Below are 56439 nucleotides of genomic sequence, written 5' to 3'. Positions count from 1 at the left end.
CCAAGCGCGCCGACCTGTCGGCATCGGTCGCGGACGATGTCACGCTCGTGCTGCTCGGCCTGCCCGAGCACCTGGTCCAGGCCTTCACCGACCTGCTCGCCGCGGGCCGCGCTGCTGGGACCCCGGTCGCCCTGACGCGGGGCGGCACGACGACTCACCAGACGACGCGGCAGACGACCCTCGAGGAGGCGGCCGAGGCGATCGTCGGCCTCGAGGTGCCGACCCTGGCCGTCATCGGCTCGACCGTCGGCCTGCGCGAGAGCCTCTCGTGGTTCGAGACCAAGCCGCTCTACGGGTGGAGCGTGCTCATCCCCCGGACCAAGGACCAGGCCGGGCCCATGACCAAGCAGCTGCTCGGTCACGGCGCGACCAGTCAGGTCGTCCCGACGATCAGCGTCGAGCCGCCCCGCACGCCGCAGGCCGTCGAGCGCGCTGTGCGCGGTCTGGTCACCGGGCGTTACCAGTGGATCGGGTTCACCTCGGTCAACGCGGTCAAGGCCATCCGGGAAAAGTTCCAGGAGTTCGGCCTCGACGCCCGCGCCTTCTCGGGGCTGAAGATCGCTGCCGTCGGCGGAGTCACCGCGGACGCGCTGCGCGACTGGGGCCTGGAGCCCGATCTCGTGCCCACGGGTGAGATGTCGGCCAAGGGGCTGCTCGAGGAGTGGCCTCCCTACGACGAGGTCCTCGACCCGATGGACCGCGTCTTCCTGCCGCGAGCCGACATCGCCACCGACACCCTCGTCGCCGGCCTGCAGGACATGGGCTGGCAGGTCGACGACGTGACGGCCTACCGCACCGTGCGGGCCACGCCGCCCCCGGCACCCGTGCGCGATGCCATCAAGCAGGGCGCCTTCGACGCGGTCGTCTTCACCTCCTCCTCCACGGTGCGCAACCTCGTCGGCATCGCCGGCAAGCCGCACCCGTCCACCGTCATCGCCTGCATCGGGCCGGCGACCGTCAAGACGGCCGAGGAGGCCGGACTGCGGGTCGACGTCATGGCCCCCGAGGCGACCGGTGAGAGCCTCGTCGAGGCGCTGGCCGCCCACGGCCGGGAGCTGGCTGCGGCAGCCCTCGAGGCTGGTGAAGAGGTCACCCGGCCGAGCGATCGGCGCAAGAAGTCGTCGAGCCGACGCAAGGCGAAGGGGTGAGCCCCGCCGGTCCTCGTCCGGCCGGGCCCGTGATCCGGCCGCGGCGACTGCGGGGGAGCGTCCCCCTGCGTCGTCTCGTCGCGCAGACTCGGCTGCACCCGGCCGATCTCGTCCTGCCGGTCTTCGTCCGTGAGGGCATCGAGGCGCCGGTCGACATCACCTCGATGCCGGGCGTCGTGCAGCACACCGTCGAGTCGCTCGTCGACGAGGCCAGGGCCTGTGTCGATGCCGGCCTCGGCGGGATCATGCTCTTCGGTGTCCCGCAGGCCAAGGATGCCCGCGGGTCCGGTGCCGACGACCCCCAGGGGATCCTCAACATCGCGACCCGGGCCGTCGTCGACGCCGTCGGCGACCGTCTCGTCGTCATGACCGACCTCTGCCTCGACGAGTTCACCGACCACGGTCACTGCGGGGTCCTGACGACGACCCTCGACGGCCACAGCGTCGTCGACAACGACGCCACCCTCGAGCGCTACGCCGACATGGCCCTGGCCCAGGCCGCGGCCGGCTCCCACGTGCTCGGGCTGTCCGGGATGATGGACGGCCAGGTCGCCCACGTGCGGGCCGTTCTCGATGACGCGGGGTACACCGACACCCTCGTGCTGGCCTACGCCGCGAAGTACACCTCCGCGCTCTACGGGCCCTTCCGCGAGGCCGTCCAGTCCTCCCTGAGCGGGGACCGCGCCACCTACCAGCAGGACCCCGCCAACGCGACCGAGTCGCTGCGCGAGATCGAGCTCGACCTCGCCGAGGGCGCCGACATCATCATGGTCAAGCCGGCTCAGCCGCACCTGGACATCATCGCCGCGGCGGCGGAGATGTCCCCGGTGCCCGTGGCGGCCTACCAGATCTCGGGTGAGTACGCCCAGATCGTCGCGGCCGCCGAGCGCGGTTGGATCGACCGCGACGCCGCGGTCACCGAGTCGCTGGTACACATCAAGCGGGCGGGCGCCCAGATCGTGCTCACCTACTTCGCGCTCGAGATCGCGGGACGGCTGTGAGCGAGACCGCGTGGCTCACCCCCCGCGAGCAGGAGCACTGGCGCGCCTACCTGCGTGGGTCGCGCCTGCTCGAGCGTGCGCTCGCTGATGACCTCGCGCCTCTGAACATCCAGCTGACCGAGTACGAGCTGCTCTCCATGCTGTCGGAGTCGCCGGACCAGCGGACCCGGATGTCGCGGCTGGCCGACGACATCATCCAGTCCCGCTCCCGCGTGACGCACACGGCCACCCGGCTGGAGAAGCGTGGCTGGGTGGAGCGCTGCCGCTCCACCGACGACGGCCGCGGCGTCGAGATCTCACTGACCGACGCCGGGCGCGATGCGCTCGACGAGCTGTCGCGCGTGCACGTGGAGTCCGTGCGACGGCACCTCGTGGACACCCTGACGCCCGAGGAGTTCGAGGGGCTCGGGGTCGCGATGGCGGCGCTGCGTGACCGGATGGCTCCCGCACACCACGAGATCGGCCTCGACGACTGAGGGCTCCTCGCCGTTTGGGAGACTGGGGGCATGACGCTCTCGACGACTGGTTCGCAGGCCCTCTTCGATCGTGCCCGCACGGTGATCCCGGGTGGGGTCAACTCGCCGGTGCGCGCCTTCGGTGGGGTCGGGGGAGTCCCGCGCTTCATCGACAGCGCGAAGGGAGCCTGGCTCACCGATGTCGACGGCAACCGGTACGTCGACCTCGTGTGCTCCTGGGGTCCGATGATCCTCGGCCACGCGCACCCCGACGTGCTCGACGCCGTGACCGCTGCCGCGGCCAAGGGCTTCTCCTTCGGCACGCCCAGCGAGAACGAGGTGGCGCTGGCCGCCGAGATCGTTGACCGGGTGGAGCCGCTGGAGCAGGTGCGTCTGGTCTCCTCCGGGACCGAGGCGACGATGTCCGCCCTTCGCCTGGCCCGCGGTGCGACCGGCCGCTCGGTCGTCGTGAAGTTTGCCGGCTGCTACCACGGGCACGTCGACGCCCTGCTTGCACAGGCCGGCTCGGGTGTCGCGACCTTCGCCCTGCCCGACTCTGCCGGTGTGCCGGCGTCGGCCGCGGGGGAGACGATCGTCCTGCCGTACAACGACCTCGCGGCCGTCGAGGAGCTCTTCGCCGTCCGCGGCCAGGAGATCGCCGCGGTCATCACCGAGGCGGCCCCGGGCAACATGGGTGTCGTCCCGCCGGAGCCCGGCTTCACCGAGGGCCTGCGTCGCGTCACCGCTGCGCACGGCGCGCTGCTCATCAGCGACGAGGTCATGACCGGCTTCCGCGCCAGCCGCTCCGGCTGGTACGGACTCGAGACCGGCTCCACGGGGGCCAACCCGGGTGGCTACGCAGACGGCGCGCCCGACCTGTTCACCTTCGGCAAGGTCATGGGAGGAGGCTTTCCGGCCGCGGCCTTCGGTGGCCGCGCTGACCTCATGGCCCACCTCGCCCCGGACGGGCCCGTCTATCAGGCAGGCACCCTCTCGGGTAACCCCGTCGCCACGGCCGCCGGCCTGGCCACCCTGCGCGGGTGCACCGAGGAGCTCTACCCGCGGCTCGAGTCGACGGCCCGGACGATCGCCGACGCCGCCTCGGCCGCTCTCTCCGCAGAGGGCGTCGCCCACCGCGTCCAGTGGGCCGGGTCGATGTTCTCCATCTTCTTCCGCGACGGGCAGGTCCGCTCCTTCGCCGACGCGCAGGCCCAGGACACGCAGGCGTACGGGCGCTTCTTCCACGCGATGCTCGAAGCCGGCGTCCACCTGCCGCCCAGCGCCTTCGAGGTCTGGTTCGTCTCCGACGCCCTCGACGAGACGGCGCTCGACGCCATCCGCGCCGCCCTTCCGCTCGCTGCCAAGGCTGCTGCTGCCGGCTGAGTCCGCGCCTGCCGGGTGACGGACTTCCCCCTTCGTCATCCCAGCGACCCGGCCCGGCGTCGATGTCGATGGGTGGCGTCGAACTGCATGGTTGGCTGACGCGAGAGCGTCGGCCAACCGTGCACAACGACGCCGGGCAAGCACGGAGGTGGCATGCCAACGCAACCCATGCGCTCGCTCGGTGACGAGAGGTCAGGCGCGGGTGAGGTACAGGGCGTACTCGAGGCGACGCCCTTCGCGCTCGACCTCGAGGAGCACCTCTTCGGTGGGGGAGAGGGACTCGAGGGTGGCCAGCAGCGCGGGCTCGCGCTGGGCCGCCCAGATCGCGAGGACGCCGCGGGGGGCCACGCGGGAGAGCGTGTCCTGGAGGGCATCGGCGCGGTAGAGACGCTCATTGCCCTCGTGGACGAGGAAGCTCGGTCCGTTGTCGACGTCGAGGAGCACGAGGTCCCACGGTCCCGCCGGGTCGGCCTCGCCGCTCAGCACGAGGTCGACGTCACCGGCGTGGATCGTCACGCGCGGGTGCCGGGCCACGAGACCGAGGGTCGGGGCCAGGGCCAGTCGGGCCCACCCGACGAGGTCCTCCTCGATCTCCACCACGTCGACGTGCCGTACCCGCTTGTCCTTGAGCACCTGCCAAGCAGTGAAACCCAGCCCGAGCCCACCGACGAGCACGCGGTCCGGGGCGTCGACACGGGCCAGGGCCTCCTGCGCGAGGGCCACCTCGGTCGAGGTGTCCAGGCTGTCCATGGCGAAGACGCCGGCGACGACGAGCTCGTGCACCACTCCCGATCCCTGGGGGTCAGGACGCTCGCGCAGGGCGATCTCGCCCCGAGGCGTGGTCGCCGAGACGATCGTCTCGGAGGGGGTGTCCATGCGGTCCTCCACTCAGCGTCCCGGAATTCCGGGACAGATGTGTTGTCTATTACGTCACGGTAACCGGAGCAATGTCACATGCACGAAGGGTGACCCGCGTAGGGTGTGCCCCCTCACAACGGGGTACCTTGAGCCCGTGGCTACTACGACCCTCCCCGCGAAGAAAAAGGGGGTGGCGTCGTCCTCCATCGGGCTCAAAATGCTCATGGCTGGCACCGGCGTCATCTTCATCCTGTATGTGCTGCTGCACATGTACGGCAACCTCAAGGCCCTGGCCGGTCAGGAAGCCTTTGACACGTATGCGCACCACCTGCGCACCTTCGGTGAGCCGATGCTCCCGTACGGCGGCCTGCTGTGGATCGTGAGGATCGTGCTGATCCTCGCGCTCGTCGGGCACGTCTACGCGGCCCTGCGGCTCATCGCCCGCAACAACGCGGCGCGGCCGGTCAAGTACCAGGTGAAGAAGAACCTCGGCTCGACGCTCGCCTCGCGCACCATGCGCTGGGGTGGGCTCGCCCTCTTCGCCTTCGTGGTCTTCCACCTGATCCAGTTCACGATCGTCAAGCCCAACCTCTACGGTGCGGCTGACGCGGCGGCGATCAAGGACTCGCCCTACGTGATGATCAGTGCGGCCTTCGCCATGTGGTGGGTCCTGCTCATCTACGTCCTGGCCATGGTGGCCCTGGGCATGCACCTCTACCACGGCGTCTACAGCGCCTCGCAGACGATGGGTCTGAACAACACAGCCACGGCCCGCGCTCGCGCTCGTGCGATCGGCGCCGTCGTTGCTGCGGTGATCGTGGTCGGGTTCTTGATCCCGCCGGTCTACATCTTCATCGACAGTCTCTGAGCAGGAGCACCGACACATGACTGACACTCTCAGCGAGTACTTCTCCGAGGGCACGCCCATCGCAGACACCAAGGCGCCCGACGTCGCCGACATCAACACGATGTGGACGCAGCACCAGTTCGACTCCGCTCTGGTCAACCCGTCCAACCGTCGCAAGCTCGACGTGATCATCGTCGGGACCGGCCTCGCCGGCGCCTCCGCCGCCGCCACGATGGGAGAGGCCGGCTACAACGTCAAGAGCTTCTTCTACCAGGACAGCGCCCGCCGCGCTCACTCGATCGCCGCGCAGGGCGGGATCAACGCCGCGAAGAACTACAACGACGACGGCGACTCCGTCTACCGGCTCTTCTACGACACGGTCAAGGGCGGCGACTACCGCAGCCGCGAGTCCAATGTCTTCCGGCTGGCCCAGGTCAGCTCCAACATCATCGACCAGTGCGTCGCGCAGGGTGTCCCCTTCGCTCGTGAGTACGGCGGTCTGCTGGACAACCGGTCCTTCGGTGGCGTCCAGGTCGCACGGACCTTCTACGCGGCGGGCCAGACGGGCCAGCAGCTGCTCATCGGTGCCTACCAGGCCATGGAGCGCCAGGTCGCAAAGGGCACGGTCACCGAGTACAGCCGCCACGAGATGCTCGAGGTCATCCTCGTCGAGGGTGTCGCCCGCGGCATCATCGCCCGCGACATGGTGACCGGCGAGATCGAGACCCACCTGGCCGACGTCGTCGTGCTCGCAAGCGGTGGCTACGGCAACGTCTTCTTCCTCTCGACCAACGCGATGGGCTGCAATGTCACCGCGGCCTGGCGTGCGCACCGCAAGGGCGCGTACTTCGCCAACCCGTGCTACACGCAGATCCACCCGACCTGCATCCCGGTCTCCGGCGACCACCAGTCGAAGCTGACCCTGATGTCGGAGTCGTTGCGCAATGACGGTCGCATCTGGGTGCCCAAGCGTGCCGAGGACTGCGACAAGGACCCGCGGCAGATCCCCGAGGAGGACCGCGACTACTACCTGGAGCGGATCTACCCCGCCTTCGGCAACCTCGTGCCCCGCGACATCGCCTCCCGTCAGGCCAAGAACCGGTGCGACGAGGGCCGCGGCGTCGGCCCGCTCGTCGACGAGGTCGACGCGGACGGCAACCCGCGCCAGATGCGCCGCGGTGTCTACCTCGACTTCGCCGCCGCCATCGAGCGTCTGGGCAAGGCTGCGGTGGAGGAGAAGTACGGAAACCTCTTTGACATGTACGCCCGGATCACGGGTGAAAACCCGTACGAGGTGCCGATGCGCATCTACCCGGCCGTGCACTACACGATGGGCGGACTGTGGGTCGACTACGACCTGCAGACCTCCGTCGAGGGTCTCTTCTCGATCGGCGAGGCCAACTTCTCCGACCACGGGGCCAACCGTCTGGGCGCTTCGTCGCTCATGCAGTGCCTGGCGGATGGCTACTTCGTCCTGCCGAACACGATCCGCGACTACCTGGCCAAGGCCCCCTTCGACAAGATCGCCGAGGACCACCCGGCCGTCGTCGAGGCCAAGAGCGCCGTCACCGACCGGATTGAGAAGTTCCTGTCGATCAACGGTGAGCGCAGCGTCGACTCCTTCCACCGCGAGCTCGGCCACATCATGTGGGAGTACTGCGGCATGGAGCGCACGGACGAGGGTCTGCGCAAGGGCATCGGCCTCATCCGTGAGCTCAAGGACGAGTTCTGGAGCAATGTCCGGGTGCTCGGCACCGCGGACTCGCTCAACCAGAGCCTCGAGAAGGCCGGCCGCGTGGCTGACTTCCTCGAGCTCGGTGAGCTCATGTGCATCGACGCGCTGAACCGCCGCGAGTCCTGTGGTGGCCACTTCCGCGCCGAGTCCGTGACCGAGGACGGCGAGGCACTGCGCCACGACGACGAGTTCGCGTATGTCGCGGCCTGGGAGTTCGGTGGCGACGGGGCCCCTGTCCTGCACAAGGAAGACCTGAACTACAAGTTCATCGAGCTGAAGCAGCGGAGCTACAAGTGAGCATGAATCTGACCCTCAAGATCTGGCGCCAGGCCGGACCCACGGCGAAGGGCGAACTCGTCACCTACCCGGTCAAGGACATCTCTCCGGACATGTCCTTCCTGGAGATGCTCGACGTCCTCAACGAGCAGCTCATCGCCGAGGGCACCGAGCCGATCGCCTTCGACAGTGACTGCCGCGAGGGCATCTGCGGCATGTGTGGCCTGATGATCTCCGGCCAGGCACACGGCCCGGAGCGCACCACCAGCTGCCAGCTGCACATGCGCTCCTTCCGTGACGGCGAGACCATCACGGTCGAGCCGTGGCGGGCCAATGCCTTCCCGATCATCCGGGACCTCATCGTCGACCGCAGCGCCTTCGACCGGATCATCCAGTCCGGTGGCTATGTCTCCGTCAACACCGGCGCTGCCCCCGAGGCACACGCGGTGCCGGTGCCCAAGGAAAAGGCCGACCGTGCCTTCGACTCCGCCAAGTGCATCGGGTGCGGTGCCTGCGTCGCAGCCTGCCCCAATGCCTCCGGCATGCTCTTCCTCGGCGCCAAGGTCACCCACCTGGGTGAGCTGCCGCAGGGGCAGCCGGAGCGCAATGGCCGCGTGGTCAAGATGCTCGAGACGCACGACCTCGAGGGTTTCGGCGGCTGCACCAACATCGGTGAGTGCTCCGCGGCGTGCCCCAAGGAGATCCCGCTCGACGTCATCAGCACGCTCAACGCGGATCTGCGCAGGGCCGCCCGCAGCGGGGCCTGAGGACTCAGAGTGACGAGGGGGAGCGTCATCTCCGCACGTGTCACGCACGCCCGGCGCCGCGCCAGCATCATGCTGGCCGGCGCCGTGGCCGTGTCCGTCAGCGGCTGTGGTCTCATCGCGGGCGGCACGGACTCGACGTCGTCGACGACCACTCAAGCACCGCTGACGACGACCTCGACGAGCGAGCCCACGACCTCCACGTCGACGGGCGGAGGCTCGACGAAGAACCCCCCGAGTGGCAACAGCATCCTCACTGCCTCGCGTGAGTACATGGCCGCGACCAACAATGTGACGATCACGGGCACCCTCTATGACGCCGATCGGGACCTGACGGTCAGCATCCGGGCCGAGGGCTCCACCGGTGGCCTGCTCTCGACGTCGAAGAAGGCTGGCATCTCCCGCACGACGCTCTCGATCCCCGGTGGCGGATCCTTGGAGACGATCGCCGTGGGAACCGCTCATTACGTCAAGGTCGACAAGACGTGGTTGGAGGTCATGGACGCCCCCGACGACAGCCCGATGCGCAAGAACACCGGTACATGGATCACGGTGCCCTTCGACAACTCGCCGATGGACGCCTATCGCCCGCAGACGCTGCTCCAGCAGACCTTCTACGGCAAGTCGCTCACCCCCTTCGACGCCAAGCAGAGCCCCGCGATCTTCGAGGAGCTCGACGGCCAGGAGGCCTACCGCGTGGCGATCCGCAAGGCGGACAAGGCCAGCGGCGGTGAGCGGATCCTGTGGGTGGACACCGATCCGGCGACGCCGGCTCCCATCCGACTGAGCTACGGCTCGGGGGATCGGGAGTCTGTCCTGGAGTACAGCGACTGGGGGAGCAGCCGGGAGGACTGGGCCAAACCCAAGGGCGCCAAGAGCATCGACGGCCTCAGCGGCAATGACTTCTGATCGCCGCGAGCCCGCTCAGCCCAGCCAGGTCACGCGGGTGACGAGCAGCGCGTACCCGACGAAGGCGACGACGTCGATGACCCAGTGGGCGATGAACATCGGAGCGACCCGCCGCACCCGCAGGTAGACGGCGCCGAGCAGAAGCCCCATCGCGACATTGCCGACGAACCCTCCGATGCCCTGGTAGAGGTGGTAGCTGCCGCGCACGAGTGCGCTCACCACGACGATGACCATGGGCGACCAGCCGGCCTCACGCCAGCGGGTGAAGAGGTAGCCGAGCATGATGACCTCCTCGAGGAGGGCATTTTGTCCCGCGGCGAGGATGAGGACCGGGATGGCCCACCAGGCTCCGCTGAGGTCGGAGGCGGCGATCGTGGTGTTGAGGTCGAGGGCCCGCGCGAGCAGGTAGAGCGCCAGGCCGGGGAGCCCGATGGCGGCGGCCAGCGCGAGCCCTTGGCCGAGATCGCGCCATGGGGCGCGTGTGTCGAGGCCGATGAGTCGTGTGGGATGCCGGTGCTGGCGGGCGAGCAGGTGCAGCGCGAGGGCCACGGGGACGAGGGCGAGCCCGATGCCGACCAGCTGATGGGTCAGGTCGAGCCACGGCTGGTCGGGCGTCACGGATTGGTTCATCGCGGTGACCTGGCCGGAGAGGCCACCCTCAGCGGTCAGCTTGCGCGCCAGGGAGAGGGCCGACCACAGGGCTGATGCGCCCAGGGAGACGCCGAGCACGAGCAGTGACTCGGTCAGGGCGCTCCGGCGGGGCAGGGCTTCCGGTGCGGCTGACATGGTGCCAGCCTAGATCCGCCGCCGGGTTGCGTCGGTCGGCTGCGGGGCAGCGACCGACACGGACGAAGGGGGGAGGCTCGGCCTCCCCCCTTCGTCAGTTGAGGGCGAGGTGGCTGTAGTAGCGGAAGAGCGGCTCGCGGCGGGCAACTCGGACGCGGTGGTTCTGGGTGAAGAACGGGACGGCGGCGATGCCCACCGAGACGATCAGGACGGCCAGGGCGATGCCCACGAGGACGAGTGCGGCGGTGACGAAGCCGGAGATGGTGGCGATGCTCATGATGTGCATTCCTTTCTACATCTGTTGAAGACAACGATGAATCTACACCCGTAGAACTCGGGCGTCAACTCGCCTCCACGGCGGCCCGACACCGGGGCTCCACCGCCGGGTCACCCGGTAGCGTGCGTGGGATGAGCACGCACGAGACCGCCACCCTGTCGCCGCGGATGCGCCTGATCCTCGAGTCGGCGACCAAGGTCGTCGCGGCCGGCGGGATGCGGGGGCTCACCCACCGCGCTGTCGACGCCGAGGCCGGTCTGTCGCAGGGCTCGACGTCGGGTTACCTGCGCACGCGGTTGGCGCTGGTCTCGGCGCTCGCCGAGTACATCGCGGCCGGTCTCATCGACAGCGTCGAGGCGCTCGCGGGGGAGCAGCAGGCCGGCGAGTCCGATGCCACCGTCGTCGAGCACGCGCTCGATCTCTTCGCCGGGTGGCTGCGGGAGCCGGAGGCCCTCCTGGCCAAGGCGGAGCTGGCGCAGGAGGCGATGCGTCAGCCCGAGGTCGCGGAGGCGCTGGAGCCGGCCCGAGAGCGGATCGAGGGGATCGTCGGGCAGATCCTCGTGCGCACGGGTGTCGACGATGTGCAGACCTCTGCCCAGGCGATCATCGCGGCGATGGAGGGGGTCCTCGCCAGTGCGCTGGCCAAGCCGCCCGCCGAGCGCGAGGCCTATGTCCGCGGTGTCGGCAAGCGCATCATCACTGCCTTCGTCCCCTCTGTCGGCTGAGCGTCAGGTCGCTGCCCGGTCACGGGGGCGAGGCCGTCGCATGCGGGCGTAGAGGCTGAAGACCTTGATGAGCATCGCCGCGAGGACGATGAGCACGAGGACGACGAGGACCGGTAGGAAGACCGCCACGAGCGCGATGCCCACGGAGGCGCCGTCCTCCGCGGTGGACACCACGGGCGCCCCCATCCCGAGGGTTCCGGCGTTGACGACCGGCCGGGCCGCGGCCTTGCCCGTGTGCACGAGCCCCGAGATGACGACGCCGAGCAGGACGCCCACCCACGCGTGTTCCTGCATCCACGTGGACTCGTCGAACGTGCTGGCGCCGGCGGTTGCCGCTCCCATCAGCCCGCCCATGCTGGGGCGGATGAAGGTCTGGACCGCGTCATTGATGCTGTCGACCGCAGGGATCTTGTCGAGGGTCAGCTCCGTGACGAGCAGGAGCGCGCCGACGCCGATCGCCCACCACGAGTCCATCCACTCGAAGCCGCTCGGCAGCACGACGATGTCACTGAACCGCGCGAGCAGGGCTACGAGCAGGAAGGGGATGTAGGCATTGAGGCCGGCAGCGGCGCTCAGGCCCATCCCGGTCAGTGCAGCGATCATCGACGTCACCTCTCGACGGCGCGGGCCGCCCCCGCGTGCTCCCGGCAGGCTAGCGCCGATGGATGGGGAGCGCCGGGAACCTAGGATGAGCGGCATGAAGGTTCTCTCCGCTGTTGCCTGGCCGTACGCCAACGGCCCTCGTCACCTCGGTCACGTCGCCGGGATCGGGGTCCCCTCGGACGTCTTCAGCCGGTACATGCGCATGGCAGGGCACGACGTGCTCGTCGTCAGCGGCTCGGACGAGCACGGCACGCCGATCCTCGTGCAGGCCGACAAGGAAGGCATCTCGGCGCGCGAGTTCGCCGACCGCAACCACCGGATCATCGCGGAGGAGCTCGTCGACCTGGGCTGCTCCTACGACCTCTACACGCGCACGACCTCGCGCAACCACTACCAGGTGGTCCAGGACCTCTTCGAGCAGTGTCTGGCCAACGGCTACTTCGTCGAGCAGACCCAGCAGGTGGCGCTCGACCCGAGGACCGGCCGCACCCTACCCGACCGTTACATCGAGGGCACCTGCCCGATCTGCGGTTACGAGGACGCGCGCGGCGACCAGTGCGACAACTGCGGCAACCAGCTGGAGCCGACCGACCTGCTGGACCCCCGCAGCAAGATCGACGGCGCGACACCGCAGTTCGGCGAGACGGAGCACTTCTTCCTCGACCTGCCGGCGCTCGCCGACGCGCTGCGCGAGTACCTGCAGGGACGCGAGGCCACGGGCACCTGGCGGCACAATGTCATCAACTTCAGCCTCAACATCCTCGATGACATCCGCCCGCGGGCGATGACCCGCGACATCGACTGGGGCATCCCGCTCCCGGGGGAGCTGGGGGACAAGTACCCCACCAAGCGCTTCTACGTGTGGTTCGACGCGGTCATCGGTTATCTCTCGGCGTCGATCGAGTGGGCCCGTCGCTCCGGCGAGCCGGACCGCTGGCGCGAGTGGTGGAACGACGCGGAGGCGACGTCCTACTACTTCATGGGCAAGGACAACATCACCTTCCACAGCCAGATCTGGCCGGCGGAGCTGCTCGCCTACTCCGGCAGGGGGTCGAAGGGGGGAGAGCCCGGGTCCTTCGGCGAGCTCAACCTCCCGACCGAGGTCGTGGCCAGCGAGTTCCTCACGATGGAGTCCAAGCAGTTCTCCTCCAGCCGCGGTCACGTCATCGGCCTGCGGCACGTGCTGGAGGACTTCGGTCCCGACCCGCTGCGCTACTACATCTGCGCGGCCGGGCCGGAGACCCAGGACTCGGACTTCACCTGGCCGGACTTCGTCCAGCGCAACAACTCCGAGCTCGTCGCGGGCTGGGGCAACCTCGTCAACCGCACGGCGTCGATGGTCGCCAAGAACTTCGGGGAGATCCCGCAGCCGGGGGACCTCGAGGAGGTCGACTCGCAGGTCCTGGCCCGGGTGGAGGCAGCCTTCGCCGAGGTGGGTGGGCTGCTCGCCCGCAACCGGGTCAAGGCGGCGCTGGCCGAGGCCATGCGCGTGGTCGGAGATGTCAACAAGTACGTGTCCGACACCGAGCCCTTCCGCCTCAAGGGAGAGGACCAGCGCGAGCGCCTCGCGACGGTCCTGCACACGCTCGTGCAGGCGACGAGCGACTGCAACCTGCTCCTTGCCCCCTTCCTCCCGCATGCGGCCAACCGCGTCGACGCGGTCCTCGGTGGCGAGGGTGAGCTGGTACCGATGCCCCGCATCGAGGAGGTCGAGGACCTGGACGGCGGTCCCGGCTACCCCGTCATCACAGGTGACTACTCAGGCTTCCCCGCGTGGGCGAGTACGCCTGTGGCAGTAGGGACCTCGATCGCCAAGCCCAGCCCGGTCTTCGTCAAGCTCGACCCCGAGGAGGTCGTCGCTGCCGAGCGGGCGGCCATGTCGGACGACAGCTGATGGCGGGGCGTGACGAGGTCGCGGCGCGACCCGACCCCCTTCCGCTCGCCGTCGTCGACAACCACACGCACATCGACATCCGTCGGCGGGACATCCCGGACGCCATCGCGCCCGACGGAGGGGACGAGCGGACCACGGCGGACGTCGCTGCAGCCCTTGCTGCCGCCGCGTCCGTCGGCGTCGATCGGGTCGTGCAAGTGGGGTGCGACCTCGAGAGCGCGCGGTTCACCGTCGACCAGATCGACCGGCATCCGTCGATGCTGGGTGCCGTCGCCCTGCATCCCAACGAGATCCCCGAGCTCGCCCAGGCCGGACATCTCCAGGAGGCGTGGGACGAGATCGAGCGTCTCGCGTCGCACCCGCGGGTGCGGGCTGTGGGCGAGACCGGACTCGACTACTTCCGCACCGGGCCCGAGGGGCACGCAGCGCAGCAGGAGTCCTTCCGGTGGCACATCGACCTGGCCAAGCGCACCGGCAAGGCCCTGCAGATCCATGACCGCGACAGCCACGAGGACGTCCTGCGGGTGCTGGCCGAGGAAGGGGCGCCGGAGACGACCGTCCTGCACTGCTTCAGCGGGGACCTGGCGATGGCGCGCGAGTGCGTCGATCGTGGTTACCTGCTGTCCTTCGCCGGGACCGTGACCTTCAAGAGCGCCGCAGGACTGCGCGAGGCACTCGCCCACACGCCCATCGAGCAGGTGCTCGCCGAGACGGACGCGCCCTACCTGACTCCTGCGCCGGAGCGTGGCCGGGCCAATGCGCCGTACCTGCTGCCGCACACGGTCCGTGTCATGGCGCGCACCCTCGGTGTCGACGTCGCGACGATGTGCACCGCGATCTCCGACAACAGCGAGCGGGTCTACGGCCCGTGGTCGACCTCACAGGTGCGGTGACTGGCCCGGTTTTTCGGGGGTTGGAGGACCTTGCGGCCTCACGGTGGCCGGGTGTCTGCACAGGCTCCGTTATCAAAACTTGACCTTCGGGTTATTGCTGGTGCATCGTGGTCCGCTGTTGGCCGGGGCCGGTTTCCCCTGATGTTTTGTCGCTGACACGGTGCCCGCCATCCTTGGGTCCCTGTGTGCGGACCCACCGGTGCCCGGGAAGTACGAACACTGGAGCACTGTGAGTTCACCTGCGATCCGCCGCATCACCCAAGCTGGCGTCGTCGGCGCCCTCGCCCTCGGAGTCTCGGGCGTCGTCGTCATGGACAAGTCCGTCGCGCTGTCGGTCGACGGCCAGAAGTCCACCGTCCACTCCTTCGGCGGCACCGTCGCGGATGTCCTGGACAAGCAGGGCATCGAGCTCGGCAAGCACGACGTGGTCACCCCGTCGGCGCAGACCCCGGTCGACGATGGCCAGACGATCGTCGTGCGGTACGGCCGCAAGCTGACGCTCACGGTGGACGGCAAGGAGCGGGAGTACTGGACCACGGCGACGACCGTCGGTGACGCGCTCCAGGAGCTCGGTATCCGCAACAGCGGCGACGCCGTCCTCTCGGCCTCGCGCAGCATGGGCATCGGACGCGACGGGCTGGACCTGAAGATGTCCACCCCCAAGGACATCAAGCTCCTCGTGGGCGGCAAGCGCAGCAGCGCGACCGTGACGGCGTCGACGGTCAAGGCGGCACTGCGGGAGGCCGAGGTCCGGTACGACTCCAACGACCTCATCAAGCCGGGTGCCTCCACGGCGATCAAGGACGGCATGACGATCCGTCTCGACCGCGTGAGCGTCAAGGCGGACAAGCGCGCCGAGTCCATCCCCTTCACGACCGTCGTCAAGAAGGACGCCTCGATGCTCGAGGGCACGACCAAGGTCGAGCGTGAGGGGCGTGCTGGGACGCGCACCAACAACGTGCGCCTCGTCTACAAGAACGGCAAGGTCTCTGCCACCAAGGTGACCAGCAGCAAGGTCACCCGCCAGCCGGTCAGCAAGATCGTCATCCAGGGCACCAAGGCCAAGCCGGCGCCGAAGCCCCAGCCATCCGTCCCCAAGGCGCCCTCGTCCACGCCCTCTGCGCCGAAGAGCACCCCGGCGCCGGAGCCCACGTCGTCTCCTGAGAGCTCGGCCGGGCTCAACCTGGCCAATGCCGCGATGTGGGACCGCATCGCCCAGTGCGAGTCGACGGGCAACTGGTCGATCAACTCGGGCAACGGCTACTACGGCGGGCTGCAGTTCGACATCCAGACCTGGCTCGGCGCCGGTGGAGGCGACTTCGCCCAGCGTGCCGACCTCGCCTCGCGCGGCGAGCAGATCACCGTCGCCAACCGGGTGAAGGCCCAGCGTGGTCTCTCCCCGTGGGGCTGCGCCCACGCCGCCTGATCCTTCGCGAGCGTGTCGACGACGGGCCCCCGAGACCTTTGCGGTCGCGGGGGCCCGTCGTCGCGATTGTCGAAGCCATCCCGCTGATGAATAGAGTCGCCCCATGAGCACCGACCTGCCCGAGCCCGCCACGGGCTCCGGCCTGCTCGGCGCCAGCCGCGTCCGTCAGCTGGCGGACCAGCTGGGGGTGCGCCCGACCAAGCACTGGGGACAAAACTTCGTCGTCGACGCCAACACGGTGCGTCGCATCGTCCGGGCGGGCGATGTCACGGCCGAGGACCATGTCGTCGAGATCGGCCCCGGTCTGGGGTCCCTGACCCTCGCCCTCCTCGAGGAGGCTGCCCAGGTCACCGCGATCGAGGTCGATCCGGTCCTGGCCGCCGCGCTGCCGGAGACCGTGGCCGTCCACGCCCCCGGTGCGCAGGAGCGGCTCGAGGTCGTGCACGCAGACGCGCTGACCGTCACGGAGCTGCCCAGCAGCGCACCCACCGCTCTCGTGGCCAACCTGCCGTACAACATCTCCGTGCCGGTCGTCCTGCACTTCCTCGAGACCTTCCCCACCATCGAGCGGGTCCTGGTCATGGTGCAGCTCGAGGTCGCCGAGCGACTCGCGGCCGGGCCCGGGAGCAAGACCTACGGGGTGCCCAGCGTCAAGGCGGCGTGGTGGGCCGAGGTGGCGCTCGCCGGTCGTGTCTCCCGCAGCATCTTCTGGCCTGTGCCCAATGTCGACTCCGGCCTGGTGAAGTTCGTGCGGCACGACCCGCCGGCCACCGAGGCGACGCGCGCTCAGGTCTTCGCGGTCGTCGATGCCGCGTTCGCCCAGCGCCGCAAGACCCTGCGGGCCGCGCTGCGCGGCATCGCGGGGTCCGGAGAGGTGGCCGAGGAGGCCCTCCTGGCGGCGGGGGTCGACCCGCGCACCCGGGGTGAGCAGCTGGATGTCCTCGCCTTTGCGCGGATCACCCAGGAGCTCATGGCTAGGGTGACGACATGACCTCCGTGCTCGAGCTGCCCGCAGCCGTGACCGCGCGTGCGCCGGCGAAGGTCAACCTTGAGCTCTTCGTCGGTCCGTTGCGCGAGGACGGGTACCACTCGCTCTCCACCGTCTATCAAGCCGTGGGACTCCACGACGACGTGACGGTGGCGCTGGCCGACGAGTGGGGATGCTCGGTGCGCGGCCGCGACGCGGACAAGGTGCCGACCGACGAGTCCAACCTCGCGCTGCGTGCGGCCCTCGCGCTCGCCGAGCGCACCGGCGGCCAGGACCCGGTGCACCTGTCGATCGACAAGCAGATCCCCGTCGCGGGCGGCATGGCAGGCGGCTCCGCCGATGCCGCGGCCGCACTCGTGGCGTGCGATGCCCTGTGGGGCACCTCCCTGCCCAAGGAGGAGCTCGAGGAGGTCGCGGCCGGGATCGGCAGCGATGTTCCCTTCCTGCTCCACGGAGGGACCTGCGTCGGCTCGGGACGCGGCGAGGTCGTCACCCCCGTCCTGGCCAAGGGGACCTACCACTGGGTCTTCGTGCCCTCGCCCGCGAGCGGGTTGTCGACACCGATGGTCTACTCGGCCTTCGACCAGCGCTTCGCCGGCACCGAGATCGACGAGCCCCGCCCGAGCTCGGCCCTGATGAGCGCCCTGCGGTCCGGTGACCCGACCGCCCTGGCGCCCGTGCTCGACAACGACCTCCAGGCCGACGCCATCGCACTGCAGCCAGCGATCGGTGAGGTCATCGACGCGGCCATGGGCTTCGGCGCGCTCGCCGCCATCGTCTCCGGGTCGGGTCCGACCGTCGCGATCCTTGCCGACAGCGCCGAAGGGGCCATCGACCTGGCCGTTGCGCTCACCGCATCCGGCACCGCTGGCGACATCCTGCGGGCCACCGGTCCGGTCCACGGGACCCACATCCTGCCGACGGTGCGTACGACCTGATGGCCACCCCTCTCCTGGGAGCGGAATCGCTCCACCTCGAGTACCCCACGCGCGTCGTCTTCGACTCCGTCAGCCTCGGCATCGAGGAGGGCGACCGGATCGGGCTCGTCGGCCGTAATGGTGACGGCAAGTCGAGCCTGCTGGGGATGCTCGCCGGCCTGATCGAGCCGCAGTCGGGTCGGATCACCCGACGCGGTGGAGTCCGCTTCGGTGTGCTCGGCCAGACCGATGATCTCGACGCGGACGCGAGCGTGGGTGCGTGCATCGTGGGGGATCGACCCGAGCACGAGTGGGCGGGGGATGCCGGGGTCCGGGATGTCATCAACGGCCTCGTCGCGGATGTGCCCTGGGAGGCGCTCATCGGAGAGCTGTCCGGCGGGCAGCGACGTCGAGTGGCGCTGGCCGCGCTGCTCGTCGGTGACTGGGACCTCATCGCGCTTGATGAGCCGACCAACCACCTCGACGTCGAGGGGATCTCTTGGCTCGCCGAGCACCTCAAGAGGCGCTGGACCAGGGGGTCGGGCGGACTGCTCGTCATCACTCACGACCGATGGTTCCTCGACGAGGTCTGCACCGAGACCTGGGAGGTGCACGACCAGATCGTCGAGCCCTTCGAAGGGGGCTACGCGGCATACATCCTGCAGCGAGTCGAGCGTGACCGGATGAATGCGGCGACGGAGTCGAAGCGGCAGAACCTCATGCGCAAGGAACTCGCGTGGCTGCGTCGAGGCGCCCCGGCGCGGACGGCGAAGCCGAAGTTCCGCATCGAGGCAGCCAACCAGCTCATCGCCGACGTGCCGCCCGTGCGCAACCCCATCGAGCTGCAGCGGATGGCCGTGGCGCGCTTGGGCAAGGACGTCATCGACCTCGAGGACGTGAGCCTTGCCTTCGGTGAGCGCACGATCCTGCGCAACATCACCTGGCGGATCGCGCCGGGTGAGCGCACCGGCATCCTCGGTGCCAACGGTGTGGGCAAGTCGACCCTGCTGGCACTGATCGCGGGGGATCTGGAGCCGTCCACCGGACGGGTCAAGCGCGGCAAGACCGTCCAGTTCGGCTTCCTCGACCAGCAGTTCTCCCAGCTGCAGGAGATCAGGACGGACCGGGTCCGCGAGGTGCTGGCGCGGACCAAGACGACCTTCACGATCGACGGCAAGGACCACACGCCGGCTCAGCTGCTGGAGCGGCTCGGCTTCGCACGCGAGCACCTGTCGGCCCGCGTCGGTGAGCTCTCTGGTGGTCAGAAGCGTCGCCTGCAGCTGCTCCTGCTCCTGCTCGCCGAGCCCAATGTCATCGCCCTCGACGAGCCGACCAATGACGTCGACTCCGACATGCTCGCCGCGATGGAGGACCTGCTCGACTCCTGGCCGGGCACGCTCATCGTCATCTCGCACGACCGTTACCTGCTGGAGCGGATCACCGACCAGCAGTACGCGATCCTCGATGGCCGCCTTCGGCACGTGCCCGGCGGGGTGGACGAGTACCTGCGTCTGCGGGCTGCCCAGGGATCCACCGGTGGTCCCGACGCGATGGCTGCCGCCACCGCGAGCACGACGAAGGGGGGAGCGCAGCCCCCTTCGTCGTCCACGCCGACGGTTGACCCCGCCGCGCAACGTGACGCACGCAAGACCATGGCGCGGATCGAGAAGCAGCTGGCCAAGCTCGATGCCCGTGAGGTCAGGCTGCACCACGAGATGGCGGACGCGGTCCACGACCACGCGAAGCTCGCGGAGCTGAATGCGACGCTGGCCGGGCTTGCGGAGGACAAGGAGATGCTCGAGATGGAGTGGCTCGAGATCGCCGAGCTCGTCGGCTGACTCAGCCGCGCTTCAGTCCGCGGACGTAGGTCGTGGCCTCGCTCAGGCCGCAGGGTCGAGCTCGGAGGATCCGGGCTGCTCGCCCCGCGCGACGGCGTCGACCCAGTTCTTGGCATCGACGAGCGACCAGGACGTCGCCCGCCGGACCTCCTTGATCGCAGCGATCGTCTGGCCCTCGGTCAGCAGCGCGTCGACGCGGATCCGGGTCTCGGGCGGGACCTGACCGTAGGGGGCCGGCCGGACCGAGTCGCCAGGCAGGCGACGCCTGAGGGCGACGAGCAGGCCGACGCACGCAGCGGTCAGCAGCGCCGCGATGACGATCGCGACGACGGCCAGGGGGAAGGTGGACATGCGGGGCAGCCTAGGCCTCGAAGGGCGCGAGCAGCCGCTTGAGTGCGCGGGTCAGCGCACCCCGCTCGTCGCTGGCCATGCTGTCCAGGAGCTCTGCCTCGCGGGTCAGCAGGTCGGCCATGGCCGCGTCGACCGCGGCCTGACCGCCTGCCGTCAGGCGGACGATGACGCCGCGACGATCGGAAGGCGAGGGGAGGCGCTCGACCCATCCCTTGGTCGCCAGTCGGTCGATGCGGTTGGTCATCGTCCCCGAGGTCACGAGCGTCTCCTGGACCAGCCGGCCGGGGGAGAGCTCATAGGGCTCGCCGGCGCGCCGCAGCGCTGACAGGACATCGAACTCCCACCCCTCGAGCTCGTGACGGGCGAAGGCGCTGGTCCGGTCGAGGTCGAGCAGGCGCGCCAACCGGGAGACGCGCGAGAAGACGTGGAGGGGCTCGACGTCGAGGTCGGGGCGCTCGCGTCGCCAGGCCTCGACGATGGCGTCGACGTCGTCCGAGGGGTCGTGGCGGCTGCTCATGCATCGAGAATACCCGCCACCGTGAATCTTGATATCGAGACAAACCCGTCGTGGACGGTTACGCTCGTCGGACGCTACGGAGGAGGCAACATGACGGCGACCTGGGACCCGAGTCGGTACGGGCAGTTCTCCGGCGAGAGGGCTCGTCCCTTCACGGACCTCATGGGTCGGGTCGCGGCCACGGAGCCACGGCTCGTCGTCGACCTGGGCTGCGGCAACGGACCCCTGACGCTCTCGCTCGCGCAGCGCTGGCCGCAGGCCCGCATCGTGGGCGTCGACAACAGCGCCGAGATGCTCGCCGCGGCTCGCGCGGCCGATGCGCACTCCCGCGTCGAGTGGGTCGACGCCGACCTTGCCGAGTGGGACATCGCCAGCCTGGGGGCCGCGCCGGATGTGATCGTCAGCAATGCTGCGCTGCAATGGGTCCCGCGTCACCTGCCGCTCATCGAGTCCTGGGCCGACGCGCTCGCGGACGACGGCTGGTTCGCCCTGCAGGTACCCGGCAACTTCGACGCCCCGACGCATGCGCTGATGCGCGAGGTGGCCATCGACCACCCGCGCAGCGGCGAGCTCGAGGCCGCGACCAAGCGCTACGGGGCCGGTGATCCCTCGACCTATCTCCAGGTCCTCACGTCGGCAGGGCTCGCCGTGGACGCATGGGAGACGACCTACACGCACGTGCTCGACCCCGGAGGAGAGAGCGACAACCCGGTCCTGGACTGGGTCTCGGGTACGGGCCTGCGCCCCATGCTCGAGGTGCTGACGGACGAGACCGAGCGCGCGGACTTCCTCGCGACCTACGCCGAGCGGGTCGCCGCCGCCTACCCGCGCACGCCCGCAGGGGTGCTGCTGGCCTTCCGCCGGGTCTTCGCCGTCGGCCACAAGGCATGAGTGTCCTCGGGCTCCACCACGTCCAGATCGCCTGCCCCGCAGGCAGCGAGGACGCCTTGAGGGGCTTCTACTCCGGAGTGCTCGGACTGCCCGAGATCCCGAAGCCGGCGGTGCTGGCCGCACGGGGTGGCGCGTGGTTCCGCGCAGGCTCCCACGAGCTGCACTGTGGGGTCGAAGCGGACTTCCGTCCGGCGCTCAAGGCGCACCCGTGTCTGCTCGTCGAGGACATCGAGGCCGTGGCGACTGCCGTCGGTGCAGCGGATGGGGAGGTGCGGTGGGACGAGACGATCCCCGGCATCCGCCGGTTCCACACCGACGATCCCGTGGGCAACCGGGTCGAGGTGCAGCAGGCCTGAGCGCGCTGCGGGCACTCCCGTCGAGATGATCGGACCGGCTATCCAGCCGGCGGAACCTCGACCGGATGACCCAGCCCCGCCAGGCCGTGCCATGCGAGATTGGCCATGTGGGCGGCCACGACCTCCTTGCCGGGAGCGCGGGTCTCGAGCCACCACTGACCGGTGAGCGAGACGAGGCCGACGAGCATCTGCGCGTACATCGGCGCGTGCTCTCCGCCCAGACCGCGCATGGCGAAGGCGTCGGAGAGCAGGTGGGCGACCTCGGCGGCGACATCGGACAGGAGCGAGGCGTAGGTGCCGGAGGGGGCGTCCCCGGAGACATCGCGCACGAGGATGCGGAAACCGTCCGGTGACTCCTCGATGTAGTCGAGCAGGGCCAGTGCTGCGCGTTCGATCGTCTCCCGGTCGGTGCCGCCGGCGGTGAGAGCTGCCGTCACCCGCTCGGTCAGGGCGCTGAGTTCACGGTCGACGACGACGGCGTAGAGCCCCTCCTTGCCGCCGAAGTGCTCGTAGACGACAGGCTTGGAGACGACTGCCGTGGCGGCGATCTCCTCCACGGACGTGCCGTCGATCCCCTTCGCTGCAAACACCCTCCGACCCACGGCCACGAGCTGCTCACGACGGGCGGCGCCCGTCATCCGGGGGCGTCGCACGACACGCTCCAGATCCTGTTGTTCGGTCATGCAGCCATTGTCCGTGACAGGGAGCGCCCGGCGTCGACTACCCTGACCGGTGCCGCCTCGGCGGCGTTCCCCGGTTGGTCTGCCGGCAGGGCCCGCCTGACTTTGAATCAGGACTAGCGACGTAGGTTCGACTCCTACCCGGGGAGCAATTTCACAGGTCAGGGCACAATCGTCGCGTGACCGCACCACACGAGATCGAGCTCGAGCGCCGTCGACCCCTGAAGTCCGTGTTCACGGTCGTGGGGGTGCTCGCCCTCGTCGGGATGTTCGCCGCCGGCGTGATCTCCTTCCTGCCCGGCGGGCTCGACCGGCTGACGAGCTGGAATGCGTCACCGCAGGTCGAGGGCCAGATCCTGTGGAGCAGCGAAGACAGCGCGGTCCAACTGGGTCCCGCTGGATGGATCACGCACCCCGGCGAAGGGGGTGACTACGTCGCCCGCAATGTCCGCACCGGGGAGAGCTGGACCATCGGTGACCTGTCCTCCCGACGAGAGATCACCCCCGACGGGGTCGTCGTGCAGCCCGACGGGGGGCGGATCCTCGTGCAGCGCGAGGGATCCACGCACACGACCACCACGACGAAGATCCTCGCGGAGTTCGGCGACGACCGGCTCTGGCCGGGCACCGACAGCCAGTTCGTCGGCGTGAGCGAACGCCATGTCGCCGTGCTGACCTGCCTGGCACCGAAGCCGTCGAGGCTCATGGACGAGGTCGAGGGAGGGCACGCGGTCCTCGCCGGGGTCGACCTCCAGGACGCCTCCGTCGACTGGACCCGGGACACGGGTGCGGGCTGCGGGGTCGACGTGGCCCAGGGTGCCTACCCGAGCACGCTGCCTGCGCAGCGCTACCTGCTCCTCGAGCCCGCCGAGGAGCAGGTCATGGCGGTGGACCTGGATACCGGCTCGGTCGCCCAGCGGTGGTCCGGGGCCAAACGCTACTGGTTCGCCGTCCAAGGAGAGAACCTGCTCGCGACGGACGGGCAGGGCACCGCGACGTGGAGCTCCCTGCGCACCGGCAAGCAGATCGCCGAGGTGAGCTGTCCGCTGATGTCCCTCGGCGGCCCGGGGGACACCTCACGCCAGCTCTCGCCGGAGGCGACCCCCTTCGTCGAGTGCCGCGACAGCGTCCAGACGGTCGATGGCGACAGGTTCACCGAGATCGCTACGCCGCCGGTCGCCGACGGGGAGCCGATCGCGGACGGCGACGAGGTGGCGGTGGGGCACCTCGTCCTGCGACGGGAGGGCGGCGTCATCCACCTGAGAGACGGTCTGGCCGGCGAGGCCATCGGCGACCTCGACGTCCCGGAGGACTTCGAGGTCGCCGGATACGGTCCGGTGGGGCGGCTGATCACCTTCGTCGACGTGTCCGAGGGCAGTGAACGCAGCACCGTTGACTACCGGGTCTTCGACACCACGACCGCCGACCTCGTGCTGGCAGCCGGCCCCGGGATGAGCACGGGCGCGGACCTGTCACCCGACGGTCTGGTCCTCACCGATCTGGACGAGGACTTCGTGGACGAGGGCCAACCCCGGACGTGGGTTGCCGGGCCGAAGAAGGTCTCGTGATCACGACTGACCGGCAGACGCCGAGCAAGGCGGCCGACCTGGCCAAGCTCGTCGTGGTGTTCGTCGTCGCAGTGCTCGTCGCGGTCGTTGGCGGGCGGTGGATCCTCGGTCACTCCGAGCCCGTCGACGGCAGGGTCCTCTACTCGGGCGATCGCCCCAACGGCATGACCATCGGACCCAACGGCTGGTTCGCCTACAGCGACGACGACGGGGACTGGGTCGAGCACGCGCCGACCGGGGAGCGATGGGGAGGCGAGCGCATCTACGGCTCGCCGGTCCTGACCTCCGACGGCACCGTGATCTCGACGCTCGGCGGAGACGTGCGCATCGCTCGGGAGGACGGTCTGATCGAGGCCGAGGCCACGGACCTGCTCGTCGCCCACGGTGACCGTGAGGTGCAGGGCGGTGAGGAGGCGCAGGTCATCGGTCTGTCGACCCGGCACGCAGCCGTGGTCTCCTGCCTGTCACCGGCCGGGGAGGCTCGCCTCGGTGAGGAGGTCCCGGGCGGGCGGCTCGTCGTCTCCGGGGTCGCGCTCGACGACGGGGCCGTGACCTGGAGCCATGACACCGAGGTGGGGTGCGATGTCCGGATCTCGCCCCTGTACCCCCATGGCCTCCCTGAGCAGCGCTACGTCCTCCTCACCCCCGACGAGGAGACCACCGAGGCGCTCGACCTCGACACCGGCACGATCGCCCGGACCTGGGAGGATTCGCCACGCGGACGTGTCATCGTCCGTCAGGCCGAGGCGGTGCACCGGTCCGGCGACGAGGTGACGGTCACCTCCCTTCGCTCGGGCAAGCAGGTGGCGCGCACGAGCTGCCCCGGCGCGCGGCTCGACGGAGTCGGTGAGCACGGTGGTCGGCTGTCCGCAGAGGGGACGCCGGTCGTGCGCTGCGGCGACAGTGTGCGGCTGCTCGGAGACGACGGCTTCGTCACCGTCGACGCACCGCCAGTCGAGCAGAGTCAGGAGGTCGCCGACGGCCAGTCGGTCGTCCACGACCGGTTCCTCATCTCACGCGACGGTGGCACCCTGACGCTGCAGGATGCCTTGGCCGACAAGGAGATCGGGACTGTCGACGTCCCCGATGGGTACCGCATCTCCACCAACGACCTGCGGGGTCGGCTCATCGTCTTCTACCTGCCGGCCGACACGCTGGTCAGCGACGCGTCGGAGAGCTCCTTCCGCATCGTCGACACCCGCACCGCCGAGCTCGTGGCCACGACGGACGACGACCTGTCGCCCGGCGCCGAGGTGTCGACGGACGGATACGCCATCCTCAGCGAGTTCGTGGAGCGCCGACGCAACCGCCCGTCCCGCAGCGAGGCCTGGCTCGTCGGGGTCGCCGAGGTGCAGCGGCCCTCCTGATCACTGCGCAGGGCGGTCGATCAGTCGATCTCCTTACCCGCGAGGGCCTTGGCCGCGAGCCGCTCCTCCTCGCTGACCTCCCAGACCTCCCACGCCGCGTGCAGGGCGATGAGGATGATGAGGCAGCCGAGGACCAGATCGGGCCAGCCCGAGGAGGTCCACAGGGTCACGATCGCCATGCCGATGACGGCGATGTTGACGAGCACGTCGTTGCGGGCGGAGAGGAAGGCCGCGCGGCTGAGCGAGCCCCCTGCGTGTCGCACGCTGGCGAGGAGCCAGCCGCTCGTGCCGTTGACGACGATCGCGCCGAGCGAGGCGAGGACGACCGGCAGCACCTCGGGCGCGACCGGGTCGGCGAAGCGGCGGACCGCCGCGACCCCGGCCACGGCGGCCGGGCCGAGGATGACGAAGGCCATCGTCTTGCCCATCAGCGCGCGGCGGGCGAGTGGCCAACCGAGCGCGACGAAGATCAGCAGGTTGATCGCGGTGTCCTCGAGGAAGTCGACACTGTCTGCGAGCAGGGACACCGACCCGGCGCCCAGAGCGACAGCGAACTCGACGAAGAAGTACGCGAAGTTGAGCAGCGCCACGACGAGCACGACGTGTCGCAGCCGCAGAGCATCGAGACGAGGCGGGTGCACGTCGGCGCTCATGGCGGCGACGATATCCGCTTGCGACCCGGAGCTCTGAGGCGCTCAATGGTCGGGTGAGCGCACCGCGGACCGTCGTGCTGGTCGAGGGGGAGAGCGACCGGGTGGCGCTGCTCGCGCTCGCGGACCGCCTCGGGAGCGATGTCGCGTCCCATGGCGCCGAGGTCGTGGCGATGGGTGGCATCACCAACGTCAGGGCCTTCGCTGAGCGCCATGGCCCGCACGGTCTCGGTCAACGGCTCGCCGGCCTCTACGACGTCGACGAGGAGCGCCACGTGCGAAGGGGGTTGCTCGCCGCCGGCCTGCTCGTGGACGACGTCGAGGGCCCGGCAGGGCGGGGCTTCCACGCGTGCCACGCTGACCTGGAGGACGAGTTGGTCCGCTCGGTGGGGCTCGACGGGGTGGAGGCCGTCATCGAGGACGCGGGGGAGGCGCGCTCTCTTCGGCTGCTGGCGCAGATGCCCGCCCAGGAGGGTTGGGCGCGTGAGCAACTGGTGCGTCGCTTCCTCGGGTCGCAGTCCGGGCGCAAGGCCCACTATGCCCGCCTCCTCGTCGAGGTGATGGATCTCCGGAGGGCGCCGGCGCCGTTGGTCGCGGTGATCGAGCGGGCGACCGCAACGTAGCCTGCTGGCGTGCGACTCCTCCTCATCCGTCACGGCCAGACCCCGAACAACGTCACCGGTGCCCTCGACACCGCCTTCCCGGGCGCTGGCCTGACCGACCTCGGTCATACGCAGGCTGCTGCGGTGCCGGCCGCGCTCGCCGACGAGGACATCAGCGCGGTCTATGCGTCACCGCTGGTGAGGACCCAGCTCACGGGTAGCCCGTTGGCCGTGGAGCGGGGGATCGACGTGCGCGTGCGTGACGGGCTCGAGGAGATCGCCGCCGGCAGCTTCGAGATGCGCTCGGACCGCGAGGCGGTGGAGGCCTACCTCGGCGGGCTGTCCGCGTGGCTGCACAGGGACCTCGACCACGCCCTGCCGGGTGGGACGACGGGGCACGACTTCATGGGGCGTTACGACCTCGCCGTCCGTGGCGTCGCCGAGCAGCACGGTCGGCACGACACCGTCGCCCTCTTCAGCCACGGCGCTGCCATCCGTGCCTACGCGGCCCTCGTGGCCGATCTGGGCGCCGACGACGTCGAGGGCATGTGGATCAACAACACCGGCATGATCCTGCTCGAGGGGCACCCCACCGAGGGCTGGGGGCTCGTGCACTGGACCGGCGAGCCGCTCGGCGGCGCCCACCTGGCCGGCGTGCGCGTCCACGACGTCACCGGTGAGGCGATCGACGAGGAGCTCGACGACTGACTGCGGACGTCCGTCAGCGGGCGAAATCGTCCGTCGCCCGCACGATGATCCCGTCCGTGACCTCGGCGCCGCTGTGATCCTCGCCCTCCACGACGTGCAGCGTCGCGAGCGGCAGACGCTCGACGAGGCGATGGACCACGCCCAGCGGTGCGGCGATGTCGAGCCGGCCACGGACGAGGACCGCGGGGATGCTCGCGATCGAGTCGAGGCGCCCGCTGATCCCGTCCGGTGGCAGGAAGCCGTGGTGGCCGAAGACGTGGGTCACGAGTCGTGCGAACCCCAGCGCGAATGTGGGATCCGCATAGCGCGGGCTGGCCACGGGCGGCGCGGTGAGCGTGGCCAGACGCTCCTCCCAGTCGCACCACGCCCGGGCGGCGCGGTGGTGGACCGCTGGATCGGGGTCCACGAGCAGCTCGTGGATCGCGGCGGGCAGATTGCCGCCACGCTCGACGTCCGGGACGAGGGAGCGCAGGGAGTCGAAGGCCTCCGGGTAGATCTCACCCATCGTCCAGGTGAGCCAGTCGACCTCCTCGCGGGTGGTCGTCACGGCGCCCCAGAAGACCATCTCGCTGACCCGCTCGGGGTGGGTGACCGCATAGGCCAGGCCCAGCGTCGAACCCCACGATCCACCGAGGACGAGCCACCGGTCGACGCCGTGGAGGTCGCGCAGTGCCTCGATGTCGGAGATCAGGTGCTGCGTCGTGATCGTCGACAGGTCAGCGTGCGGGTCGCTCGCCAGCGGACGGCTGCGCCCGCAACCACGCTGGTCGAAGAGGGTCACGCAGTAGCGGTCGGGGTCGAAGTAGCGGCGCCACCACGGTGCGGCGCCGGACCCGGGCCCTCCGTGCAGGACGACGGCGGGCTTGCCCGTCGGGGTGCCGACCCGCTCCCAGTGCACGTGGTGACCGTCGGAGGTGTCGAGCACGCCCTCATCGAAGGGATCAACGAGCGGGTACCGGGCCATCTCTCAACCCTCCCAGACGCCCCGACACATGACCGCCGTGACCGCGAGGTCGCCGTCGAGGACGACGAGGTCAGCGCGGGTGCCGGCCTCGATCCGTCCGACCTCGGTCAGCCCGAGGGCAGCGGCCGGGGCCCGGGTGGCTGCGTCCACCGCCTGCTCGAGCGTGAAGCCGCTCGCCACCGAGTGCCGGACTGCACCCGCCATCGTCAGGGTGGACCCCGCGATGGCGCCGCTCGGTGTGCGGGCGACGCCATCGCGAACCTGCACGTGGATCGGCCCCAGGTGGTAGTCGCCGTCGTCGGCAGCGGCAGCACCCATCGCATCCGTGACGAGCATGATCCGCTCCGGCGCCGACGTGCGGGCCAGTCGGAGCATGGCCGGATGCACGTGCACCCCGTCGGAGATCAGCTCGACCCACACGCGCTCGTCCTCGAGCAGGGCGGCGATCGGACCGGGCCGGCGGTGATGCAGCCCGCGGATCTGGTTGAAGAGGTGGGTGGCGACGGTGGCCCCGGCGTCGATCGCCTCGTACGCCTGCTCCCAGGTCGCGTCGCTGTGTCCGACTCCGACGACGATCCCGCTCCCGGCGATCCGACGGATCGCGTCCATCGCGCCGTCGAGCTCGGGTGCGATCGTCACCATCCGCAGGGCATCGCCTCCGGCAGCGAGCAGCCGGGCGACGTCCTCGGGCGAAGGGGGGCGCAGCAGGCTCGGCTCGTGGGCACCGCAGAAGTCCCGCGACAGCCAGGGCCCCTCGAGGTGGACCCCGGCGAGGACGCCGTCGGTGACCAGCTCGCCCAGGACGCGGACGTGGCGCTCGAGCTGCGAGACCTCGTCGGTGACGAGGCTGGCCACCAGGCTCGTCGTGCCGTGGCGCAGGTGGGCGGCGGCCACCTGCGTCGTCTCGTCGGCGTCGCCGACGGTGAAGGACGCGCCCCCGCCGCCATGGCAGTGCACGTCGACGAACCCCGGCACGAGGGTGCCGGTCAGGTGACCATCGGCAGGGGAGTGGGGACTCCCTTCGCCCACCTCGTCGATGCGGTCGGACTCCACGCGCACCCACCCCGGGGCGAGCGTGCGCCCCGGGGTGACGATGCGATCGGCGGTGAGGATCACGCGCTGTCGTCCGCGGTGACCAGGGACTCCTCGCCCTCGTCCTCACGACCTGGGGTCTTGAGGTTCCACCTGCGGATGACGAAGCGGAAGAGCACGTAGTACACGACCGCGTAGCCGAGCCCGATGACGATGAGCAGCAAGGGTTTTGTCGCGATGTTGAAGTTGAGCACGAAGTCGAAGAGGCCTGCGGAGAAACCGAACCCGTCCTTGATGCCCAAGGCATTCACCAAGGCGAGCGACGAACCGGTGAGCAGCGCGTGGATGATGTAGAGCGGCCACGCGACGAACATGAAGGCGAACTCGAGCGGCTCGGTGACGCCGGTGAGGAAGGCCGTCAGGGCGGTCGAGCCCATGATGCCGCCGACGAGCTTCTTCTGCGCCGGCTTGGCCTCCTGGTAGATCGCCAGGGCGGCGGCCGGGAGGGCGAACATCATGATCGGGAAGAAGCCGGTCATGAAGGCTCCTGCCGTCGGGTCGCCGTTGAGGAATCGCGGGATGTCGCCCGTGACGGTCTCTCCGCCTGCAGGGGTGTACTCGCCGAGGAGGAACCACGGCGGGTTGTTGAGGATGTGGTGCAGGCCGGTCGGGATGAGGAGCCGGTTGACCGTGCCGTAGACGAAGCCGCCGAGGACCTCGTTGTCGGCGACCCACTCACCGAGGCTGGTGATGCCCGCGTCGAACCACTGGTAGACGAGGCTCATGAGCACCGAGAGGACGATCGCCGCGATGGCCGTGATGATCGGGACGAAGCGCCGCCCGCCGAAGAAGGCGAGGTAGGCCGGCAGCTTGATCCGGTGGTACTTCTGCCACAGCCAGGCCGCGGTGAGCCCCATGACGATGCCGCCGAGGACGCCGTAGTTGACCAGGGCCTGCTCCTCACCCTCGGGGGCCGCGCCGAGGACGAAGGGGGACATCGCGTCCCCGACTCCCTTGAAGACGAGGTATCCCACGACGGCCGCCAGGGCCGTCGAGCCGTCCGCCTTCTTGGCCATGCCGATGGCGATGCCGACCGCGAAGAGGATGGGCAGGTTGTCGAAGAGGGCGCTGCCGGCGGCGCCGATGACCGGCGCCACGTGCGTCCAGCCCAGGCCGTCCTCGCCGAGGAGGTCCGGCTGCCCCAGGCGCAGGAGCAGGCCGGCCGCCGGCAGGGCGGCGATCGGCAGCATGAGGCTGCGGCCGAACTTCTGGAGTGGTGCGAGGTTGAGCTTCTTCTTGCGTGCTGGCTGGTCGCCGGGCACGTCGATGGGCCCGTCTGCTGTGGTCACGAGCGATTCCCTTCGGGTGGTGCCGGGGTTGGGTCGTCGTCCCGGCTCAACGACATGTGCAGCTGGTATCGGTCCCCGCGGTAGCGGGAGATCACGTGCTCGACCGGTCGGCCGAGGCTGGTGGACAGGCGGCGGAAGACGAGCAGGGGAGTGTGCTCCGGGCTGCTGAGCACCCGGGCCACCCGGCCCAGGGCGCTCTCGCCCCAGAGGGTCTGCTCGGCGGCGTCGATGACGACGCCGTACTCGTCGGCGAGCAACGCGTAGAGGGAGTCGCCGAGGTCGTGGGAGTCCAGGTCGGGCAGCAGCGCCGCCGAGTACCAGCTCTCCTCGAGGGCGATCGGTTGGCCGTCCGCGAGTCGGAGGCGGTCCACCCGCCAGGCCTGCGGGCCGCCGAGCCAGTCCATGACCTCCTGCGGGGGAGCGGCGAGCTCGATGCCCAGGAGCCGGGTCGAGGGCTCCAGGCCGCGTCGACGCATGTCCTGGCTGAAGCTCGCGAGGTGCAGCCGACTCTCGAGCCGGGGCCGGGCGACGAAGGTTCCCTTGCCGTGCACCCGCTGGAGCAGCCCGTCGCTGATGAGGGCCTCGATGGCCTTGCGCACCGTGGAGCGTGAGACGTCGAAGCTGACCATGAGCTCGCGCTCGGAGGGGATGGCGGCGTCGGGGCCGAGCCGGGTCGCGAGCTGGGTGAGGGCATCACGCAGCTGGACGTGCTTGGGGCGCGGCCCTGCCAGGGGTGCTCGGGGCACTTCCGGATCCTCACCTTCATTGGTACGGTCTGGTACGTACCAGTGAGGATCCACGTCGAGGTGGGAGGTGTCAAGCATCGTGACCGTGATGGCCGACGAGATCGCCGAGCAGCCGGACGCGGTCCGGCGCACCCTCGCCGCACTGCTGCCCCTGCGCGACGACCTCCGCGAGGCCTTCGCCGATCGCCGCCGTGTCCTCTTCGTCGCGCGCGGCTCCAGCGACAACGCCGCGACCTATGGGCGCTACCTCCTGGAGGCCTGTGCGGGAGTGAGCGCCGGGCCCGCTGCCCCGAGCATCGCCACCCACTACCGCACGGATCTCGACCTCACCGACACGCTGCTCGTGGCGGTGTCGCAGTCCGGCGCGACCACGGAGATCGTCGAGTGCGTCGACTGGGCGCGCTCGCACGGTGCCGCGATCGTGTCCGTCACCAATGTCGCCGACTCCCCGCTGGCGAAGGGGGCGGACGTCGCCCTCGTCACCCGGGCGGGACCGGAGCTGGCCGTGCCGGCCACCAAGACCTATCTCACGCAGCTGGTCGCGATGGCCGTGCTCGCCGATGCCCTCGGCGCCGACCTCGAGTCGGACCTGGACCGAGTCGCCGACGAGGTCGCCTCGGCGGTGCGGTCCGCGGACCTCGTCGAGCCCGCAGTGGCCCTGCTGCGCGATGCCGCGCACGTCGTCGTCACGGGTCGCGGCCTGTGTCTGGGGACGGCGCTGGAGACCGCGCTGAAGATCGAGGAGACATCGCTGACCCCGGTGCGCGGGTACTCGTACGCGGACCTGCGCCACGGACCGATCTCGGTCATCGAGCCCTCCGTCGTCGCGGTGCTCGTGGCGGCCTCCGACGGGCCGATGCTCGAGCCCATGACCGACCTTGCCGATGACCTGCGCCGCCGGGGGGCGCAGGTCGTCGGCATCGGCGGGGACGCCCCCTTCGCCCGGGCCTGCGATGTGCACGTCCCGGGTCCGGACCTGCCCGAGTCGGTCGCACCCCTCGGACTCGCCGTGCCCGCCCAGCTGCTCGTCGAGCGGCTCGCCCGGGCGCGCGGCCACGACCCCGACAACCCTCGGGGTCTGGCCAAGGTCACCCGCACCGACTCACACTGATCCACCACCACTGAAAGAGGGAATCACCATGGCAACCAAGGCAGAGCAGATCCTCGCTGGCCTCGGCGGCGCGGACAACATCGTCGAGATCGAGCCGTGCATCACCCGGCTGCGCACCGAGGTCAAGGACGGGTCCTTGGTCGACCAGGCCGCGCTCAAGGCGGCCGGCGCCCACGGCGTCATGGCCCAGGGCACGGTCATCCAGGTCGTCGTCGGCCCCGAGGCGGACAACCTCGCGGACGACATCGAGGACCTGATGTGAGTGAGGTCCTCGCTCCCTGCGCGGGGAGGGTCCGGCCCATCACCGAGTGCATCGACGAGGTCTTCGCCGGGCAGCTCGTCGGTCCGGGGCTGGTCATCGACCCGCCGGACGGCAGCCAGACCGTCGTCGCCCCCATCGCGGGGACGGTCATGAAGATCCACCCCCATGCCTTCGTGGTGGTGGGGGAGGGAGCTGGCGTGCTGGTCCACCTCGGGATCAACACGGTGCGACTCGAAGGTGTCGGGTTCGAGGTCCACGCAGCACAGGGATCCACCGTCGTGGCCGGCGACCCCATGATCACCTGGGACCCCGGATCCCTGCCGAGCGAGGCTGCGGGACAAGCGATCTCACGTCAGGTGCCCGTGGTGGTCCTCGACGTGCCCGCGGACTCGCTCGACCTTGACGGGATGGCCGATCAGGTGGCCGCAGGCGACCCGCTCTTCCCCCTCGGCTGACCCCAGCCCTCGGGTCGCCGGAGAGCGGCCATCAAATAACAACATAAAAACAGGTTTGGATTCCTTTACTTCTGTGGGTTTGAGTCCTATCGTGGTGCGCATCACCACCAGCAGTGGCGCCATGGGCGCCCCAGAGGACGAGGGAGTCCACCGCGATGTACGCACCCGAGCGGCAGCAGCGCATCCTCGAGACGGCGCGCGCCCAGGGGCGGGTCGAGGTCGTGACCATGGCCGAGGACCTCGGGGTGACGACCGAGACGGTCCGTCGTGACCTCACCGTCCTCGAGCGCCGCGGAGCCGTCCGTCGGGTCCACGGGGGAGCGCTCCCGGTCGAGCGACTCGAGGTCGAACCGCCATTGGCCACGCGCACGACCCAGAACTCGCAGGCCAAGCGCCGCATCGCGGCCCGCGCCCTCGACGAGGTGCCGGTCGAGGGCACGATCCTCCTCGATGGGGGCTCCACGACCCGGGCGTTGGCCGAGCTCATCCCGGACCGGGAGGGACTGACGGTCGTCACCAACTCGATCGACACCGCGGCCATCCTCCAGGGCCACACCCACACCGACCTCTACGTCCTCGGCGGCCGGGTGCGTGGCCGCACCGGTGCGTGCGTCGGGGACTGGCTCACCTCGGCCCTCGCCGAGGTCTGTGTCGACGTCGCGCTCATCGGTACCAACGGCTTCTCCCCGACGCGCGGGATGACCACACCCGATCAGGCGGAGGCAGTCGGCAAGCGCGCCATGGTCGGCGCGGCCCGCCGCGCCGTGGTCCTGGCCGATGCCACCAAGTCCGGGGACGATCATTTCCACCGCTTCGCGGACACCGCATCGATCGACCTGCTCATCACCGACGATTCCCTCGATGCGGACATCGTGACGGAGCTGGGAGCCGAGGGCATGGCGGTGGTGCGCGCATGATCATCACGCTGACTCCCAACCCCAGCGTCGACCGCACCGTCACCTTCGACGAGCTGTACCGTGGCGCGGTCAACCGGGCGACGTCCAGCCGGATCGACCCGGGCGGCAAGGGCGTCAATGTCTCGCGGGCCCTGACCGCCCAGGGTGCCTCGACGATCGCCGTCCTGCCCGAGGGCGGACCCGAGGGTCACCTCATGGCTGACCTGCTCGACAGTGCCGGTGTCGTCCGCCGCGGCGTGCCCATCCGCGGCTCGGTCCGGCTGAACATCACCGCCGTCGAGCCCGATGGCACGACGACCAAGCTCAACGAGCCCGGTCCGACCCTGGACGAAGGGGAGGTCCGCGCCCTCCTCGATGCCGTCGCCACGTCCGTGCGCTCCGCGCCCGACCCACGGCAGGTCTGGGTCGTCACCTGTGGTTCCCTGCCGCCCGGTGCGCCCGAGGACCTCCACGCGCGCCTCGTGCGATCGGCTCGCGAGGCCGGAGCCCTCGTGGCGGTGGACTCCTCAGGGGACCCCCTGCGTCCCGCCGTCGCTGAGGGGCCTGACCTCATCAAGCCCAACCGCGTCGAGCTCGAAGAGCTCGTGGGGGCCGCCCTGACCACCCTCGGCGATGTCATCGATGCCGCCGCAGACCTCGTCACGGACGGCATCGGCAGGGTCGCGGTCAGCCTCGGTCGCGATGGAGCCGTCCTCGTCGACGCCGCCGGCGCCACCCACGCCCGCGCCACGATCGGCCGACCACGCTCCACGGTCGGTGCCGGTGACTGCATGCTCGCCGGCCTGGTCCACGACCTCTCGACCGGGCGCCCCGCAGCAGATGCGCTGCGCACCGGAGTGCTCTGGGGGGCAGCGGCCGTCACCCTCCCCGGCAGCCGCGTCCCCGCCCCTGACGACCTCGCCGGCATCGCCGTCGAGCTGACCACGACCCCCGACCGCTCCCTCGCCGTCCGCGACTGAGCCGCTGAAAGGAATCCAGATGGCGCTCATCACCGAATCCCAGGTCGTCCTCGACCTGACCGCCCCGGATCGGCACGCCGCGACGCGGACCCTGGCCGAGACGCTCGTGACGACCGGTCGCAGCACCGACCTCGAGGCCTTCCTCGAGGACGTGCGGGCCCGCGAGGAGGTGATGGCGACCGGGCTGCCCGGCGGCATCGGCATCCCGCACGCCCGCAGCGCCGCGATCACCGAACCGTCGCTCGTCTTCGGCCGCTCGGCCGAGGGCATCGACTGGGGGGCCAAGGACGGTCCGGCGACCCTGATCTTCCTCATCGCCGCGCCCGAGGGCGGGGGAGAGGCGCACATGCAGGTCCTGCCCAAGCTCGCCAAGGCGTTGATGGACAAGACCTTCCGCGCCGCTCTCGACGCAGCCACGAACGAGTCCGAGGTCGTCGACATCGTCAACGCCCGGGTGGCCCTCGATGAGCCGACGGCGGCCGCAGCCCCTGCCGCAGCCACCTCCACCACCGCGGCTTCCGCCACCGCGGCCTCCACCACGACGCCACCCGGCTCCGACGCGCAGGGGGAGCAGCCCCCTTCGTCCGATGGCCCGGCGCCCCTCCACCTCGTCGCCGTCACCTCGTGCCCGACCGGTATCGCCCACACCTACATGGCCGCCGAGGCCCTCGAGATCGCGGCCAAGGAGGCCGGCCACACCATCTCGGTCGAGACGCAGGGCTCGGCGGGCTCGAAGCCCTTGTCACGCAAGGACATCCAGCGTGCCGACGCCGTGATCTTCGCCCATGACCTCGAGATCCGGGACAAGGGCCGCTTCGCCGGCAAGCCCACGGTCGACGTGGGGGTCAAGAAGGCGGTCTCCGATGCCCCCGAGCTCGTCCAGCGGGCGACCAAGCTCGCCCATGAGTGGGCTGCGGACCCCGATCGCGCCGCCGCGCACGCCGCTGGCGCCGACGCGGACGCCTCCGACCTCGACGCGGACGACGAGGTGTCCACGGCCACCAAGGTGCGTCAGTGGCTCATGACCGGCGTCAGCTACATGATCCCCTTCGTCGCCGCGGGCGGGATCCTCATCGCCCTGTCCTTCATGCTCGCCCAGGTCGCCCTCGGTGAGCAGGGCGCCATCGAGATCACCAAGTACGCGCTCGATGCCGAGGGCAAATTCAACATCACCAACAGCTTCAGCCCGCTGAGCCTGACCTCGTGGGCCGCGCTCATGTACGTGATGGGCAGCGCCGCCTTCGGCTTCCTCGTGCCGATCCTCTCCGGGTACATCGCCTACGCGATCGCCGACCGCCCGGGCCTCGTCCCCGGCATCGTCGGCGGCTGGATCGCGGCCACCATGGGAGCGGGCTTCCTCGGGGGCCTCGCCACCGGGTTCCTCGCCGGTTTCGTCGCCCGCTGGATCTCCGGGTGGACCGTGCCCGCCGGCGTGCGCGGCATCATGCCCGTCGTCGTCATCCCCCTGCTGTCGACCTTCATCACCGCGGGCCTCTTCATCACCGTCCTGGGTCGCCCGATCACCTGGCTGATGGACAACCTCACCGCGGCCCTCGAGGGCATGGGCGGCGGCAGCTCGCTCGTCCTCGGGCTCATCCTCGGCGCCATGATGGGCTTCGACCTCGGCGGCCCGGTCAACAAGGTCGCCTACGCCTTCGCCACGACGGGCCTGGCGACGGCCGGTGCCGCCACCGACGCCATCCAGCTGCAGATCATGGCCGCCGTCATGGCGGCCGGCATGGTCGCCCCGCTGGCCATGGCGCTCGCGACGACCGTCCGACCGCGCCTCTTCACCGAGCCCGAGCGAGAGAACGGCCGTGCCGCCTGGCTGCTCGGTGCCTCCTTCATCTCCGAGGGGGCCATCCCCTTCGCCGCCGCGGACCCGATCAGGGTCATGGCCAGCTCCGTCGTCGGATCGGCCCTCACCGGTGGGATCGCACTGGCTGCCGGAGTCACCCTCCGCGCACCCCACGGAGGCATCTGGGTGCTGCCGCTCATGGGCAACTTCCTCATGTTCGTCGTGGCCCTCGTCGTCGGAGTCCTCGTCATGACGGCCATCGTCGTCGCCCTCAAGTCCCATGCGGCCCGCACCGCGGGTGCCCACTCGGACCCGCAGCGGGTCACCGCCTGACAGAGTGGGAGCCGGTCCGCCACGTGCGGTCCACGGTGACCACCGACCACCACCACACCAGGAGAAACCCATGGCCAGTCGCACCGCCACCATCGCCTCGTCCGTCGGCCTCCACGCCCGGCCGGCAGCTCTCTTCGTCCAGCAGGCCAGCGAGTCCGGCCTCGATGTCGAGATCGCTCGCCCCGGCGAGGAGTCCGTCGACGCGACGAGCATCCTCGGGGTCATGGCCCTCGGGGCCAAGCACGGCGAGCAGGTCGAGATCACCGCCGACGGCGACAACGCCGAGCAGGTCCTCGATGGCCTCGTCACCCTCCTCGAGACCGACCTCGACGCGCAGGGGTGAGCCCGATGGCCGATGAGGACAGCACGCGTCGCGGCATCGGAGTCTCCCCGGGCAGCGCGTACGGTCCGGTGGTGCTCGTCGCCCCGCCCGTCCGCGCGCCCGAGGGCGAGTCGGCCGCTGCCGATCCGGAGCAGGCGCTCACCGAGGTGAAGGCGGCCTTCGAGTCGGTCGCCCGCGACCTCGAGGAGCGGGCCGGCCGGGTGGAGGACACCGCTGCCGAGATCCTCATGGCCACCGCGCTCATCGCCCGGGACAAGAGCCTGCTCAAGGCCGCTGGCAAGCACCTGCGCGAAGGGGAGGGCCCCGCCACCGCGATCGAGGCGGCGGTGTCCGAGTTCGTCGTGCAGTTCGAGGCCCTCGGTGGGTACTTCGCCGAGCGGGTCGCCGACCTGCGTGATGTCGGAGCCCGGGCAGTCGCCGCGGTCCTGGGCGTACCTGCCCCCGGCGTGCCGGACCTCGACGAGCCCAGCATCATCGTCGCCGAGGACCTCGCCCCGGCGGAGACGGCCGTCCTCGACCGGGCACTCGTCCTGGCCATCGTCACCAGCGGGGGTGGCCGGACGAGCCACACCGCGATCCTCGCCGCCCAGCGCGGTATCCCTGCGGTCGTCCAGTGCGACCGTGCCCTCGAGCTGGTCGCCGGAGCCCACGTTGCCGTCGACGGGGACATGGGAACCGTGACCCTCGAGCCGAGCGAGGCCTTCGTCGCCGACCTCACCGCGCGGCGTGAGCGCCGGGCCTCGGCGCTGTCGGGCTCCACCGGCCCGGGGAGGACCAACGACGGTCACGCGGTTGCGCTGCTCGCCAACATCGGCGATGTCGAGGATGCGGTGGCAGCGGCAGCACAGGATGTCGAGGGCGTCGGCCTCTTCCGCACCGAGTTCGTCTTCCTCTCCGCCACGTCCGCCCCGACCGTCGAGGAGCAGGCGGAGGTCTATCGACGGGTCCTCACCCCCTTCGGGGACCGCCGCGTCGTCGTGCGCACGCTCGATGCCGGAGCCGACAAGCCGCTCGCCTTCGCCGACCTCGGCCCGGAAGAAAACCCGGCCCTGGGCCGCCGCGGCCTGCGGCTGTCCGCAGCCCGACCGGAGCTGCTCGACACCCAGCTCGAGGCGCTCGCCGTCGCGACCAAGGACACCGGAGCCGATGTGCGCGTCATGGCGCCGATGGTGGCCACCGCCGAGGAGGCGGACTGGTTCGCCCGACGCGTGCGTGAGCACGGTCTGCCCAAGGCCGGCGTGATGATCGAGGTGCCTGCCGCCGCACTTCGCTCCCGGCACGTCCTGGCCGACATGGACTTCGCGAGCATCGGCACCAATGACCTCTCCCAGTACGCGCTCGCCGCAGACCGCATGCAGGGTGAGCTCTCCGACCTGCTCGACCCCTGGCAGCCGGCCGTCCTCGATCTCATCGCCGCTGCATGCGACGGGGGAGCGCGGACCGGGACGCCGATCGGGGTCTGTGGCGAGGCGGCGGGTGACCTCCTCCTCGCACTGGTCCTCGTGGGCCTCGGGGTCTCGAGCCTGTCGATGGCGCCATCCAAGGTGGCCATGGTGCGCCTCGCGCTGTCGCTGCACTCGCTCCCCGGTTGCCAGCGCATCGCAGCCAGTGTGCGGGAGGCGCGAACGGCCGCAGATGCCCGGCAGGTCGCCACGGAACTGGCCGATGGAGGACTGCGCGACCTCCTCTGAGCCCGGACACGGGTCGAGGACCGGACCCCTCGGCCGCTACAGTGGCGAGGCGGCCCAGACGGCTGGCCGCACCCCCGACACCTCGGAGTACACCGCGTGAACGACGTCCGTCCCGACGCAGTCATCATCCTCGCCGCTGGCGAGGGCACCCGGATGAAGTCGACCCTCCCCAAGGTCCTTCACCCCATCGGCGGAGCCCCGCTCCTCGGGCACGCGATGCGAGCCGCAGCCGGAGCCGGTGCGAGCGAGACGGTCGTCGTCGTCCGTCACCAGCGCGACCGGGTCGCTGCCTTCATCGAGGAGTACGGCTCCCGCTTCGAGATCGCCTGCCGCACGGCCGACCAGGACGAGGTCAAGGGCACGGGCCGTGCCGTCGAGTGCGGCCTGGAGGCGCTGCCCGCCGATCTCGAGGGCATCGTGGTCGTCACGATGGGCGATGTGCCGCTGCTGTCCGCAGAGACGATCAGCGAGCTCACCACCGCGCACGTCGAGGCCCGGGCCGCCGTCACCGTCATCACCTCGGTCCTGCCGGATGCCAAGGCGTACGGCCGGATCGTGCGCGACGCCGACGGCAATGTCGAGCGGATCGTGGAGTTCAAGGATGCGACCGAGGCCGAGCGCAGCATCCGTGAGATCAACTCCGGCATCTACGCCTTCGACGCCGCGGTGCTGCGCCGCGAGCTGGCCAATGTCACCTCGGACAACGCCCAGGGCGAGAAGTACCTCACCGATGTCCTCCAGCTGGCCCGGGCCGCTGGTGGCACGGTCGCGGCCCACGTCCTCACCGACCTCGACCAGACCGAGGGCGTCAACGACCGCGTCCAGCTGGCCACGCTCGGCAAGGAGCTCAACCGACGCACCTGCGAGCGCCACATGCGCGCCGGGGTGACCATCGTCGACCCCGACACCACGTGGATCGACGTCGACGTGACCATCGGCCAGGACACGACGATCCGACCCGGCACCCAGCTGCTGGGCGCCACGAGCATCGGCGCCGAGGCGAGGATCGGTCCGGACGTCACCCTCACCGACTGCGAGGTCGGCGACGGCGCCGAGGTCAAGCGCGCCGAGGGCCACCTGGCCGTCATCGGTGCGGGTGCCACGGTCGGGCCCTTCTCCTACCTGCGTCCGGGCACCGAGCTCGGGGCGCAGGGGAAGATCGGCGGCTTCGTCGAGACCAAGAACGCCAAGATCGGCGACGGGGCCAAGGTCCCGCACCTCACGTACGCCGGCGACGCCGTGATCGGGGAGGGGGCCAACATCGGCGCCGGCACGATCTTCGCCAACTACGACGGGGTCAACAAGCACCAGACCGTCATCGGCAAGCACTCCTTCGTCGGGTCCGACACCGTGCTCATCGCCCCGGTGGAGGTCGCTGACGGTGCCTACGTGGCCGCCGGTTCGGCCCTCACTGACGCCGTCGGCGCCGGACAGCTCGGGATCGCCCGTGGTCGCCAGCGCAACATCGACGGCTGGGTCGCCACGCACCGAGCCGGAACCTCCACCGACGCTGCCGCACAGGCCGCGACACAGCCCCCTTCGACCGAACCCACCCCCGAGAGCAGCGAGGCACCCCAGTGACCGGCATCCACAGGACCCCGGAGAAGAACCTCATGGTCTTCACCGGACGCACCCACCCGGCGTTGGCCAACGCCGTTGCGGCGGAGCTCGACATCGAGCTGGTGCCCACGAGCGCCTACGACTTCGCCAACGGCGAGATCTATGTGCGCTACGAGGAGTCGGTGCGCGGCTGCGACGCCTTCGTCCTGCAGAGCCACTCCACCCCGATCAACGAGGCGATCATGGAGCAGCTGCTCATGGTCGACGCCCTCAAGCGCGCCAGCGCCAAGCGGATCACCGTGGTGATGCCCTTCTACGGCTATGCCCGCCAGGACAAGAAGCACCGCGGTCGCGAGCCGATCTCCGCGCGCCTCATGGCCGACATGTTCAAGACGGCGGGTGCTGACCGCCTGATCACGGTCGACCTGCACACCGACCAGATCCAGGGCTTCTTCGACGGGCCGGTCGACCACCTGATGGCTCGGCGGATCCTGGCCACCTATGTCTCCGAGAAGTACGGCGACCGCCAGCTCGCCGTCGTCTCCCCGGACGCCGGCCGGATCAAGGTTGCCGAGCAGTGGTCGCGTCAGCTCGGCGGTGTGCCGCTGGCCTTCATCCACAAGACGCGCAACATCGACCGTCCCAACGAGTCCGTCGCCAACCGCGTGGTCGGTGAGGTCGAGGGCCGCTGGTGCGTGCTCGTCGACGACATGATCGACACCGCCGGCACGATCACCAAGGCCGCTGATGCACTCATGGAGGACGGTGCCGCCGGAGTCATCATCGCCGCCACGCACGCGATCTTCTCCGGCCCCGCCGTCGAGCGCATGCAGGCCTGTGCTGCCGAGGAGGTCATCGTCACCGACACCCTCCCGCTCCTCGACGAGCAGAAGTTCGATGACCTGACGGTCCTGTCGATCGCCCCGCTCGTCTCCCGCGCGATCCGCGAGGTCTTCGAGGACGGCTCGGTCACCAGCCTCTTCAACTGACCCCAGCACGACACGAGCCCCGCAGCCGCCCGGCTGCGGGGCTCGCTGCATCCCGCGGCGAGGGAGGCTCAGCCGCCTTGCCGCGACCGATAGGCAGCGGCGGCGAGCCGGTTGCCGCAGCCGCTGTCGCAGTAGCGCTTGCTGCGGTTGCGGGAGAGGTCGACGAGCACGTCGTCGCAGTCGTCCGCGGCGCAGACCCTCAGTCGGGAGAGCTCACCGGCACGGATGACGTCGACGACGGCCATGGCGGCCTCGACCTGCATCCGCCGGGCGAAGGGGGCGTCCCCGTCCGTCGCGTGGATGTGCCAGCCGTACTCGCCGTGCTCGACGAGCTGGGGGAGGGCGTGGCCCGTCCGCAGCAGCTCGTTGACGAGGTCGGCGACGGCGTGCGCGTCGTCGGCGGCCAGCCACAGTGCCCGCAGCCGACCGCGCAGCGCACGTGCCTGCTCCAGCTCGCTCGCGTCCCCGTCGAGTCGTCCGGTCCACCCCCAGGTCTCGTAGAACTCCTGGAGGGACTCGGCGGTCGAGAGGGTGTCCACCGCGCGGTCGGCCCGAGTGCCGGGGGCGGTGTTGACCACGGCGGCCGCCGTGCGCAGAGCGATGTCTGTGTCATGGGCAAAGGCCATGTTGACTCCTGACGTCGTCGAGGTCTAGCGTCATCACCATCAGGTTACGTGACTCATGACGCAAGGAGCAGCCATGGCGGCCGCCATCTCCACCCCACAGCGGGCCCCCTTCGCCGTGGGGCTGCTCGTCGCACTCTTCTCGGCCGCGACCTTCGGCTCATCGGGCACCTTCGGCGCCTCGCTGCTGGCGACCGGCTGGAGCCCCGGCGCGATCGTCACGCTCCGGATCGCGGGGGCGGCGTTGGTCCTGCTCGTCCCGGCGGTCATCGCCATGCGTGGCCAGTGGCACCTCGTGCGCCGCAACGCATGGCGCATCCTCGCCTACGGACTCTTTGCCGTGGCCGGGTGCCAGTTCGCCTACTTCATGGCGATCGACCACCTGTCGGTCGGCGTGGCCCTGCTGCTCGAGTACCTCGCGCCCGTGCTCATCGTGGGATGGGTCTGGGCCCGCCACGGCCGGCGTCCCTCACCGCTCACCACAGCCGGTGTCGCCGCGGCCGTCCTCGGGCTCGTCCTCGTCCTCGACGTCGCGTCGGGAGCCCAGCTCGACCTGGTCGGGGTGCTGTGGGGTCTGCTCGCGGCCGTTGGTCTCGTCATCTTCTTCCTCGTGGCCGCGGACGAGCAGGACGCACTCCCGCCGATTGGCTTCGCGGGGGCGGGGCTGGCCGTGGGGGCCGTGAGCCTGCTGCTCGCCGCAGCGCTCGGCCTGCTGCCGATGACGGCCAACACCTCCCCGGTCGACCTCGCCGGATGGTCTGCCCCGTGGTGGGTCCCGATCGTCGAGCTGTCCATCGTCGCGGGCGCCGTCGCCTATGTCTCCGGCATCGCCGCAGCGCGCCTGCTCGGCGGGACGGTCGCCTCCTTCGTCGGCCTGAGCGAGGTGCTCTTTGCCGTCGTCTTCGCCTGGCTGATCGTCGGCGAAGCGATGTCGCCGGTGCAGATCGTCGGGGGAGTGGCGGTCCTCGCGGGGGTCGTCGCGGTCAAGCTGGGCGAAGGGGAGCGCTCCGGTCTCCCGCTCCCCACCGATGACCTGGGCGGCCTGCTGCTGGGCGTCGATGAGGAGGGGCCGGAGTCCGACCTTGCTGTGTCGGAGCAGGTCCACTAGTCTCTCGGGGTTGCCTCGGCGAGGGACGCTGCACGGTCGCAGCGATCCGTGATCGACGCGGTGCCGCCCCGTGGGTTTGCCTGCGCGTCGACATCCCGTCCGCGCCGCGTCCCACGCCGAGGCCACCGCATCCACGAGACATTGCCCGCTCCCCTGCGCGGGCCGAACCACCACAAGGAGCACCACATGGCCCACGACGAGATCCGCATCGACTCCGAGCTGCGCAACGAGTTCGGCAAGGGCGCTGCCCGCAAGCTGCGCCGTGCCAACAAGGTCCCGGCCGTCCTCTACGGCCACGGCGAGGCCCCGATCCACCTCGCGCTGCCCTTCCACAGCACCTTCCAGGCGCTGAAGAACCCCAACGCGCTGCTCACCATCGCCGTCGAGGGCGAGGCCGACCAGCTGGCTCTGGCCAAGGACGTCCAGCGCGACCCGATCAAGCCGATCATCGAGCACGTTGACCTCGTCATGGTCAAGCGCGGCGAAAAGGTCATCGTCGAGGTCGCCGTCCACATCGAGGGCGACGCTGCTCCCGAGACCATCGTCACGGTCGACACCCAGACCCTCGAGATCGAGGCCGACGTCACCAACCTGCCCGACAGCCTCATCGTCTCCGTCGAGGGCCTCGCGATCGGCACGATGATCCACGCCAGCGACGTCGAGATGCCTGCCGGCGCGACGCTCGCCTCCGACCCGGAGCTGCTCGTCGTCAACATCACCCAGCAGATCTCCGCGGACGAGCTCGAGGCCGAGCTCGCCGACGCCGAGGCCGAGGCCGGCATCGAGCACGACGCACCCGAGGGCGAGGCCACCGAGGCCGCCGAGTCCACCGAGGGTGGCGAGGAGTCCTCCGACAAGGAGTGACCCACACGCACCCGCAAGGGCGGGACCTCCACACGGAGGTCCCGCCCTTCGTCTGTCCGCTCGTGTCAGCGTCGGCGGAAGAACCCGCCGTCGATGAGCCAGAAGATGGCGTCGAGGATCGGTGTCGACCCAGGACGGCTGTCCAGGAGACCCGGGCTGGTCGGCCCGGGTACCGGAGTGCGGATGAGGGCCAGGTCCCCGATGCCATCGGCCAGCTCCGTGACCTCGTCGAGCAGCAGGGCCGCCTGCGACGGGTTCGACTCCACCTGCTGCTCCGCGAGATCCAGCCCGGCCCGGGCCGCTGCGAGTCGCTCGTGCAGAGCCACGATGTCGTCCGGCGTCAGGTCGTTGTGGGGGTGGTTGTGCACGTTGTCGAGGCGGCGACCGATGGTGGCCATGCGCATGCGGGCGTTGCGAGCCCGGATGTCGAACTCCTCTCGGGTGGTCGGGTCGGGACGGAGGTGCGAACCAAGAGCCATGCTCAGGACGTTGCCACGCGGGCGACCGCCTCGCAGGGCGGGCAGCCGTCGACTGTGGATACCTGTGGTGGGACGTGCGGACCTCCGCTCGTCATTGCCTAGAGTGGGGCCCCGTGAGTGATGACACCTGGCTCGTGGTCGGCCTCGGCAACCCTGGCCCGCAGTACGCCGGCAACCGGCACAACGTCGGCGCGATGGTCATCGACCACCTCGCGGAGCGGGCGGGGGCGCGACTGCGGGCGCACAAGGCCGGCGCGAGCGCCGAGTCCATCCGGCTGGGCACGCCTCCCGGGGCGCGCGCGATCATCGGGATCCCGCAGTCCTACATGAATCTCTCCGGCGGCCCCACCAAGGGGCTCGCGAGCTTCTTCTCCGTCCCGCCCGAGCGCACGATCGTCCTGCACGACGAGCTGGACATCCCCTTCGGTGAGGTGCGCCTCAAGCTCGGCGGCGGCGAAGGGGGGCACAACGGCCTGCGCTCGATCTCCAGCTCCTTCGGGACCAAGGACTACCTGCGCGTGCGCATCGGCATCGGCCGTCCGCCCGGCCGCATGGACGCCGCGTCCTATGTGCTGAAGGACTTCTCGTCGACGGAGCGCAAGGAGCTGCCCTTCCTCGTCGACGACGCTGCTGATGCCGTCGAGCTGCTCATCGCCAAGGGCCTGACCGACGCCCAGCAGGTCGTGCACGCGCCGCGTCCTTGAGGGGCACGAAGCGTCAGATCGACATGAGAAACACCGCCGTCACCAGGGTGTGAAAACCCTTGCGACGGCGGTGCTTCTCGGGTCACCCGAGAATCGAGTGACGGGTGGGGCGGGCCTCAGCCCTGGTTCTGCAGGGCAGCCAGCCGCGCTTCGATCTCGGCGTCCTGGCTGTGGTCCTCGAGCTCGGCGAACTGGTCGTCGAGGGTGGCCGACTGGGCCTCGGCGCGGCCCTGGACCATCGCCTCCTGCTCGCGGATCTGCTGCTCGAAGCGCCCGAGGTCGCTCGTGGGGTCCATGACGTCCATCGAGCCGACGGCCTCCTGGACGCGGGACTGGGCCTCGGCGCTCCGGGCGCGGGCGACGAGGGCCGAGCGGCGGGACTTCAGGTCCTCCAGCTTGGTCTTCATCGTGATCAGGCCGGCCTTGAGCTGCTCGACCTGGGCGTTCTGCGCGGTGATGGCCGGCTCTGCCGTCTTCGCCTCGTTTTCGTGCTGGATCTGCCGACCCAGCGCGACCTTGGCGAGGTTGGTGAACTTGTCCGCGCCCGCAGTGTCGCCGGCAGCGCTGAGCTCGCCGGCCTTCTTGGCGGCCGCAGCGGCCTTGTTGCCCCACTCGGTCGCAGCCTCCTGGTCAGACCTGAGGTCGCCCTCGGCCATCCGCACGTGCGCGATCGTCTGGGCCACGGCCTCCTCGGCCTCGGCGATGGAGTTGGTGTAGTCCCGCACGAGCTGGTCGAGCATCATCTCGGGGTCCTCGGCACGGTCGAGGAGCGAGTTGATGTTGGCCTTGGCCAGCTGGCTGACGCGGCCGAGGATCGTCTGCTTCTTGGTCATGATGCATTCCTCCTGGCGGTGGGACCGCCGGTCGTGGTGCGAGTGGATGTCTTCACGTGGTCGATCGTGGGGATCTGCCGAGGTCGGTGCGAGGCGAAGGGGGAGGGGCGCCGGGTCAGAAGCGACCACCCCCGCCGAAGCCACCTCCGCCACCGCCACCGCCTCCGCCGAAGCCGCCCCCTCCGAAGCCGCCCGAGGAGCCGCCCCAGCCGCCCCCTCGGCCGCCGAAGCCGCCCGAGAGGATGCCACCGAGGATGAGGGAGCCGACGTCGATGCCGTTGTTGCGGCCGCCGCCGATGCCGCCGCCGAAGCCGTGGTAGTCGTCGTCGTGACGGGAGTTGATGGACGCGACGACCCGCTCGACGAGCACCTCGGCGTCGGTGAGGTGCTCCGAGGCCTTGTCGAGGTCGCGGGAGCGCTCGGTGTGCGCGGCGGCGAGCAGACGCGAGGCCTCGCGGATCTGGGTGCGGGGTTCGGAGCCGACCAACCCGCGGACCGTGTCGATCTGGCGCTCGGTCGTCACGATGCGCGTGCGGACGTTTTCGTAGCGTCGGTCGAACTTTGTGGTCCGCTCCGCCGTGCGGTCCGCGTCCTTGCGATAGCGCTCCAGAGCGGTGTCGAGGTAGTGCTCCGCGCGCTCGAGGGCGGCGAGCGCGCCGAGCACGTCGCCGCCCGAGCGGGCCTTGGTGCCCACGTCGACCGCCTGCTGGGCCTCGCCGGCGGCCGAGAGCGTCATCTGGTCGTTGGCCTGCAACCGCTTGACGTCCACGAGGTCGGAGGAGATGGAGGCGAGAGCCGCGTCGAGCGAGGCCACGGCGTCGTCGAGCACGGCCCGTGCGGAGATGACCATCTCGAGCCGGGCGTCGGCCTGGCCGAGGGCGTCCTCGGCGGCACGAGCTGCAGACACGGCGGATGGGCGGTCTCCTGCGTCGACGTGCTGCTCACCGGTGGTGACGAAGCCACGAGCTGACTCGATGAGACGCGGTGCCTGCTGCATGTTGTCCGTGAGGGTCGTCAGGGACTCCCGCCGGTGGGTCGCGGCCAGCCCGGCCAGCTCCTGCGTGGCGACGGGGATGCGGGCCTCGACCTCGGTGATCCGGGTACGCAGCGAGGCCAGGAACTGCGGGACATTGGCCTCGAGGTCGCGCAGTCTGGTGAACTCCTCCTCCTGCGCGTCCAGCTCGGCATCGGCCGCGCTCGTCAGGTCGAGGATCTGGGCCAGCCGTGCCCGCTCCTCGGGGTCGGTGAGTCGGCCGGCTCCACGAGCGATGTCCAGCTCCTGCTGGATGCGGAAGGCCTCGGCGGCGCGGCCTCGGGCCGACTCGAGGGCGGAGGTGAACTGGAGCGTGGCCTGGTCGCCGAACTGCGCTTGGGCGAAGGCCAGCTCCTGGGCGGAGGAACGGACCGCGTTGTCCAAGTCGACGAGGGCGGTCGCGACCTCCTGTCGCAGCTGGTCGGTGCTCTTGGTCGACATGACCGGCGCGGGCTGGTCGATGGGGGGCGGGGCCGAGCTGGGCTCGCGTCGACGCGTGATCATCGTGATGATCCGCCCGACGACCGGCAGGAGGAAGACGACGATGAAGAACAGGGTGAACGGGGAAAACACGGAGAACAAGGAGAAGATGCCGCTGGAGCCACCGCTGCTGCCGTTGCTGCCGCGGTCCGAGGCCGGGTCGTCGACCTGTCGCTGCAGACCCGTGACGGCTGCCGAGACGGCACCGGCCCAGTCGTCGTTGCCGAGGGCCGGCTCGACGTCACGGGATTGCACCCGCGAGACATCGGCCTCGCCCAGACCGGACTCGCCGGTGGTCCACATGCCGTAGGCGCGGTCCTGGACGGCGACCGCGAGGAGGACGTCGTTGCCCCCCATGCCGGAGGTCTCGTAGGTCTGCTCGCTCCACTGGGCGCCGGACTGCCCGTCGAAGGAGTCGACGTAGACGACGAAGAGCTGCAGGCCCGCGTCCGTGCGCAGACCGTCGAGCTCGGACTGGAGCACGCTGGTGTCCCCGAGGACGCCGGCTCGGTCGGTGATGTCGTCGGAGACGCTGAAGGGGGCGTCAGCCGGGAGCGCGGTGGCGGGGGCAGCCGCCGCCCACAGGACGGCGAAGACCGCCACGAGGGCTGCGAGCAAGCGCGCTGCGCGGTGTGTCCGGCTGGCTTCTGTCACGTGGCCCCCTGGTCCGTGTCCGTCCCGCCGCGGATGACGGTACTGAGCCGTACGTTGCCACACGGGAGCCGGCCATGGCAGGGATGTCGGTGGGATGCGGCAGAATCGGAGCAGAATGACTTCCTCACTCGCCCCGCTCATGAGCGCGATCGCCGGCCTGCCCGGACTCGCGGACATCCCCCGACACCGCGCGTCGAGCGACGAGGTCGACATCGTCGCCCCCACGGGACTGCGAGCGCCGACCGTCGCCCTCATCGGGGGCGAGGTTCCCTCGGACGCCCCTCGACTCGTCATCACCTCCACAGCGCGCGAGGCCGACGACATGGCCGCGGCCCTCACTGATCTCGTCGGTCCCGACCTCGTCGCGACCTTCCCGAGCTGGGAGACACTGCCGCACGAGCGACTCAGCCCGCGCAGCGACACCGTCGGTCGGCGTCTGGCCGTGCTGCGCCGTCTGCGCCACCCCGACACGACCGGCGAGGGGCACGGTCGTCCGGGCTATGTCATCGCCTCGGTGCGCGCCGTCCTCCAGCCGATCGCCAAGGGCCTGGCCGACCTCGAGCCGGTGCGCCTGCGCGTCGGCGACGAGCGGGCGTTGCCCGAGGTCACCGCGGCGCTCGCCGCTGCGGCCTATGTGCGGACCGACCTCGTCGAGCGGCGTGGGGAGTTCGCCGTGCGCGGCGGCATCCTCGATGTCTTCCCGCCCACCGACGAGTACCCCGTGCGCGTGGAGTTCTTCGGCGACACCGTCGACGAGATCCGGTGCTTCAAGGTCGCTGACCAGCGGAGCTCCGAGACGGCGGACGAGCTGTGGGCGCCGCCGTGCCGCGAGATCCTCCTGACCGACGCGGTCCGCGAGCGGGCCGCGACCGTGGCGCAGGAGCTGCCCGGTGTCGCCGACATGCTGCTCAAGGTCGCCGAGGGCATCGCCGTGGAGGGCATGGAGTCCCTCGGCCCGGTCCTCGTCGACGGCATGGAGTCGATCCTCGACGTACTGCCGCAGGGCGCGGGTGTCGTCCTCCTCGACCCCGAGCGGGTCCGGGCGCGCGCCCACGACCTCGTCTCGACGAGCGACGAGTTCCTCCAGGCCAGCTGGGCCAATGCCGCGGCCGGCAACGCCGTCCCCATCGACCTCGAGGGCGTCCTCGGGACCGCCTCCCACTGGACCCTCGCGCAGGCGCGCGAGCACGCGCTCGACCTCGACCTGCCGTGGTGGACGATCACCCCCTTCGCCGTCGACGAAGAGCTGACGGCCATCGCGGCGGACATGGACGACCGCGTCGACCACGACCACGTCGGACTGCGCGTGCCCGCGCAGGAGCCGCCGCACTTCCGGGGCAACACCGAGGCCGCCGTCGCCCAGATCTCCCAGTGGAGCGGTGCGGGGTGGCGCGTGCTCGTCGCCACCGACGGTGCCGGCCTCGTCTCCCGCGTCGCCGAGGTCCTCGGTGAGGCGGAGGTCGCCACCCGGACCACCGACCCCGACGAGCCGGTCGAGCTCTCCGACGGTGTCGTGACGCTGACGCGGGCCAGCCTCGGCACCGGCTTCGTCGCGCAGGAGCAGCGCCTGGCCGTCATCACGGAGGCCGACCTGCTCGGCTCCAGCGGCACCGGCGCGACGACGCGCGACATGCGACGGATGCCGTCGCGTCGTCGCAAGCAGGTCGACCCGCTCCAGCTGCGCCCGGGCGATCACGTCGTCCACGAGCAGCACGGCGTCGGCTCCTTCGTCGAGATGATCCAGCGGACCGTGCAGGGCGCGACCCGCGAGTACCTCGTCATCGAGTACGCGCCCTCGCGCCGCGGGCACCCCGGGGATCGTCTCTTCGTCCCGACCGACCAGCTCGACCAGGTGACCCGCTATGTCGGCGGAGACGCCCCGCCGCTCAACAAGATGGGCGGCGGCGACTGGCAAAAGACGAAGTCCCGCGCCCAGCGCCACGTCAAGCAGATCGCCGCCGAGCTCATCCGCCTCTACAGCGCACGCATGGCGACCCCCGGACACCCCTTCGGCCCGGACACCCCGTGGCAGCGCGAGCTCGAGGACGCCTTCGCCCACGTCGAGACCCCCGACCAGCTCGGCACGATCGACGAGGTCAAGGCCGACATGGAAAAGACGGTCCCGATGGACCGGCTGATCTGTGGCGACGTCGGCTACGGCAAGACCGAGATCGCGGTGCGAGCCGCCTTCAAGGCGATCCAGGACGGCAAGCAGGTCGCTGTCCTCGTGCCCACGACACTGCTCGTCCAGCAGCACCTCAACACCTTCTCCGAGCGCTACGCCGGCTTCCCGGTGACGGTCAAGGCGCTCAGCCGCTTCCAGACCGACAAGCAGGCCAAGGAGGTCCTCGAAGGGCTGACCTCCGGTGCCATCGACCTCGTCATCGGGACCCACCGGATCCTGGGCAACGAGGTGAAGTTCAAGGGCCTCGGCCTGGTGATCATCGACGAGGAGCAGCGCTTCGGTGTCGAGCACAAGGAACAGCTCAAGGCGATGCGCACCAATGTCGACGTGCTCGCCATGTCGGCCACGCCCATCCCGCGCACCCTGGAGATGGCCGTCACCGGCATCCGCGAGATGTCCACTCTCGCAACGCCTCCCGAGGAGCGGCACCCGGTGCTCACCTTCGTCGGTGGGTACGAGGAAAAGCAGGTGGCGGCCGCGATCCACCGCGAGCTCATGCGCGAAGGACAGGTCTTCTTCGTCCACAACAATGTCAGCAGCATCGACCGGACCGCGGCCCGCATCCGCGAGCTCGTTCCGGACGCCAGGGTCGAGGTGGCCCACGGCAAGATGGGCGAGCACCGACTCGAGCAGGTCGTCCTCGACTTCTGGGAGCGGCGCTTCGACGTCCTGGTCTGCACGACGATCGTCGAGACCGGGCTGGACATCTCCAATGCCAACACGCTGATCCTCGACCGGGCGGACCGCTTCGGCCTGAGCCAACTGCACCAGCTGCGCGGTCGTGTCGGCCGAGGCCGGGAGCGGGCCTACGCCTACTTCCTCTACCCGCCGGACAAGCCGCTCACCGAGACCGCCCACGACCGGCTCCAGACCATCGCGAGCAACACCGACCTCGGGTCCGGCATGCAGGTCGCGATGAAGGACCTGGAGATCCGCGGCGCCGGCAACCTCCTGGGCGGCGAGCAGTCCGGGCACATCGCCGGGGTCGGCTTCGACCTGTACGTGCGGATGGTCGGGGACGCGGTCGCCGACTTCAAGGGTGAAGGCGAGACCGCGCCCGCCGAGGTCAAGATCGAGCTGCCCGTGGACGCGCACCTGCCGCACGAGTACATCCCGGGGGAGCGGCTGCGCCTCGAGGCCTACAAAAAGCTCGCGTCCGCGGAGACGGAGGCGGACCTCGGCGAGATCCTCGAGGAGCTCACGGACCGCTACGGGGAGCCGCCGGAGCCCGTGCGCAACCTCGTCGCGGTCGCGCGCCTGCGCATCGTCGTGCGCTCCGCCGGCCTCACCGATGTGGTCGCCCAGGGCAGCAACGTGCGCTTCGCCCCGGCGCAGCTGCGTGAGAGCAAGCAGCTGCGACTCTCGCGGCTCTACCCCAAGTCGAGCTACAAGGAGGGCACCGGCACGGTGCTCGTCCCCAAGCCCATGACAGCCCGCATCGGGGGCTCCCCGCTCCGCGACACGGCAGTGCTCGCGTGGGCCACTGACCTCATCCGTCAGGTCATGCTCGATGATGTCATCGTGGACAACGGGGCGACGGCGCCCCGAGACACCTCACGCTCGCGCTGAGGACCGGACGAAAGGACCACCTGTGCTCCGTCGACACACCATCCGTCGCCCTGCCCGAGGGGCCGCGCTCGCGGCGGCGACCGCCCTCGCGCTGAGCGCCTGCGGGGGCTCCGACGACGGCACTGCCGTCGAGGGGAGCAGCGCAGCAGCAGCAACGGTGGACGGTCAGGAGATCTCCGTCGGCGATGTGCAGCGCACGACGCGTGAGCTGCGGACCTTCCTCGAGGCGCAGGCCGCCAACTCCGGCCAGCAGCCGCAGCAGCTCGACGCGAGCAGCGTCGTCACCCTGCTCGTCCAGGCGCCCGCCGTGCTGGACTTCGCCGAGGAGGAGGGCCTCTCGGTCCCGTCGGCCGGCTCGATCCGCAAGAGCGTGGAGCAGGTCCTGCCGTCCCCCTCGGACGAGACCGTCGACTTCCTGCGAGCCAACGCGCTCAGCAGCCAGCTCGACCAGGACACGCGTGACAAGCTCATCACCCACCTCGACGAGCAGCAGGTCACGATCAGCCCGCGCTACGCGGCCTCGTCCGATCAGGCCCCCGACTGGCTCGAGCAGTCGGTCGAGGAGCAGATGCCCATGGAGGCACCCTGACCCCCGGCCGCCTGATCCTGCTGGCCACGAGCCCCCGGGTCTCGCCCGGCCTGCTCAGCCGTGACGCCTGGCGCTCGCTCGAGAGCGCTGATCGGGTGCTGGCGGCCGACACCGACGAAGCCCTGCCCTTGGCGGTCGCAGACGACGACATCCCCGTCGAAGCCGTCCGGAGCGCCACGGCCCACGAGCGGGCACGTGAGCTCGTCGAGGCCTCTTCGGGGTCGGTCATCGTCTGGGTGGGTTCACCCGATGGTGACCCCGGGCTCAGCGATGCGATCGCGAGCGAGATCTCCCGGCTGGAGGACGCGCCCGAGGTCGAGGTGCTCGTCGGCTCCTGGGATGTCGACGGCGGCCGACTGCTCGACGCCGTCGCCGTCATGGACCGCCTGCGCTCGCCCGGAGGCTGCGCCTGGGTGGCCGCGCAGGACCACGCGAGCCTGGCCCCCTTCGTCCTCGAGGAGGCGCACGAGGTGACCGAGGCACTCGAGGCGGTCATCGCCGACCCCGACGACGTCCGGCTGCGGGCGGACCTCACCGACGAGCTCGGTGACCTGCTCTTCCAGGTGCTCTTCCACGCCCGGGTGGCCGCGGACCACGCCGGCGCTCCCTTCGCCGTCGACGATGTCGCCGCCGCACTCGTCGACAAGCTCGTGCGGCGCAACCCGCACGTCTTCGGTGATGCCAGCGCCGTGACCCTCGAGGAGATCGAGGCGCAGTGGCAGGCGATCAAGCACCAGGAAAAGGCCGCGCGCGCCGAGGACGACTGACCGCCGCATCTCCATAGGGTCGTGCCCATGGACCAGCGGATCAGCTTCGTCACCCTTGCCGTCGCCGACCTCGACGCCAGTCGTCGCTTCTACCTCGACGGACTGGGGTGGCACGCCGACCTCGACGTGCCCGGTGAGGTCCTGATGATCCGGGCCGGCGAGCACCTCGTCCTCTCGCTGTGGGATGCCGACCAGTTCGAAGGGGAGGTCGGCCCGATCCGTCGCGGCGAGGGACTGGCGCCGATGACCTTGGCGCACAACGTCGCAGACGTCGAGGAGGTGGACGAGATCCTCGAGCTGGCGCGCTCCGCCGGCTCTCCGGACGTCGCACCCGGGCAGGCCCGGGACTGGGGTGGCTACACGGGGTACTTCGCCGACCCCGACGGGTTCCGCTGGGAGATCGCGCACAACCCGGGGCCCATCGGTCAGGTGGTCCTGTCGCCCTCGTCCCGCGAAGAGGTCCAGACCAACGAGCACGCCCAGCCCATCGGTCCGCAGATCGCGGGCTGGACGCCACCGCCGCAGCCGGACCTCGAGCGGATCGAGGGCGTCCACTGCACCCTGGAGCCCCTGACCGCGGCCCACACCGACGAGCTCTTCGTCGAGCTCGGCAGCATCGACCCCTCCCTGTGGACCTACCTGGGGGAGGACCCGATCACCGAGGCGGCCCCCTTCGCCCAGTACATCGCGGGGCGGCTGGCCGACGACTCGGTCGAGGTCCTCATCCGGGACGCCGACGGTGTGGCCCGTGCACTGGTCGCGCTCATGCGGATCGATCCGGAGCACGGCTGCGTCGAGATCGGCAATGTCCTGCTCGGTCCCGGGCTGCAGCGCACCACCGCCGCGACCGAGGCGATGTCGCTCCTCGCGCGCCACGTCTTCGACCTCGGCTACCGCCGCTACGAGTGGAAGTGCGACTCCCTCAACGCCCCGTCCCGACGGGCCGCCGAGCGGCTCGGCTTCACCTACGAGGGCACCTTCCGCCGTCACCGCGTGACGAAGGGGAGGTCCCGCGACACCTCGTGGTTCGCCATGACCCTCGACGACTGGCCGCGCATCCGCGCCGCGCACGACGCCTGGTTGGCCGAGGACAACATCGTCGACGGCATCCAGCGCAGCCCTCTCCGCGCATCTGCCCGAGCAGATACCGGGTTGTGAGTCAGGTCGCGCGGGTGGGTCGGACCGCGACCCGCCCCACGCGAGCGGTTACGCTCGGACACGTTCTTCCCGTGTTGATCGAGCACCACCAAGGAGCCGGTAGTGGCCAGCATCGAAGCAATAGGCGCGCGCGAGATCCTCGACTCGCGTGGCAACCCGACCGTGGAGGTCGAGGTGGCTCTCGACGACGGCACCATCTCGCGGGCAGCAGTCCCGAGCGGCGCGTCAACGGGGGCCTTCGAGGCCGTCGAGCGTCGTGACGGCGACAAGGACCGGTACCTCGGCAAGGGTGTCGAGGACGCGGTCCGCGCGGTCGAGGACGACCTGACCCCCCGCCTCGTGGGCTTCGACGCCAGCGAGCAGCGCCTCATCGACGGCGAGATGCTCGCCATCGACGGCACGGACAACAAGAGCGAGATCGGCGCCAACGCCATCCTCGGCGTCTCGCTCGCGGTGGCCAAGGCTGCTGCCGAGTCGGCGGGCCTGCCGCTCTTCCGCTACCTCGGCGGACCCAACGCGCACGTCCTGCCCGTCCCGATGATGAACATCCTCAACGGCGGCTCGCACGCGGACTCCAATGTCGACATCCAGGAGTTCATGATCGCTCCGATCGGCGCACCCTCCTTCCGTGAGGCGCTGCGCTGGGGCACCGAGGTCTACCACTCGCTCAAGGCGGTCCTCAAGGACAAGGGGCTGTCGACCGGCCTCGGCGACGAGGGTGGCTTCGCGCCCGACCTCGGCAGCAACCGTGAGGCACTCGACCTCATCCTCGACGCCATCACCAAGGCCGGCTACGAGCCCGGCACGCAGATCGCGCTCGCGCTCGACGTCGCTGCCAGCGAGCTGCACGAGGACGGCCGGTACACCTTCGAGGGCAAGCAGATCAGCGCCGCCGAGCTCGTCGACTACTACGCCGAGCTCGTCGACGCCTACCCGCTCGTCTCGATCGAGGACCCGCTCGACGAGGAGGACTGGGAGGGCTGGCAGACGATGACCGAGCGCCTCGGCGACACGGTCCAGATCGTCGGTGACGACCTCTTCGTCACCAACCCTGAGCGGCTGTCCCGCGGCATCGCCGACAAGGCGGCCAATGCCCTCCTGGTCAAGGTCAACCAGATCGGCTCGCTCACCGAGGCCCTCGACGCCGTCGCGCTCGCGACCCGTAGCGGGTTCGCCTCGATGATGAGCCACCGCTCCGGCGAGACCGAGGACGTGACGATCGCCGACCTGGCCGTCGCCACCAACTGCGGCCAGATCAAGACCGGTGCCCCGGCCCGGTCTGAGCGCGTCGCCAAGTACAACCAGCTCCTGCGCATCGAGGAGGAGCTCGACGACGCCGCGGTCTACGCCGGCGCGGGCGCCTTCCCGCGCTTCAGGGGCTGATCGGGTCATGGCAGGCACGCCGCGTCGTCGCCCCGTTCGCTCCGGCGGGCAGGGCGCGACGCGGCGACCCCGCACGACCCGGCCGGCC

55 protein-coding genes and 1 tRNA gene (1 of these 56 only partly in view) are annotated in these 56439 nt (G+C 70.3%); 40 read left to right on the top strand and 16 right to left on the bottom strand.

Translation table 11 applies throughout. The features are described from left to right. The 4 genes in view from JLI01S_RS08970 to hemL are tightly spaced (at most 30 nt apart) and all read left to right on the top strand, a layout consistent with a single transcriptional unit that may run on beyond the window. Nucleotides 1-1148 carry the 3' portion of a bifunctional uroporphyrinogen-III C-methyltransferase/uroporphyrinogen-III synthase gene (locus tag JLI01S_RS08970; protein ID WP_068263432.1) on the top strand. It extends 493 nt beyond the left edge of the window, so 1148 of the gene's 1641 nt are visible here — the last part of the coding sequence; its start codon lies off the left edge, out of view; the stop codon is at nucleotides 1146-1148. Beyond that, nucleotides 1145-2149, top strand: a complete 1005-nt coding sequence (gene hemB / locus JLI01S_RS08965) for a porphobilinogen synthase (RefSeq protein ID WP_174521312.1) — start codon at nucleotides 1145-1147, stop codon at nucleotides 2147-2149. Before JLI01S_RS08970 ends, hemB begins: the two co-directional genes overlap by 4 nt. Beyond that, nucleotides 2146-2625 (top strand): MarR family winged helix-turn-helix transcriptional regulator, encoded by a 480-nt coding sequence (locus tag JLI01S_RS08960; RefSeq protein WP_068263428.1) that lies wholly within the window; start codon nucleotides 2146-2148, stop codon nucleotides 2623-2625. Before hemB ends, JLI01S_RS08960 begins: the two co-directional genes overlap by 4 nt. 30 nt (nucleotides 2626-2655) lie before the next feature. Then, a complete protein-coding gene (hemL, locus tag JLI01S_RS08955; RefSeq protein ID WP_068263425.1) occupies nucleotides 2656-3987 on the top strand; it encodes a glutamate-1-semialdehyde 2,1-aminomutase in 1332 nt (443 codons plus the stop codon). 192 nt (nucleotides 3988-4179) lie between these two features. Here the strand turns inward: hemL and JLI01S_RS08950 are convergent, their stop codons facing one another. Then, a complete protein-coding gene (locus tag JLI01S_RS08950; RefSeq protein ID WP_068263422.1) occupies nucleotides 4180-4863 on the bottom strand; it encodes a spermidine synthase family protein in 684 nt (227 codons plus the stop codon). A gap of 136 nt (nucleotides 4864-4999) precedes the next feature. On the opposite strand from JLI01S_RS08950, the gene JLI01S_RS08945 reads away from it, so the two are divergent. The 4 genes from JLI01S_RS08945 to JLI01S_RS08930 are packed head-to-tail and all read left to right on the top strand — an operon-like array spanning nucleotide 5000 to nucleotide 9376. Further along, nucleotides 5000-5713: a succinate dehydrogenase cytochrome b subunit gene (locus tag JLI01S_RS08945; RefSeq protein ID WP_068263419.1), complete on the top strand. Its 714-nt coding sequence runs from the start codon at nucleotides 5000-5002 to the stop codon at nucleotides 5711-5713. A gap of 16 nt (nucleotides 5714-5729) precedes the next feature. Next, nucleotides 5730-7724 (top strand): fumarate reductase/succinate dehydrogenase flavoprotein subunit, encoded by a 1995-nt coding sequence (locus tag JLI01S_RS08940; protein WP_068263416.1) that lies wholly within the window; start codon nucleotides 5730-5732, stop codon nucleotides 7722-7724. A gap of 2 nt (nucleotides 7725-7726) precedes the next feature. Next, a complete protein-coding gene (locus JLI01S_RS08935) occupies nucleotides 7727-8470 on the top strand; it encodes a succinate dehydrogenase/fumarate reductase iron-sulfur subunit (RefSeq protein ID WP_068263402.1) in 744 nt (247 codons plus the stop codon). 9 nt (nucleotides 8471-8479) lie between these two features. Beyond that, nucleotides 8480-9376 carry a hypothetical protein gene (locus JLI01S_RS08930; RefSeq protein ID WP_068263390.1) on the top strand — a complete coding sequence of 299 codons (897 nt, stop codon included), beginning with the start codon at nucleotides 8480-8482 and terminating at the stop codon, nucleotides 9374-9376. A gap of 15 nt (nucleotides 9377-9391) precedes the next feature. On the opposite strand, the gene JLI01S_RS08925 is transcribed toward JLI01S_RS08930, so the two are convergent. After that, nucleotides 9392-10162 carry a CPBP family intramembrane glutamic endopeptidase gene (locus tag JLI01S_RS08925; protein ID WP_068263389.1) on the bottom strand — a complete coding sequence of 257 codons (771 nt, stop codon included), beginning with the start codon at nucleotides 10160-10162 and terminating at the stop codon, nucleotides 9392-9394. Nucleotides 10163-10256: 94 nt separating this feature from the next. Next, on the bottom strand, nucleotides 10257-10439 hold the full coding sequence (locus JLI01S_RS08920) for a hypothetical protein (protein WP_157074882.1): 183 nt from the start codon (nucleotides 10437-10439) through the stop codon (nucleotides 10257-10259). Nucleotides 10440-10570: 131 nt separating this feature from the next. On the opposite strand from JLI01S_RS08920, the gene JLI01S_RS08915 reads away from it, so the two are divergent. Further along, on the top strand, nucleotides 10571-11164 hold the full coding sequence (locus JLI01S_RS08915; protein WP_068263383.1) for a TetR/AcrR family transcriptional regulator: 594 nt from the start codon (nucleotides 10571-10573) through the stop codon (nucleotides 11162-11164). A gap of 3 nt (nucleotides 11165-11167) precedes the next feature. Here the strand turns inward: JLI01S_RS08915 and JLI01S_RS08910 are convergent, their stop codons facing one another. Continuing rightward, nucleotides 11168-11767 carry a DUF4126 domain-containing protein gene (locus JLI01S_RS08910; protein WP_068263380.1) on the bottom strand — a complete coding sequence of 200 codons (600 nt, stop codon included), beginning with the start codon at nucleotides 11765-11767 and terminating at the stop codon, nucleotides 11168-11170. 94 nt (nucleotides 11768-11861) lie between these two features. On the opposite strand from JLI01S_RS08910, the gene metG reads away from it, so the two are divergent. From metG to JLI01S_RS08880, 6 genes are all read left to right on the top strand, one after another. After that, nucleotides 11862-13661, top strand: coding sequence for a methionine--tRNA ligase (gene metG, locus JLI01S_RS08905; RefSeq protein ID WP_439645567.1), 1800 nt, complete (start codon nucleotides 11862-11864; stop codon nucleotides 13659-13661). Further along, complete coding sequence (locus tag JLI01S_RS08900; RefSeq protein WP_068263374.1) at nucleotides 13661-14554, top strand: TatD family hydrolase; 894 nt, start codon at nucleotides 13661-13663, stop codon at nucleotides 14552-14554. Before metG ends, JLI01S_RS08900 begins: the two co-directional genes overlap by 1 nt. 229 nt (nucleotides 14555-14783) lie before the next feature. Then, complete coding sequence (locus JLI01S_RS17660; RefSeq protein ID WP_281177459.1) at nucleotides 14784-15980, top strand: ubiquitin-like domain-containing protein; 1197 nt, start codon at nucleotides 14784-14786, stop codon at nucleotides 15978-15980. 103 nt (nucleotides 15981-16083) lie between these two features. After that, nucleotides 16084-16971: a 16S rRNA (adenine(1518)-N(6)/adenine(1519)-N(6))-dimethyltransferase RsmA gene (rsmA, locus tag JLI01S_RS08890; RefSeq protein WP_068263371.1), complete on the top strand. Its 888-nt coding sequence runs from the start codon at nucleotides 16084-16086 to the stop codon at nucleotides 16969-16971. After that, the gene (locus tag JLI01S_RS08885) at nucleotides 16968-17906 is read left to right on the top strand and encodes a 4-(cytidine 5'-diphospho)-2-C-methyl-D-erythritol kinase (RefSeq protein ID WP_068263368.1); all 939 of its coding nucleotides are present in this window, start codon (nucleotides 16968-16970) and stop codon (nucleotides 17904-17906) included. The genes rsmA and JLI01S_RS08885 overlap by 4 nt, the downstream gene beginning before the upstream one ends. Next, nucleotides 17906-19723 carry an ABC-F family ATP-binding cassette domain-containing protein gene (locus JLI01S_RS08880; protein WP_068263365.1) on the top strand — a complete coding sequence of 606 codons (1818 nt, stop codon included), beginning with the start codon at nucleotides 17906-17908 and terminating at the stop codon, nucleotides 19721-19723. The genes JLI01S_RS08885 and JLI01S_RS08880 overlap by 1 nt, the downstream gene beginning before the upstream one ends. A 42-nt stretch (nucleotides 19724-19765) precedes the next feature. Here JLI01S_RS08880 and JLI01S_RS08875 read toward each other — a convergent pair whose 3' ends face one another. Continuing rightward, on the bottom strand, nucleotides 19766-20074 hold the full coding sequence (locus JLI01S_RS08875) for a hypothetical protein (protein WP_068263362.1): 309 nt from the start codon (nucleotides 20072-20074) through the stop codon (nucleotides 19766-19768). Nucleotides 20075-20084: 10 nt separating this feature from the next. Beyond that, a complete protein-coding gene (locus tag JLI01S_RS08870; protein ID WP_068263360.1) occupies nucleotides 20085-20591 on the bottom strand; it encodes a MarR family winged helix-turn-helix transcriptional regulator in 507 nt (168 codons plus the stop codon). Between the two features lie 90 nt (nucleotides 20592-20681). Between JLI01S_RS08870 and JLI01S_RS08865 the strand changes: the two genes are divergently transcribed. After that, a complete protein-coding gene (locus JLI01S_RS08865; RefSeq protein ID WP_068263359.1) occupies nucleotides 20682-21482 on the top strand; it encodes a methyltransferase domain-containing protein in 801 nt (266 codons plus the stop codon). Then, nucleotides 21479-21838, top strand: coding sequence for a VOC family protein (locus tag JLI01S_RS08860; protein ID WP_068263355.1), 360 nt, complete (start codon nucleotides 21479-21481; stop codon nucleotides 21836-21838). The genes JLI01S_RS08865 and JLI01S_RS08860 overlap by 4 nt, the downstream gene beginning before the upstream one ends. A gap of 38 nt (nucleotides 21839-21876) precedes the next feature. On the opposite strand, the gene JLI01S_RS08855 is transcribed toward JLI01S_RS08860, so the two are convergent. Then, on the bottom strand, nucleotides 21877-22521 hold the full coding sequence (locus JLI01S_RS08855) for a TetR/AcrR family transcriptional regulator (RefSeq protein WP_084349318.1): 645 nt from the start codon (nucleotides 22519-22521) through the stop codon (nucleotides 21877-21879). Nucleotides 22522-22588: 67 nt separating this feature from the next. Here JLI01S_RS08855 and JLI01S_RS08850 point away from each other — a divergent pair. The 3 genes from JLI01S_RS08850 (at nucleotide 22589) to JLI01S_RS08840 (ending at nucleotide 25453) form a co-directional block, all read left to right on the top strand. After that, a tRNA-Gln gene (locus tag JLI01S_RS08850) sits at nucleotides 22589-22667 on the top strand. Nucleotides 22668-22697: 30 nt separating this feature from the next. After that, a complete protein-coding gene (locus tag JLI01S_RS08845; RefSeq protein WP_068263347.1) occupies nucleotides 22698-24086 on the top strand; it encodes a hypothetical protein in 1389 nt (462 codons plus the stop codon). After that, a complete protein-coding gene (locus JLI01S_RS08840) occupies nucleotides 24083-25453 on the top strand; it encodes a hypothetical protein (protein ID WP_068263340.1) in 1371 nt (456 codons plus the stop codon). The genes JLI01S_RS08845 and JLI01S_RS08840 overlap by 4 nt, the downstream gene beginning before the upstream one ends. Nucleotides 25454-25473: 20 nt before the next feature. Here the strand turns inward: JLI01S_RS08840 and JLI01S_RS08835 are convergent, their stop codons facing one another. After that, nucleotides 25474-26106 (bottom strand): cation efflux transmembrane domain-containing protein, encoded by a 633-nt coding sequence (locus tag JLI01S_RS08835; protein WP_068263337.1) that lies wholly within the window; start codon nucleotides 26104-26106, stop codon nucleotides 25474-25476. Between the two features lie 53 nt (nucleotides 26107-26159). Here JLI01S_RS08835 and JLI01S_RS08830 point away from each other — a divergent pair, with 53 nt between their 5' ends. Next, entirely contained in the window at nucleotides 26160-26726 is a 567-nt protein-coding gene (locus tag JLI01S_RS08830) for a TOPRIM nucleotidyl transferase/hydrolase domain-containing protein (RefSeq protein WP_068263335.1), read from the top strand. A gap of 9 nt (nucleotides 26727-26735) precedes the next feature. Next, nucleotides 26736-27413 (top strand): histidine phosphatase family protein, encoded by a 678-nt coding sequence (locus JLI01S_RS08825; protein WP_068263332.1) that lies wholly within the window; start codon nucleotides 26736-26738, stop codon nucleotides 27411-27413. Between the two features lie 13 nt (nucleotides 27414-27426). Here JLI01S_RS08825 and pip read toward each other — a convergent pair whose 3' ends face one another. From pip to JLI01S_RS08805, 4 genes are read right to left on the bottom strand one after another with little or no spacing between them, the layout of a single operon-like run. Then, nucleotides 27427-28377 (bottom strand): prolyl aminopeptidase, encoded by a 951-nt coding sequence (gene pip, locus JLI01S_RS08820; RefSeq protein ID WP_068263329.1) that lies wholly within the window; start codon nucleotides 28375-28377, stop codon nucleotides 27427-27429. 3 nt (nucleotides 28378-28380) lie between these two features. Continuing rightward, nucleotides 28381-29493: an N-acetylglucosamine-6-phosphate deacetylase gene (nagA, locus tag JLI01S_RS08815; RefSeq protein ID WP_068263325.1), complete on the bottom strand. Its 1113-nt coding sequence runs from the start codon at nucleotides 29491-29493 to the stop codon at nucleotides 28381-28383. Next, the gene (locus JLI01S_RS08810) at nucleotides 29490-30758 is read right to left on the bottom strand and encodes a PTS transporter subunit EIIC (RefSeq protein ID WP_439645566.1); all 1269 of its coding nucleotides are present in this window, start codon (nucleotides 30756-30758) and stop codon (nucleotides 29490-29492) included. The genes nagA and JLI01S_RS08810 overlap by 4 nt, the downstream gene beginning before the upstream one ends. Further along, entirely contained in the window at nucleotides 30755-31504 is a 750-nt protein-coding gene (locus JLI01S_RS08805) for a GntR family transcriptional regulator (protein WP_068263322.1), read from the bottom strand. Before JLI01S_RS08805 ends, JLI01S_RS08810 begins: the two co-directional genes overlap by 4 nt. 88 nt (nucleotides 31505-31592) lie before the next feature. Here JLI01S_RS08805 and JLI01S_RS08800 point away from each other — a divergent pair, with 88 nt between their 5' ends. From JLI01S_RS08800 to JLI01S_RS08755, 10 genes are all read left to right on the top strand, one after another. Then, complete coding sequence (locus JLI01S_RS08800; RefSeq protein ID WP_084349320.1) at nucleotides 31593-32615, top strand: SIS domain-containing protein; 1023 nt, start codon at nucleotides 31593-31595, stop codon at nucleotides 32613-32615. 28 nt (nucleotides 32616-32643) lie between these two features. Then, nucleotides 32644-32877 carry a PTS sugar transporter subunit IIB gene (locus tag JLI01S_RS08795; RefSeq protein WP_068263317.1) on the top strand — a complete coding sequence of 78 codons (234 nt, stop codon included), beginning with the start codon at nucleotides 32644-32646 and terminating at the stop codon, nucleotides 32875-32877. Further along, complete coding sequence (locus tag JLI01S_RS08790; RefSeq protein WP_068263314.1) at nucleotides 32874-33332, top strand: PTS sugar transporter subunit IIA; 459 nt, start codon at nucleotides 32874-32876, stop codon at nucleotides 33330-33332. Before JLI01S_RS08795 ends, JLI01S_RS08790 begins: the two co-directional genes overlap by 4 nt. A gap of 155 nt (nucleotides 33333-33487) precedes the next feature. Further along, nucleotides 33488-34249: a DeoR/GlpR family DNA-binding transcription regulator gene (locus JLI01S_RS08785; protein WP_068263311.1), complete on the top strand. Its 762-nt coding sequence runs from the start codon at nucleotides 33488-33490 to the stop codon at nucleotides 34247-34249. Then, entirely contained in the window at nucleotides 34246-35208 is a 963-nt protein-coding gene (pfkB, locus tag JLI01S_RS08780) for a 1-phosphofructokinase (RefSeq protein WP_068263308.1), read from the top strand. Before JLI01S_RS08785 ends, pfkB begins: the two co-directional genes overlap by 4 nt. Before the next feature lie 19 nt (nucleotides 35209-35227). Next, nucleotides 35228-37339 carry a PTS fructose transporter subunit IIABC gene (locus JLI01S_RS08775; RefSeq protein WP_068263305.1) on the top strand — a complete coding sequence of 704 codons (2112 nt, stop codon included), beginning with the start codon at nucleotides 35228-35230 and terminating at the stop codon, nucleotides 37337-37339. Nucleotides 37340-37409: 70 nt separating this feature from the next. After that, nucleotides 37410-37682 (top strand): HPr family phosphocarrier protein, encoded by a 273-nt coding sequence (locus JLI01S_RS08770; RefSeq protein WP_068263302.1) that lies wholly within the window; start codon nucleotides 37410-37412, stop codon nucleotides 37680-37682. Between the two features lie 5 nt (nucleotides 37683-37687). Then, a complete protein-coding gene (ptsP, locus tag JLI01S_RS08765; protein ID WP_068263299.1) occupies nucleotides 37688-39373 on the top strand; it encodes a phosphoenolpyruvate--protein phosphotransferase in 1686 nt (561 codons plus the stop codon). 96 nt (nucleotides 39374-39469) lie between these two features. Next, the gene (gene glmU / locus JLI01S_RS08760; RefSeq protein ID WP_084349316.1) at nucleotides 39470-40954 is read left to right on the top strand and encodes a bifunctional UDP-N-acetylglucosamine diphosphorylase/glucosamine-1-phosphate N-acetyltransferase GlmU; all 1485 of its coding nucleotides are present in this window, start codon (nucleotides 39470-39472) and stop codon (nucleotides 40952-40954) included. Then, nucleotides 40951-41922: a ribose-phosphate diphosphokinase gene (locus JLI01S_RS08755; RefSeq protein WP_068263296.1), complete on the top strand. Its 972-nt coding sequence runs from the start codon at nucleotides 40951-40953 to the stop codon at nucleotides 41920-41922. The genes glmU and JLI01S_RS08755 overlap by 4 nt, the downstream gene beginning before the upstream one ends. A 68-nt stretch (nucleotides 41923-41990) precedes the next feature. Here JLI01S_RS08755 and JLI01S_RS08750 read toward each other — a convergent pair whose 3' ends face one another. Next, complete coding sequence (locus JLI01S_RS08750; protein ID WP_068263293.1) at nucleotides 41991-42548, bottom strand: CGNR zinc finger domain-containing protein; 558 nt, start codon at nucleotides 42546-42548, stop codon at nucleotides 41991-41993. Between the two features lie 73 nt (nucleotides 42549-42621). Between JLI01S_RS08750 and JLI01S_RS08745 the strand changes: the two genes are divergently transcribed. Together JLI01S_RS08745 and JLI01S_RS08740 are read left to right on the top strand one after the other, a co-directional pair. Continuing rightward, a complete protein-coding gene (locus JLI01S_RS08745) occupies nucleotides 42622-43653 on the top strand; it encodes an EamA family transporter (RefSeq protein ID WP_068263290.1) in 1032 nt (343 codons plus the stop codon). Between the two features lie 186 nt (nucleotides 43654-43839). Then, the gene (locus JLI01S_RS08740; RefSeq protein ID WP_068263288.1) at nucleotides 43840-44517 is read left to right on the top strand and encodes a 50S ribosomal protein L25/general stress protein Ctc; all 678 of its coding nucleotides are present in this window, start codon (nucleotides 43840-43842) and stop codon (nucleotides 44515-44517) included. Nucleotides 44518-44582: 65 nt separating this feature from the next. Here JLI01S_RS08740 and JLI01S_RS08735 read toward each other — a convergent pair whose 3' ends face one another. Continuing rightward, complete coding sequence (locus JLI01S_RS08735; protein ID WP_068263285.1) at nucleotides 44583-44996, bottom strand: hypothetical protein; 414 nt, start codon at nucleotides 44994-44996, stop codon at nucleotides 44583-44585. A 113-nt stretch (nucleotides 44997-45109) separates the two neighbouring features. On the opposite strand from JLI01S_RS08735, the gene pth reads away from it, so the two are divergent. Further along, nucleotides 45110-45700 carry an aminoacyl-tRNA hydrolase gene (gene pth, locus JLI01S_RS08730; protein WP_068263282.1) on the top strand — a complete coding sequence of 197 codons (591 nt, stop codon included), beginning with the start codon at nucleotides 45110-45112 and terminating at the stop codon, nucleotides 45698-45700. Nucleotides 45701-45816: 116 nt separating this feature from the next. Here pth and JLI01S_RS08725 read toward each other — a convergent pair whose 3' ends face one another. Both JLI01S_RS08725 and JLI01S_RS17655 read right to left on the bottom strand, forming a co-directional pair. After that, nucleotides 45817-46533, bottom strand: a complete 717-nt coding sequence (locus JLI01S_RS08725) for a PspA/IM30 family protein (protein ID WP_068263278.1) — start codon at nucleotides 46531-46533, stop codon at nucleotides 45817-45819. Between the two features lie 115 nt (nucleotides 46534-46648). Continuing rightward, nucleotides 46649-48700 carry a TPM domain-containing protein gene (locus JLI01S_RS17655; protein WP_169797309.1) on the bottom strand — a complete coding sequence of 684 codons (2052 nt, stop codon included), beginning with the start codon at nucleotides 48698-48700 and terminating at the stop codon, nucleotides 46649-46651. Nucleotides 48701-48815: 115 nt separating this feature from the next. On the opposite strand from JLI01S_RS17655, the gene mfd reads away from it, so the two are divergent. The 5 genes from mfd to eno all read left to right on the top strand — a co-directional run bounded on the left by mfd (nucleotide 48816) and on the right by eno (nucleotide 56351). Next, on the top strand, nucleotides 48816-52454 hold the full coding sequence (gene mfd / locus JLI01S_RS08715) for a transcription-repair coupling factor (protein WP_068263273.1): 3639 nt from the start codon (nucleotides 48816-48818) through the stop codon (nucleotides 52452-52454). 22 nt (nucleotides 52455-52476) lie between these two features. Next, nucleotides 52477-53043: a SurA N-terminal domain-containing protein gene (locus JLI01S_RS08710; protein ID WP_068263270.1), complete on the top strand. Its 567-nt coding sequence runs from the start codon at nucleotides 52477-52479 to the stop codon at nucleotides 53041-53043. Between the two features lie 95 nt (nucleotides 53044-53138). Further along, nucleotides 53139-53810: a MazG nucleotide pyrophosphohydrolase domain-containing protein gene (locus JLI01S_RS17510; protein ID WP_245634572.1), complete on the top strand. Its 672-nt coding sequence runs from the start codon at nucleotides 53139-53141 to the stop codon at nucleotides 53808-53810. A gap of 27 nt (nucleotides 53811-53837) precedes the next feature. Further along, nucleotides 53838-54968, top strand: a complete 1131-nt coding sequence (locus JLI01S_RS17725; protein WP_218005488.1) for a GNAT family N-acetyltransferase — start codon at nucleotides 53838-53840, stop codon at nucleotides 54966-54968. A 102-nt stretch (nucleotides 54969-55070) separates the two neighbouring features. Further along, on the top strand, nucleotides 55071-56351 hold the full coding sequence (gene eno / locus JLI01S_RS08690; RefSeq protein ID WP_068263264.1) for a phosphopyruvate hydratase: 1281 nt from the start codon (nucleotides 55071-55073) through the stop codon (nucleotides 56349-56351). Nucleotides 56352-56439 lie beyond the last annotated feature (88 nt).

This window comes from Janibacter limosus NBRC 16128, from assembly GCF_001570985.1.
GTDB lineage: Bacteria > Actinomycetota > Actinomycetes > Actinomycetales > Dermatophilaceae > Janibacter > Janibacter limosus.
This window is presented reverse-complemented; position numbering and strand designations above follow the sequence as displayed.

Bases quoted from the DNA above. Each gene is read 5' to 3' on its own strand.
- hemL (WP_068263425.1), top strand. From the start codon at position 2,656: ATGACGCTCTCGACGACTGGTTCGCAGGCCCTCTTCGATCGTGCCCGC.
- JLI01S_RS08950 (WP_068263422.1), bottom strand. From the start codon at position 4,863: ATGGACACCCCCTCCGAGACGATCGTCTCGGCGACCACGCCTCGGGGC.
- JLI01S_RS08940 (WP_068263416.1), top strand. From the start codon at position 5,730: ATGACTGACACTCTCAGCGAGTACTTCTCCGAGGGCACGCCCATCGCA.
- JLI01S_RS08935 (WP_068263402.1), top strand. From the start codon at position 7,727: ATGAATCTGACCCTCAAGATCTGGCGCCAGGCCGGACCCACGGCGAAG.
- JLI01S_RS08925 (WP_068263389.1), bottom strand. From the start codon at position 10,162: ATGTCAGCCGCACCGGAAGCCCTGCCCCGCCGGAGCGCCCTGACCGAG.
- JLI01S_RS08920 (WP_157074882.1), bottom strand. From the start codon at position 10,439: ATGAGCATCGCCACCATCTCCGGCTTCGTCACCGCCGCACTCGTCCTC.
- JLI01S_RS08915 (WP_068263383.1), top strand. From the start codon at position 10,571: ATGAGCACGCACGAGACCGCCACCCTGTCGCCGCGGATGCGCCTGATC.
- JLI01S_RS08910 (WP_068263380.1), bottom strand. From the start codon at position 11,767: ATGATCGCTGCACTGACCGGGATGGGCCTGAGCGCCGCTGCCGGCCTC.
- metG (WP_439645567.1), top strand. From the start codon at position 11,862: ATGAAGGTTCTCTCCGCTGTTGCCTGGCCGTACGCCAACGGCCCTCGT.
- JLI01S_RS08900 (WP_068263374.1), top strand. From the start codon at position 13,661: ATGGCGGGGCGTGACGAGGTCGCGGCGCGACCCGACCCCCTTCCGCTC.
- rsmA (WP_068263371.1), top strand. From the start codon at position 16,084: ATGAGCACCGACCTGCCCGAGCCCGCCACGGGCTCCGGCCTGCTCGGC.
- JLI01S_RS08885 (WP_068263368.1), top strand. From the start codon at position 16,968: ATGACCTCCGTGCTCGAGCTGCCCGCAGCCGTGACCGCGCGTGCGCCG.
- JLI01S_RS08880 (WP_068263365.1), top strand. From the start codon at position 17,906: ATGGCCACCCCTCTCCTGGGAGCGGAATCGCTCCACCTCGAGTACCCC.
- JLI01S_RS08875 (WP_068263362.1), bottom strand. From the start codon at position 20,074: ATGTCCACCTTCCCCCTGGCCGTCGTCGCGATCGTCATCGCGGCGCTG.
- JLI01S_RS08870 (WP_068263360.1), bottom strand. From the start codon at position 20,591: ATGAGCAGCCGCCACGACCCCTCGGACGACGTCGACGCCATCGTCGAG.
- JLI01S_RS08865 (WP_068263359.1), top strand. From the start codon at position 20,682: ATGACGGCGACCTGGGACCCGAGTCGGTACGGGCAGTTCTCCGGCGAG.
- JLI01S_RS08860 (WP_068263355.1), top strand. From the start codon at position 21,479: ATGAGTGTCCTCGGGCTCCACCACGTCCAGATCGCCTGCCCCGCAGGC.
- JLI01S_RS08855 (WP_084349318.1), bottom strand. From the start codon at position 22,521: ATGACCGAACAACAGGATCTGGAGCGTGTCGTGCGACGCCCCCGGATG.
- JLI01S_RS08835 (WP_068263337.1), bottom strand. From the start codon at position 26,106: ATGAGCGCCGACGTGCACCCGCCTCGTCTCGATGCTCTGCGGCTGCGA.
- pip (WP_068263329.1), bottom strand. From the start codon at position 28,377: ATGGCCCGGTACCCGCTCGTTGATCCCTTCGATGAGGGCGTGCTCGAC.
- JLI01S_RS08800 (WP_084349320.1), top strand. From the start codon at position 31,593: ATGGCCGACGAGATCGCCGAGCAGCCGGACGCGGTCCGGCGCACCCTC.
- JLI01S_RS08795 (WP_068263317.1), top strand. From the start codon at position 32,644: ATGGCAACCAAGGCAGAGCAGATCCTCGCTGGCCTCGGCGGCGCGGAC.
- JLI01S_RS08785 (WP_068263311.1), top strand. From the start codon at position 33,488: ATGTACGCACCCGAGCGGCAGCAGCGCATCCTCGAGACGGCGCGCGCC.
- pfkB (WP_068263308.1), top strand. From the start codon at position 34,246: ATGATCATCACGCTGACTCCCAACCCCAGCGTCGACCGCACCGTCACC.
- JLI01S_RS08775 (WP_068263305.1), top strand. From the start codon at position 35,228: ATGGCGCTCATCACCGAATCCCAGGTCGTCCTCGACCTGACCGCCCCG.
- JLI01S_RS08770 (WP_068263302.1), top strand. From the start codon at position 37,410: ATGGCCAGTCGCACCGCCACCATCGCCTCGTCCGTCGGCCTCCACGCC.
- ptsP (WP_068263299.1), top strand. From the start codon at position 37,688: ATGGCCGATGAGGACAGCACGCGTCGCGGCATCGGAGTCTCCCCGGGC.
- JLI01S_RS08750 (WP_068263293.1), bottom strand. From the start codon at position 42,548: ATGGCCTTTGCCCATGACACAGACATCGCTCTGCGCACGGCGGCCGCC.
- JLI01S_RS08745 (WP_068263290.1), top strand. From the start codon at position 42,622: ATGGCGGCCGCCATCTCCACCCCACAGCGGGCCCCCTTCGCCGTGGGG.
- JLI01S_RS08740 (WP_068263288.1), top strand. From the start codon at position 43,840: ATGGCCCACGACGAGATCCGCATCGACTCCGAGCTGCGCAACGAGTTC.
- JLI01S_RS08735 (WP_068263285.1), bottom strand. From the start codon at position 44,996: ATGGCTCTTGGTTCGCACCTCCGTCCCGACCCGACCACCCGAGAGGAG.
- JLI01S_RS08725 (WP_068263278.1), bottom strand. From the start codon at position 46,533: ATGACCAAGAAGCAGACGATCCTCGGCCGCGTCAGCCAGCTGGCCAAG.
- mfd (WP_068263273.1), top strand. From the start codon at position 48,816: ATGACTTCCTCACTCGCCCCGCTCATGAGCGCGATCGCCGGCCTGCCC.
- JLI01S_RS17725 (WP_218005488.1), top strand. From the start codon at position 53,838: ATGGACCAGCGGATCAGCTTCGTCACCCTTGCCGTCGCCGACCTCGAC.